Origin of the sequence: Amycolatopsis sp. NPDC051106 (genome assembly GCF_040682775.1) — a bacterium.
Lineage (GTDB): Bacteria > Actinomycetota > Actinomycetes > Mycobacteriales > Pseudonocardiaceae > Amycolatopsis.
Genome location: NZ_JBFBBQ010000004.1, coordinates 114,590 through 169,225, shown reverse-complemented (window position 1 = coordinate 169,225; position 54,636 = coordinate 114,590). Strand labels below are relative to the sequence as shown.

General features: G+C 70.6%; 59 protein-coding genes and 1 tRNA gene (2 of these 60 only partly in view). 42 read left to right on the top strand and 18 right to left on the bottom strand.

The window, feature by feature from the left end; translation table 11 throughout:
- From AB0M83_RS05305 to AB0M83_RS05265, 9 genes are all read left to right on the top strand, one after another.
- Positions 1-1,579 carry the 3' portion of a DUF6541 family protein gene (locus tag AB0M83_RS05305; RefSeq protein WP_364512763.1) on the top strand. It extends 398 nt beyond the left edge of the window, so the window shows 1,579 of its 1,977 coding nt (coding positions 399-1,977); its start codon lies off the left edge, out of view; the stop codon is at positions 1,577-1,579.
- 20 nt (positions 1,580-1,599) lie between these two features.
- On the top strand, positions 1,600-2,343 hold the full coding sequence (locus tag AB0M83_RS05300; protein WP_364512760.1) for a glycosyltransferase family 2 protein: 744 nt from the start codon (positions 1,600-1,602) through the stop codon (positions 2,341-2,343).
- An 11-nt stretch (positions 2,344-2,354) separates the two neighbouring features.
- Positions 2,355-2,789 carry a DUF2304 domain-containing protein gene (locus AB0M83_RS05295; RefSeq protein ID WP_364512758.1) on the top strand — a complete coding sequence of 145 codons (435 nt, stop codon included), beginning with the start codon at positions 2,355-2,357 and terminating at the stop codon, positions 2,787-2,789.
- 4 nt (positions 2,790-2,793) lie between these two features.
- Entirely contained in the window at positions 2,794-3,354 is a 561-nt protein-coding gene (locus AB0M83_RS05290; RefSeq protein ID WP_364512755.1) for a uridine kinase, read from the top strand.
- A gap of 303 nt (positions 3,355-3,657) precedes the next feature.
- Positions 3,658-5,328, top strand: coding sequence for an ABC transporter substrate-binding protein (locus tag AB0M83_RS05285; protein WP_364512753.1), 1,671 nt, complete (start codon positions 3,658-3,660; stop codon positions 5,326-5,328).
- Between the two features lie 86 nt (positions 5,329-5,414).
- Positions 5,415-6,416, top strand: a complete 1,002-nt coding sequence (locus AB0M83_RS05280; RefSeq protein WP_364512750.1) for an ABC transporter permease — start codon at positions 5,415-5,417, stop codon at positions 6,414-6,416.
- The gene (locus tag AB0M83_RS05275) at positions 6,413-7,336 is read left to right on the top strand and encodes an ABC transporter permease (protein WP_364512747.1); all 924 of its coding nucleotides are present in this window, start codon (positions 6,413-6,415) and stop codon (positions 7,334-7,336) included. Before AB0M83_RS05280 ends, AB0M83_RS05275 begins: the two co-directional genes overlap by 4 nt.
- Positions 7,337-7,342: 6 nt before the next feature.
- A complete protein-coding gene (locus AB0M83_RS05270; protein WP_364512744.1) occupies positions 7,343-8,338 on the top strand; it encodes an ABC transporter ATP-binding protein in 996 nt (331 codons plus the stop codon).
- Entirely contained in the window at positions 8,335-9,447 is a 1,113-nt protein-coding gene (locus AB0M83_RS05265) for an oligopeptide/dipeptide ABC transporter ATP-binding protein (protein ID WP_364512741.1), read from the top strand. Before AB0M83_RS05270 ends, AB0M83_RS05265 begins: the two co-directional genes overlap by 4 nt.
- Positions 9,448-9,498: 51 nt before the next feature.
- Here the strand turns inward: AB0M83_RS05265 and AB0M83_RS05260 are convergent, their stop codons facing one another.
- Positions 9,499-9,930, bottom strand: coding sequence for a nuclear transport factor 2 family protein (locus AB0M83_RS05260; RefSeq protein ID WP_364512738.1), 432 nt, complete (start codon positions 9,928-9,930; stop codon positions 9,499-9,501).
- 82 nt (positions 9,931-10,012) lie between these two features.
- Here AB0M83_RS05260 and AB0M83_RS05255 point away from each other — a divergent pair, with 82 nt between their 5' ends.
- The 4 genes from AB0M83_RS05255 (at position 10,013) to AB0M83_RS05240 (ending at position 13,045) form a co-directional block, all read left to right on the top strand.
- Positions 10,013-10,372 carry a YciI family protein gene (locus AB0M83_RS05255; protein ID WP_364512735.1) on the top strand — a complete coding sequence of 120 codons (360 nt, stop codon included), beginning with the start codon at positions 10,013-10,015 and terminating at the stop codon, positions 10,370-10,372.
- Positions 10,369-11,556 carry a sigma-70 family RNA polymerase sigma factor gene (locus AB0M83_RS05250; RefSeq protein ID WP_364512733.1) on the top strand — a complete coding sequence of 396 codons (1,188 nt, stop codon included), beginning with the start codon at positions 10,369-10,371 and terminating at the stop codon, positions 11,554-11,556. The genes AB0M83_RS05255 and AB0M83_RS05250 overlap by 4 nt, the downstream gene beginning before the upstream one ends.
- Before the next feature lie 79 nt (positions 11,557-11,635).
- A complete protein-coding gene (locus AB0M83_RS05245) occupies positions 11,636-12,277 on the top strand; it encodes an SDR family oxidoreductase (protein ID WP_364512731.1) in 642 nt (213 codons plus the stop codon).
- A gap of 108 nt (positions 12,278-12,385) precedes the next feature.
- Complete coding sequence (locus AB0M83_RS05240) at positions 12,386-13,045, top strand: DedA family protein (RefSeq protein ID WP_364512729.1); 660 nt, start codon at positions 12,386-12,388, stop codon at positions 13,043-13,045.
- Here AB0M83_RS05240 and AB0M83_RS05235 read toward each other — a convergent pair.
- Positions 13,042-13,932: an EamA family transporter gene (locus AB0M83_RS05235; RefSeq protein ID WP_364512727.1), complete on the bottom strand. Its 891-nt coding sequence runs from the start codon at positions 13,930-13,932 to the stop codon at positions 13,042-13,044. The two genes, AB0M83_RS05240 and AB0M83_RS05235, sit on opposite strands and share 4 nt — an antisense overlap.
- 86 nt (positions 13,933-14,018) lie before the next feature.
- Between AB0M83_RS05235 and AB0M83_RS05230 the strand changes: the two genes are divergently transcribed.
- On the top strand, positions 14,019-14,924 hold the full coding sequence (locus tag AB0M83_RS05230) for a LysR family transcriptional regulator (protein WP_364512724.1): 906 nt from the start codon (positions 14,019-14,021) through the stop codon (positions 14,922-14,924).
- On the opposite strand, the gene AB0M83_RS05225 is transcribed toward AB0M83_RS05230, so the two are convergent.
- Positions 14,909-15,517 (bottom strand): TetR/AcrR family transcriptional regulator, encoded by a 609-nt coding sequence (locus AB0M83_RS05225; protein WP_364512722.1) that lies wholly within the window; start codon positions 15,515-15,517, stop codon positions 14,909-14,911. The genes AB0M83_RS05230 and AB0M83_RS05225 overlap by 16 nt on opposite strands.
- Positions 15,518-15,578: 61 nt before the next feature.
- On the opposite strand from AB0M83_RS05225, the gene AB0M83_RS05220 reads away from it, so the two are divergent.
- A complete protein-coding gene (locus AB0M83_RS05220) occupies positions 15,579-16,199 on the top strand; it encodes a peroxiredoxin-like family protein (protein ID WP_364512720.1) in 621 nt (206 codons plus the stop codon).
- Here AB0M83_RS05220 and AB0M83_RS05215 read toward each other — a convergent pair.
- Entirely contained in the window at positions 16,186-16,737 is a 552-nt protein-coding gene (locus AB0M83_RS05215; RefSeq protein WP_364512717.1) for a DedA family protein, read from the bottom strand. The genes AB0M83_RS05220 and AB0M83_RS05215 overlap by 14 nt on opposite strands.
- Positions 16,738-16,817: 80 nt before the next feature.
- Positions 16,818-18,578, bottom strand: coding sequence for a 2-isopropylmalate synthase (leuA, locus tag AB0M83_RS05210; protein ID WP_364512715.1), 1,761 nt, complete (start codon positions 18,576-18,578; stop codon positions 16,818-16,820).
- Between the two features lie 218 nt (positions 18,579-18,796).
- Between leuA and AB0M83_RS05205 the strand changes: the two genes are divergently transcribed.
- Positions 18,797-19,198 carry a hypothetical protein gene (locus tag AB0M83_RS05205; RefSeq protein WP_364512713.1) on the top strand — a complete coding sequence of 134 codons (402 nt, stop codon included), beginning with the start codon at positions 18,797-18,799 and terminating at the stop codon, positions 19,196-19,198.
- 83 nt (positions 19,199-19,281) lie between these two features.
- The gene (locus tag AB0M83_RS05200; protein ID WP_364512710.1) at positions 19,282-19,986 is read left to right on the top strand and encodes a hypothetical protein; all 705 of its coding nucleotides are present in this window, start codon (positions 19,282-19,284) and stop codon (positions 19,984-19,986) included.
- Here the strand turns inward: AB0M83_RS05200 and AB0M83_RS05195 are convergent.
- The gene (locus AB0M83_RS05195) at positions 19,983-20,573 is read right to left on the bottom strand and encodes a nitroreductase family protein (protein ID WP_364512707.1); all 591 of its coding nucleotides are present in this window, start codon (positions 20,571-20,573) and stop codon (positions 19,983-19,985) included. The two genes, AB0M83_RS05200 and AB0M83_RS05195, sit on opposite strands and share 4 nt — an antisense overlap.
- A 229-nt stretch (positions 20,574-20,802) precedes the next feature.
- Here AB0M83_RS05195 and AB0M83_RS05190 point away from each other — a divergent pair, with 229 nt between their 5' ends.
- The 5 genes from AB0M83_RS05190 to AB0M83_RS05170 all read left to right on the top strand — a co-directional run bounded on the left by AB0M83_RS05190 (position 20,803) and on the right by AB0M83_RS05170 (position 25,639).
- Positions 20,803-22,068, top strand: a complete 1,266-nt coding sequence (locus AB0M83_RS05190; RefSeq protein WP_086863551.1) for an aspartate kinase — start codon at positions 20,803-20,805, stop codon at positions 22,066-22,068.
- Positions 22,068-23,105 (top strand): aspartate-semialdehyde dehydrogenase, encoded by a 1,038-nt coding sequence (locus AB0M83_RS05185; protein WP_364512704.1) that lies wholly within the window; start codon positions 22,068-22,070, stop codon positions 23,103-23,105. The genes AB0M83_RS05190 and AB0M83_RS05185 overlap by 1 nt, the downstream gene beginning before the upstream one ends.
- Before the next feature lie 67 nt (positions 23,106-23,172).
- Complete coding sequence (locus AB0M83_RS05180) at positions 23,173-23,961, top strand: arginase family protein (RefSeq protein ID WP_364512701.1); 789 nt, start codon at positions 23,173-23,175, stop codon at positions 23,959-23,961.
- 96 nt (positions 23,962-24,057) lie between these two features.
- Positions 24,058-25,239: an RtcB family protein gene (locus AB0M83_RS05175; protein WP_364512698.1), complete on the top strand. Its 1,182-nt coding sequence runs from the start codon at positions 24,058-24,060 to the stop codon at positions 25,237-25,239.
- 16 nt (positions 25,240-25,255) lie between these two features.
- A complete protein-coding gene (locus AB0M83_RS05170) occupies positions 25,256-25,639 on the top strand; it encodes a hypothetical protein (protein WP_364512696.1) in 384 nt (127 codons plus the stop codon).
- Positions 25,640-25,660: 21 nt separating this feature from the next.
- On the opposite strand, the gene AB0M83_RS05165 is transcribed toward AB0M83_RS05170, so the two are convergent.
- A complete protein-coding gene (locus AB0M83_RS05165; RefSeq protein ID WP_364512974.1) occupies positions 25,661-26,812 on the bottom strand; it encodes an MFS transporter in 1,152 nt (383 codons plus the stop codon).
- Between the two features lie 187 nt (positions 26,813-26,999).
- Here AB0M83_RS05165 and AB0M83_RS05160 point away from each other — a divergent pair, with 187 nt between their 5' ends.
- The 3 genes from AB0M83_RS05160 (at position 27,000) to AB0M83_RS05150 (ending at position 30,024) form a co-directional block, all read left to right on the top strand.
- Positions 27,000-28,526: a DHA2 family efflux MFS transporter permease subunit gene (locus tag AB0M83_RS05160; protein ID WP_364512693.1), complete on the top strand. Its 1,527-nt coding sequence runs from the start codon at positions 27,000-27,002 to the stop codon at positions 28,524-28,526.
- Positions 28,507-29,106 (top strand): TetR family transcriptional regulator, encoded by a 600-nt coding sequence (locus tag AB0M83_RS05155; RefSeq protein ID WP_364512690.1) that lies wholly within the window; start codon positions 28,507-28,509, stop codon positions 29,104-29,106. The genes AB0M83_RS05160 and AB0M83_RS05155 overlap by 20 nt, the downstream gene beginning before the upstream one ends.
- 387 nt (positions 29,107-29,493) lie before the next feature.
- Positions 29,494-30,024 carry a hypothetical protein gene (locus tag AB0M83_RS05150; protein ID WP_364512687.1) on the top strand — a complete coding sequence of 177 codons (531 nt, stop codon included), beginning with the start codon at positions 29,494-29,496 and terminating at the stop codon, positions 30,022-30,024.
- An 87-nt stretch (positions 30,025-30,111) separates the two neighbouring features.
- Here AB0M83_RS05150 and AB0M83_RS05145 read toward each other — a convergent pair whose 3' ends face one another.
- A complete protein-coding gene (locus tag AB0M83_RS05145) occupies positions 30,112-31,164 on the bottom strand; it encodes an alpha/beta hydrolase (protein ID WP_364512684.1) in 1,053 nt (350 codons plus the stop codon).
- A gap of 127 nt (positions 31,165-31,291) precedes the next feature.
- On the opposite strand from AB0M83_RS05145, the gene AB0M83_RS05140 reads away from it, so the two are divergent.
- The 4 genes from AB0M83_RS05140 (at position 31,292) to AB0M83_RS05125 (ending at position 34,482) form a co-directional block, all read left to right on the top strand.
- Positions 31,292-31,864 (top strand): NAD(P)H-dependent oxidoreductase, encoded by a 573-nt coding sequence (locus AB0M83_RS05140; protein WP_364512682.1) that lies wholly within the window; start codon positions 31,292-31,294, stop codon positions 31,862-31,864.
- Positions 31,865-32,060: 196 nt separating this feature from the next.
- Positions 32,061-32,483: an organic hydroperoxide resistance protein gene (locus AB0M83_RS05135; RefSeq protein WP_364512679.1), complete on the top strand. Its 423-nt coding sequence runs from the start codon at positions 32,061-32,063 to the stop codon at positions 32,481-32,483.
- Between the two features lie 46 nt (positions 32,484-32,529).
- The gene (locus tag AB0M83_RS05130; protein ID WP_364512677.1) at positions 32,530-33,006 is read left to right on the top strand and encodes a DNA starvation/stationary phase protection protein; all 477 of its coding nucleotides are present in this window, start codon (positions 32,530-32,532) and stop codon (positions 33,004-33,006) included.
- Between the two features lie 87 nt (positions 33,007-33,093).
- A complete protein-coding gene (locus AB0M83_RS05125; RefSeq protein WP_364512674.1) occupies positions 33,094-34,482 on the top strand; it encodes a glutamate decarboxylase in 1,389 nt (462 codons plus the stop codon).
- Here AB0M83_RS05125 and AB0M83_RS05120 read toward each other — a convergent pair.
- Positions 34,479-35,540, bottom strand: coding sequence for an NADH:flavin oxidoreductase/NADH oxidase (locus tag AB0M83_RS05120; protein ID WP_364512671.1), 1,062 nt, complete (start codon positions 35,538-35,540; stop codon positions 34,479-34,481). The genes AB0M83_RS05125 and AB0M83_RS05120 overlap by 4 nt on opposite strands.
- A gap of 73 nt (positions 35,541-35,613) precedes the next feature.
- On the opposite strand from AB0M83_RS05120, the gene AB0M83_RS05115 reads away from it, so the two are divergent.
- Together AB0M83_RS05115 and AB0M83_RS05110 are read left to right on the top strand one after the other, a co-directional pair.
- Positions 35,614-36,240 (top strand): TIGR03085 family metal-binding protein, encoded by a 627-nt coding sequence (locus AB0M83_RS05115; protein WP_364512669.1) that lies wholly within the window; start codon positions 35,614-35,616, stop codon positions 36,238-36,240.
- 10 nt (positions 36,241-36,250) lie between these two features.
- Positions 36,251-36,436: a tautomerase family protein gene (locus tag AB0M83_RS05110; protein WP_020642058.1), complete on the top strand. Its 186-nt coding sequence runs from the start codon at positions 36,251-36,253 to the stop codon at positions 36,434-36,436.
- A gap of 63 nt (positions 36,437-36,499) precedes the next feature.
- Here AB0M83_RS05110 and AB0M83_RS05105 read toward each other — a convergent pair whose 3' ends face one another.
- Positions 36,500-38,350 (bottom strand): prolyl oligopeptidase family serine peptidase, encoded by a 1,851-nt coding sequence (locus AB0M83_RS05105; protein ID WP_364512666.1) that lies wholly within the window; start codon positions 38,348-38,350, stop codon positions 36,500-36,502.
- Positions 38,351-38,389: 39 nt separating this feature from the next.
- Between AB0M83_RS05105 and AB0M83_RS05100 the strand changes: the two genes are divergently transcribed.
- On the top strand, positions 38,390-39,154 hold the full coding sequence (locus AB0M83_RS05100; RefSeq protein ID WP_364512663.1) for a methyltransferase domain-containing protein: 765 nt from the start codon (positions 38,390-38,392) through the stop codon (positions 39,152-39,154).
- A gap of 41 nt (positions 39,155-39,195) precedes the next feature.
- On the opposite strand, the gene AB0M83_RS05095 is transcribed toward AB0M83_RS05100, so the two are convergent.
- Both AB0M83_RS05095 and AB0M83_RS05090 read right to left on the bottom strand, forming a co-directional pair.
- Positions 39,196-39,269, bottom strand: a tRNA-Pro gene (locus tag AB0M83_RS05095).
- A 29-nt stretch (positions 39,270-39,298) separates the two neighbouring features.
- Positions 39,299-40,279, bottom strand: a complete 981-nt coding sequence (locus AB0M83_RS05090; RefSeq protein WP_364512661.1) for a metallophosphoesterase — start codon at positions 40,277-40,279, stop codon at positions 39,299-39,301.
- Positions 40,280-40,397: 118 nt separating this feature from the next.
- Here AB0M83_RS05090 and AB0M83_RS05085 point away from each other — a divergent pair, with 118 nt between their 5' ends.
- On the top strand, positions 40,398-42,182 hold the full coding sequence (locus tag AB0M83_RS05085) for a serine/threonine-protein kinase (protein ID WP_364512658.1): 1,785 nt from the start codon (positions 40,398-40,400) through the stop codon (positions 42,180-42,182).
- A 183-nt stretch (positions 42,183-42,365) separates the two neighbouring features.
- Here AB0M83_RS05085 and AB0M83_RS05080 read toward each other — a convergent pair whose 3' ends face one another.
- The gene (locus tag AB0M83_RS05080; protein ID WP_364512655.1) at positions 42,366-44,540 is read right to left on the bottom strand and encodes a transglycosylase domain-containing protein; all 2,175 of its coding nucleotides are present in this window, start codon (positions 44,538-44,540) and stop codon (positions 42,366-42,368) included.
- Between the two features lie 344 nt (positions 44,541-44,884).
- Here AB0M83_RS05080 and AB0M83_RS05075 point away from each other — a divergent pair, with 344 nt between their 5' ends.
- Positions 44,885-45,181: a WhiB family transcriptional regulator gene (locus AB0M83_RS05075; RefSeq protein ID WP_364512652.1), complete on the top strand. Its 297-nt coding sequence runs from the start codon at positions 44,885-44,887 to the stop codon at positions 45,179-45,181.
- A gap of 98 nt (positions 45,182-45,279) precedes the next feature.
- On the opposite strand, the gene AB0M83_RS05070 is transcribed toward AB0M83_RS05075, so the two are convergent.
- Genes AB0M83_RS05070 through AB0M83_RS05060 form a run of 3 tightly spaced genes read right to left on the bottom strand, consistent with a single transcriptional unit; the run spans position 45,280 to position 47,657 of the window.
- Entirely contained in the window at positions 45,280-46,383 is a 1,104-nt protein-coding gene (locus AB0M83_RS05070; protein ID WP_364512649.1) for an ArsA family ATPase, read from the bottom strand.
- Positions 46,380-47,387 (bottom strand): ArsA-related P-loop ATPase, encoded by a 1,008-nt coding sequence (locus AB0M83_RS05065; RefSeq protein ID WP_364512646.1) that lies wholly within the window; start codon positions 47,385-47,387, stop codon positions 46,380-46,382. The genes AB0M83_RS05070 and AB0M83_RS05065 overlap by 4 nt, the downstream gene beginning before the upstream one ends.
- 21 nt (positions 47,388-47,408) lie before the next feature.
- Entirely contained in the window at positions 47,409-47,657 is a 249-nt protein-coding gene (locus tag AB0M83_RS05060; RefSeq protein ID WP_364512643.1) for a hypothetical protein, read from the bottom strand.
- 113 nt (positions 47,658-47,770) lie between these two features.
- Between AB0M83_RS05060 and AB0M83_RS05055 the strand changes: the two genes are divergently transcribed.
- The 7 genes from AB0M83_RS05055 to AB0M83_RS05025 all read left to right on the top strand — a co-directional run bounded on the left by AB0M83_RS05055 (position 47,771) and on the right by AB0M83_RS05025 (position 52,150).
- Positions 47,771-47,932 carry a DUF4177 domain-containing protein gene (locus tag AB0M83_RS05055; protein ID WP_086679227.1) on the top strand — a complete coding sequence of 54 codons (162 nt, stop codon included), beginning with the start codon at positions 47,771-47,773 and terminating at the stop codon, positions 47,930-47,932.
- Between the two features lie 5 nt (positions 47,933-47,937).
- Positions 47,938-48,393, top strand: coding sequence for a RidA family protein (locus AB0M83_RS05050; protein WP_086840822.1), 456 nt, complete (start codon positions 47,938-47,940; stop codon positions 48,391-48,393).
- Positions 48,393-49,019, top strand: a complete 627-nt coding sequence (locus AB0M83_RS05045; protein WP_329054235.1) for a hypothetical protein — start codon at positions 48,393-48,395, stop codon at positions 49,017-49,019. The genes AB0M83_RS05050 and AB0M83_RS05045 overlap by 1 nt, the downstream gene beginning before the upstream one ends.
- A gap of 36 nt (positions 49,020-49,055) precedes the next feature.
- Complete coding sequence (locus AB0M83_RS05040) at positions 49,056-50,207, top strand: hypothetical protein (RefSeq protein WP_364512640.1); 1,152 nt, start codon at positions 49,056-49,058, stop codon at positions 50,205-50,207.
- A 109-nt stretch (positions 50,208-50,316) separates the two neighbouring features.
- Complete coding sequence (locus AB0M83_RS05035) at positions 50,317-51,135, top strand: NUDIX hydrolase (protein ID WP_364512637.1); 819 nt, start codon at positions 50,317-50,319, stop codon at positions 51,133-51,135.
- Complete coding sequence (locus AB0M83_RS05030) at positions 51,132-51,902, top strand: MBL fold metallo-hydrolase (protein ID WP_364512634.1); 771 nt, start codon at positions 51,132-51,134, stop codon at positions 51,900-51,902. Before AB0M83_RS05035 ends, AB0M83_RS05030 begins: the two co-directional genes overlap by 4 nt.
- Positions 51,899-52,150, top strand: a complete 252-nt coding sequence (locus tag AB0M83_RS05025) for a glutaredoxin domain-containing protein (RefSeq protein WP_364512631.1) — start codon at positions 51,899-51,901, stop codon at positions 52,148-52,150. Before AB0M83_RS05030 ends, AB0M83_RS05025 begins: the two co-directional genes overlap by 4 nt.
- On the opposite strand, the gene AB0M83_RS05020 is transcribed toward AB0M83_RS05025, so the two are convergent.
- Positions 52,131-53,321, bottom strand: a complete 1,191-nt coding sequence (locus AB0M83_RS05020; RefSeq protein ID WP_364512628.1) for a carboxylesterase family protein — start codon at positions 53,319-53,321, stop codon at positions 52,131-52,133. The genes AB0M83_RS05025 and AB0M83_RS05020 overlap by 20 nt on opposite strands.
- Positions 53,318-54,139, bottom strand: a complete 822-nt coding sequence (locus AB0M83_RS05015; protein WP_364512625.1) for a VOC family protein — start codon at positions 54,137-54,139, stop codon at positions 53,318-53,320. The genes AB0M83_RS05020 and AB0M83_RS05015 overlap by 4 nt, the downstream gene beginning before the upstream one ends.
- A gap of 83 nt (positions 54,140-54,222) precedes the next feature.
- On the opposite strand from AB0M83_RS05015, the gene AB0M83_RS05010 reads away from it, so the two are divergent.
- Positions 54,223-54,636, top strand: partial view of an Lrp/AsnC family transcriptional regulator gene (locus AB0M83_RS05010; protein ID WP_364512622.1) — the beginning only. It continues 552 nt past the right edge of the window; the window shows 414 of its 966 coding nt (coding positions 1-414); the start codon lies at positions 54,223-54,225; the stop codon falls past the right edge of the window.

Below are 54,636 nucleotides of genomic sequence, written 5' to 3'. Positions count from 1 at the left end.
CCAGCAGGGCTGGGACGCGCCGTTCCACGCCAACCTGGTCCGCTGGATCGCCGAGCACGGCGACGCCCGGCCGTCGACCGTCGGCACCATCGCGAACCTGCCGGACCAGACGAACTACTTCTACCCGGACACCTACCACGCCCTGCTCGCGCTGGTCTTCGACAAGGCCGGCCTGGCGATGATGCCGACGCTGAACATGGGCGCGCTCACGGTGATCCTGTGCGTGCCGATCGGTGTCGCGGCGATGTGCCACGTGTGGCGGATGCCGGCGCTCGCGGTCGCCGCGGCCGCGGCGGTGTCGGCGTCGTTCACCAACTTCCCGTACGACTCGCTCTGGCGCGGCCCGCTTTGGCCCTACGTCGCCGGCGTCGCGCTGATCCCGGTGATGCTCGCGCTCGGGCGCCTGCTGCTGGAGCCGCGCGGGCTCGCCGGCCCGGTCGCGATCGGCATCGGTGTCGCCGGCCTGATCGGCCTGCACACCAGCGTCGCGTTCGTCGTCGTCGTGTACTTCCTGCTGATCCTGCTCGCCGTGCTGTTCCGGTTCGAGCGGATCGACTGGCGCCGGTCGGGGGCCTCGCTCGGGGCCACGGTCGTGCTCGCCGCCGTCTGCGGGCTCCCGCTGGCGTTGCCTTCGCTGTACAACGCGGGTGGCGTGACGAGCGCGTTCTGGGCGTCGGAGGCCACGGTCAGCGGCGGGCTCGGGGAGACCCTCACCTTCTCGCCGATGGCCGCGTTCCCGCAGTGGTGGATCGGCGTGCCCGCCCTGATCGGCATCTTCCTGCTGGTGAAGCACCGCCGGATGCTGTGGATGGTCGCCGCCTACGTCGTGTTCGGCGGGCTGTTCGCGGCCACCGTGTCGCTGGAGACGCCGCTCATCCACACCCTCACCGGCATCTTCTACAACGACCACTGGCGGATCGGCGCGCTGGTCCCGCTGGCCGGCGCGGTCGCGTTCGGCGAGTTCACCGACACCGCCGCCCGCTGGATCGGGCGCAAGGCGGGCGGCCGGCTGCCGAACGTCTCCCCGGCGACGCTCACCACGGTCGGCGTCGTGCTGCTCGTGGTCGTCATCGGCGGCCTGAGCCGCGGTGGGTACATCGGCCGCAACGCCGCCCGCCTGCAGCAGAACTACAGCGGCGGCCCGACGGTCAGCAACGACGAGCGCCAGGCGTTCGACTGGCTCGCCGCGCACGTCGCGCCGGGCGAGCGGGTGATGAACGGCAAGGCCGACGGCTCGGTCTGGATGTACGCGCTCGACGGCGTCCAGCCGGTCGAATGGACCTTCTACGGTGCCGAGCTCGACACCCCGGCCGGGTACCTCAGCATCTACCTCGACGACATCGACCAGTTCCCGCACGTGCGGGAACTGCTCACCGACCTCAAGGTGCGGTACGTCTTCGTCGGCAAGGGCAAGGTCACGAAGGACACCAACAGCGGGCCCGGCCTGAGCCACCTCGACACCACGCCCGGCTTCAAGCTCGTCTTCCAGAACCCCGGCGCGTCCGTCTACGAGATCGAAGGCCAGCAGGGCGTCGTCGCGGCTGGTGCGGCTCCAGGGTCCGGGGCCGGTAACCGGTAGTGAAAGGCTAGAGTGATCGCGTGTCCAGCACCTCCGTGACCAGCCGCCGCGTGCTCATCGTGATGCCCGCGCTGAACGAGTCCGCGAGCGTCGCTTCGGTCATCGAGCAGGTGAAACGCGCCCTGCCGGGCGGTGACCTGCTGGTCGTCGACGACGGCTCGGTCGACGACACCGCCAAGCTCGCCCGCGCGGCCGGGGCCGAAGTGGCCCGCCTCGCGGTGAACCTCGGTGTCGGCGGCGCGATGCGCACCGGCTTCCGCTACGCCGCCGCCCGCGGGTACGACGTGGTCGTGCAGGTGGACGCGGACGGCCAGCACGACCCCGACGAGCTCGACGCGCTGCTGCGCGGCCTGGACGACGCCGACATCGTGATCGGCTCCCGGTTCGCCGGGAAGGGCTCGTACAAGGCGAGCGGGCCGCGCAAGTACGCGATGGTCGCGCTTTCGCTCGTGTTCTCGCGGCTGGCGAAGACCAAGCTCACCGACGTCACGTCGGGGTTCAAGGCGATGGGGCCGCGCGCGATCAAGCTGTTCGCCGGCTACTACCCGGCGGAGTACCTCGGGGACACCGTGGAATCGCTGGTGATGGCCATCCGGGCCAAGCTGGCCATCAAGGAGATCCCGGTCGTCATGCGGGAGCGCGCGGGCGGCACGCCCAGCCACTCGCCCGTCAAATCGGCCGTCTACCTGAGCCGGGCCGGGCTCGCGCTGCTGCTGGCGCTCGTGCGCCGCCGGCCCGCGGTCGACTCCTCCGACTCGGCGTAAGGGGAACTGCAATGGACGGTTGGCGCATCCTCAGCATCGTCGTCGCGTGCGTCGTGCTGTTCGTCGTCCTCGAGATGATGCGGCGGCGGAAGCTGCGGGAGAAGTACGCGGGCGTCTGGCTCGTGGTCGCCTCCGGCGTCGTCGTCCTCGCGGTGCTGCCGCAGGCGGCCGAGTTCCTCGCCAAGCACACCGGCGTGCAGACACCGTCGAACTTCGTCTTCCTCCTCGCCGGCGTCGTGCTGGCCCTGGTGTCGCTGCACCTGTCCACCGAGGTCGGGCACCTGGAGGAAGAGGTGCGCACGTCGGTCGAGGAGACCGCGCTGCTGCGGTGCGAGCTCGAGGACGCCAAGCGCGAGCTGGCCGCCCGGATCACCGAGCTGGAGGCGCGGACCACCGCGCCCGACGACGTCAAAGGGCTTCCCGAGGTCGAGCGCGTCAGCAAGTGACCGGGTGATCGAAGCCCTGCTCGCCGCGCCGGCCCGGTTGGGGGCGGTGCGCCTGCTGGCCGTCGACGGCCCGTCGGGCGCCGGGAAGTCCACACTGGCCGCTCGGATCGCCGCCGGGCTGCGGGCGCGCGGGTGCCGGACCGAGCTGGTGAGCACCGACGCCTTCGCGACGTGGGACGACCCGGTTTCCTGGTGGCCACAGCTGGTCGACGGCGTCCTGAAACCCCTCGCGAACGGCGTCGAAGGCGCTTACCGGCGGATGGACTGGACAGGTGGGGCACCCCGCCCGGGTGAGCTCGTCCGGGTGCCCGTGCCGGAAGTCCTGGTGCTGGAAGGCGTCTCGTGCGGCCGCACTTCGGTAAGACCCCTGCTTTCGCACCTCTGCTGGCTCTCCGGCGGTTCGGAGAGCGCGCGGCTGGCCAGGGCAGTGGCGCGCGACGGCGAGGCCGCACGGGCCGAACTGGGCCGCTGGCAACGGTTCGAGCGCGGCTGGTTCGCCGTCGACGGCACCGCCGCGGCCGCCGATACCCGACTTTCGTCGGAACCGAGCCGTCACGGTGCGTGAACAGACCACTATGGATCGATCAAGACAAGTCACCCCGGCCAACACGACCGGGCTAACGTTGGTACCGCCATCTGAGTTAGGGATCCGCCACCAGGCGGAGTGGTCGGCCGCAAATGGTCACAGTCTGTCGTGATTTACGGACACATTGCGGTCAAATCGACGCCCACGTAGCGCGATCGTAACCTCACGTACTTAAGCCTGGGGCGAGTTCCCGCTAGTGTCGGCGAGCACACCGATCGTCCGTCGAGTTCCTGACCGACCGGACGGTGACTTTGAACCCGAACATCTCCCAAGGGGTGCCAGATGCAGCAATTGCGGCTGACCCGAACACGCCGCGTGGCCCTGATCGGGCTCGCCGGCGCGCTCGCGGTTTCGCTGTCCGCCTGTGCGGAATCCAAGCGTGATGAGGGCGCCGGGGGTGGTACCGGAGGCACGATGATCTTCGGTGCGGCCGGTAACCCGAAGATGTTCGACCCCACGTTCAACGACGAGGGCGAGACCTTCCGGATCACGCGGCAGATCTACGACACGCTGATCCAGAACAAGCCGGGCACCGCCGACCTCGAGCCTTCTCTCGCCGAGAAGTGGGAGTCGAGCAACGAGGGCAAGACCTGGACGTTCTCGCTCAAGTCCGGCGTGAAGTTCTCCGACGGCACCCCGATGGACGCCACGGCGGTCTGCTTCAACTTCGACCGCTGGTACAACATGAAGGGCGCCGCCGCCCAGAGCCAGATGATCTACTACGGCGACGTCTTCGAGGGCTTCGCCAAGAACGAGGGCGACGCGAGCGGCGACCCGGTCTACAAGAGCTGCGAGGCGAAGGACCCGACGACCGCGGTCCTCAACCTGAACAAGGCCAAGGGCGCGTTCCCGGCGGCGTTCACGCTGCCGTCGTTCTCCATCGAGAGCCCGACCGCCCTCAAGCAGTACAACGCGGACCAGGTCACCCAGAGCGGCGACTCGTTCACCTACAGCGAGTACGCGAACAAGCACCCGGTCGGCACCGGCCCGTTCAAGTTCGAGAGCTGGGACCAGGCCAAGGGTGAGATCACCCTGGTGCGCAACGACACCAGCCCGTCGCCCGCAAAGCTCGACAAGCTGATCTTCAAGGTGATCCCGGACGAGAACGCCCGCAAGCAGGCGCTCAAGGCCGGCGACATCAACGGCTACGACTACCCGAGCCCCGCGGACTACGGCCTGCTGCGCAACGACGGCGAGCAGGTGCTCATCCGCCCGTCGTTCAACGTGCTGTACCTGGGCATCAACCAGGCCAACAACCCGAAGCTCAAGGACGTCAAGGTCCGCCAGGCGCTGGCCTACGGCATCAACCGCGAGCAGTTCGTGAAGTCGAAGCTGGCCGAGGGTTCCGAGGTCGCGACCGAGTTCGTCCCGAAGGTCATCTCGGGCTACACCGACGACGTCACGAAGTACCCGTACGACGTGAACAAGGCGAAGAGCCTGCTCAAGGAAGCCGGCGCGGAGAACCTCACGCTGAAGTTCTACTACCCGACCGAGGTCAGCCGGCCGTACATGCCGAACCCGGCGGACACCTTCACGGCGATCTCCGAGGACCTCAAGAAGATCGGTGTCACGATCGAGGCCCACGCCGAGCCGTGGAACGGTGGCTACAAGGACGACGTGCAGAAGGCCGGCAAGCAGGACCTCCACCTGCTCGGCTGGACCGGTGACTACAACGACGCGGGCAACTTCGTCGGCACGTTCTTCGGCCGCGAGAAGAAGGAGTTCGGGTTCAACAACCCGGAGCTCTTCGCGGCTCTGAGCGCGGCGGACGCTTCGCCCGCCGGTGACGCCCACGCGAAGGCGTACCAGGAAGTCAACAAGAAGATCATGGACTTCCTCCCCGCCATCCCGATCGCGTACCCGACCCCGGCCATCGTGGTCGGCCCGAAGGTGAAGGGTCTGGTGGCGAGCCCGCTCACCGACGAGCGCTTCAACACCGTGACCGTGAGCTGACGAAGGATTTCAGCCAAAGGCAGGGGGTGGGTGCTACCGCACCCACCCCCTGCGCCTGATCCCGGGCTGGCAACAAAGGACTGCAAGTGCTCCGTTTCCTCGTGCGTCGGCTGCTACAAGCGATCCCGACGCTCTTCATCCTGTCCATCCTGGTCTTCGCCTGGCTCCGGTCCCTGCCCGGTGGTCCCGCCGCCGCCCTCCTGGGCGACAAGGCGACGCCGGAGAAGATCGCCAACCTCAACCACGTGCTCGGCCTCGACCAGCCGATCTTCGTGCAGTACTTCGGATTCCTCGGCCGGGCGCTCACCGGCGACTTCGGCAACTCCCTGGTGTCGACCCAGCCCGTGATGGGCGAGATCGTCACCTTCCTGCCGGCGACCATCGAGCTCGGTCTTTCCGCGATGATCATCGCGATCGTCATCGGCATCCCGGCCGGCTACCTGTCCGCGCGGTACCGCGGCGGGCCGGTTGACAACGGTGTCATCGTGCTGAGCCTGATCGGCGTCGCGGTGCCGGTCTTCTTCCTCGGCTACATGATGCAGGACCTCCTGGCCGCGCCGCTGGGCCTGCCGTCCCAAGGCCGTCAGGCCGCGGGGCTCGACGCCACGGCGATCACAAACTTCGCCATCCTCGACGGCATCATGACGAGCGAGTGGGACGCCGTCTGGGACGCGATCAAGCACCTGATCCTGCCCGCGTTCGCCCTCGCCACCATCCCGCTCGCGGTGATCACCCGGATCACCCGCGCGTCGGTGCTGGACGTCCTCAACGAGGACTTCATCCGCACGGCCAACTCCAAGGGCCTGACCCAGCAGGTGGTGCGCACCCGGCACGTCCTGCGCAACGGCCTGCTGCCGGTGGTCACGACCATCGGCCTGCAGACCGGCGCGCTCCTCGGCGGCGCCGTGCTGACCGAGCGGGTGTTCAACTTCCGCGGCCTCGGCTTCCTGCTGGCCGAAGGGATCGAACGGCGTGACTACCCCCGGCTGCAGGCACTCCTGCTGTTCGGTGCCGTGGTCTACGTCCTGGTGAACATGCTGGTCGACATCTCGTACGGGATCATCGACCCGAGGGTGCGTGTGCGATGAACACTCTGCTCAACAAGAAGAAGGAACCGATCGACAAGCTCGCCGCGGCGAGCGGGCGCAGCCTCGGCGCGGACGCGCTCCGCCGGATGCTGCGCAGCCCGGTCGCGATCACCGGTGGCGTCATCACCGGCGTGTTCCTCATCGTCGCGATCTTCGCGCCCCTACTGGAGCCGAAGGACCCCGACGTCCAGTACCTCGGCGACCAGATCCGGCCGAACTTCATCCCGGGCGCCCAGTCCGGGTTCCCGCTCGGCGTGGACGACTTCGGCCGCGACTTCCTGTCGCGGCTGATCGCCGGCGCGCAGCAGACGCTGATCGTCGGGGTGCTCGCCACGATCGTCGGCGTGATCATCGGCGTGATCATCGGTGGTCTCGCGGGCGCGTTCGGCGGCTGGGTCGACACCGTCCTCATGCGACTGGTCGACGTCATGCTGGCGTTCCCGTCGCTGCTGCTGGCCATTTCGATCGCGGCGCTGTTCGCGAAGCCGAGCCAGTGGACGGTCATCCTGGCCGTGTCGATGATCGGCGTGCCGATCTTCGCCCGGCTGCTGCGCGGTTCGATGCTGTCGCAGCGGGACGCCGACCATGTGCTGGCGGCGACGTCGCTCGGGGTCAAGCGCGGGGCGATCGTGTTCCGGCACATGCTGCCGAACTCGCTCGGCCCGGTCATCGTGCAGGCGACCCTCACGCTGGCCACTTCGATCCTGGAGGCCGCGGCGCTGTCGTTCCTCGGTCTGGGCGACCCGGACCCGTCGCGTGCGGAGTGGGGGCTGATGCTGGGCAAGGCCTCGCACCAGTTCCTCGACGTCCGCCCGGAGCTCGCGTACTACCCGGCGATCGCGATCATCATCGTGGCGCTCGGGTTCACGCTGCTCGGCGAGTCCCTGCGTGAAGCCCTCGACCCGAAGAACAGGCGGTGAGAAACCATGGCACTCCTTGAAGTCCGTGACCTGAAGGTCGACTTCGTCCGCCGTGGCGAGCGGCCGTTCACCGCGGTGGACGGCGTCAGTTTCGACGTCGAACCGGGCCAGACCGTCGGCCTGGTCGGCGAGTCCGGCTGCGGCAAGTCCGTGACGTCGCTGGCGATCATGCGGCTGCTGGCCCGGCGCGGCAACAAGGTCAGCGGTTCGGTGCGCTTCGAAGGCACCGACCTGCTCAAGCTGTCCGACAAGGACATGCGCGACCGCCGCGGCCGCGACCTCGGCATGGTGTTCCAGGACCCGCTGTCCTCGCTGAACCCGGTCATCCCGATCGGGCTGCAGATCACCGAGGTGCTGGAGCGCCACCGCGGGATGTCCCGCAAGGCGGCGACGGTCGAAGCGACGGACCTGCTCGACAAGGTCGGCATCCCGGACCCGTCGCGCCGGCTTTCCGAGTACCCGCACCAGCTTTCCGGCGGGATGCGGCAGCGCGCGCTGATCGCGATCGCGCTGGCGTGCCGGCCGCGGCTGCTCATCGCGGACGAGCCGACCACCGCCCTGGACGTCACCATCCAGGCGCAGATCCTCGCCCTGCTGCGGGAACTGGTGCAGGACACCGGTACCGCGCTGATCATGATCACGCACGACCTCGGTGTGGTCGCCGGGCTGTGCGACGAGGTCAACGTGCTCTACGGCGGCAAGATCGTGGAGCGGGCGCAGCGGCACCAGCTGTTCGCCGAGCCGCGGCACCCGTACACGCACGGCCTGCTGGCCTCGATCCCGCGGCTCGACGCGGGCCGCGGCGAAAAGCTGGTGCCCATCCGCGGTTCGGTGTCCGACAACATCCCGTGGGACCACGGGTGCGCCTTCGCACCGCGCTGCCCGAACGCGCTGCCGGTCTGCCGCGAGGTCCAGCCGCAGCTGGCGCCCGACCAGGGCGGCCTGCTGCGCTGTCACAACCCCGTGCGGCCGGCGGTCGCGGCGGGAGGAGGAGCCCGATGACCCGTCCTGCTGGTGACGTGCTGCTCGAGGTCAGCGACCTCAAGGTGCACTTCCCGATCAAGAGCGGGGTCGTGTTCGACCGGACGGTCGGCCACGTCTACGCGGTCGACGGTGTCGACCTGTCCATCCGCCGCGGCGAAACCTACGGCCTGGTGGGCGAGTCCGGGTGCGGCAAGTCCACGCTGGGCCGGGCGATCCTGCGGCTCAGCGAGCCGACCGCCGGTTCGGTGGTCTTCGACGGCACCGACGTCGCCAAGCTGAAGGGTGAGGAACTGCGGAAGGCCCGGCGCCGGATGCAGATGATCTTCCAGGACCCGCTGTCCAGTTTGGACCCGCGGCAGTCGGTGGAGTCGATCCTGCTCGAGGGCATGCACGCGCACGGCCTCGACAAGGACAAGGAAGCCACCCAGCGGCGGCTGCGGCAGCTGCTGTCCGCGGTCGGCCTGCCGGAGACGTCGCTGCGGAAGTACCCGCACGAGTTCTCGGGCGGGCAGCGCCAGCGCATCGGCATCGCGCGGGCGCTGGCGGTGGAGCCGGACCTGATCGTCGCCGACGAGCCGGTGTCCGCCTTGGACGTTTCGGTGCAGGCCCAGGTGGTGAACCTGCTGGAGGACCTGCAGGACCAGCTCGGCCTGACCTACGTCGTGATCGCGCACGACCTCGCGGTGGTGCGGCACATCTCCGACCGCATCGGCGTGATGTACCTCGGCGCGCTGGTCGAGGAGACCGACGCGGACTCGCTGTACCGGGAACCGCTGCACCCGTACACGCGGGCGTTGCTGTCGGCGATCCCGGTGCCGGACCCGCAGGTGGAGGACACCCGCGAGCAGATCCTGCTCGCCGGTGACCTGCCTTCGCCGGCGAACCCGCCGTCGGGCTGCCGCTTCCACACGCGCTGCCCGTGGAAGCAGGCGAGCCTGTGCGACACCGACCGCCCGCAGCTGCGCGAGATCGGCGGCGGTCACCGGGTGGCGTGCCACTACGCCGAGGACATCCGCGACGGGCGCATCCAGCCGCACGAGGTGAAGGCGGAGCTGGTCGAGCTCACCGGGGCGCTGAACCCCGACCTGGGCCCGCCGGACGTCGGAACGTCCGCCGAGATCCTTTGAGGTTCTCTTCCGGGTGACCGGCCGGGATTCGTCCCGGCCGGTCACCCTTTTTCACGGCTTGAGGTCGAGCGCGGCACTCATCGTGGCGTCCATGTAGAACGGCGTCGAGTCGTGCACGTGGGTGATCCGCCACTCGCCGTCCTGCTTGCGGAAGCCGAGGGTCGAGCGGAACCACAGCTCGAACGGCTGCGGCATGCCCTTCGGCGTCGTCGAGAGCCGGTTGAGGGCGTGGCTGAAGGCGACGTCGCCACCGACCGTGACCTCGAGGTCGCGGACTTCGTACTCGATCGGGCCGTCGAAGCCCGCGAACCAGGCCTTGCGGGCCTCGACGTCTTCGCCGTGGTGCACGAGCGGCGGGGCCAGGGTGAACGCGCGAAGGTCCTTCGCGCTTTGCGCGGCGAGCGCTTCGGCGTCACGCTCGGTCATCGCCGTCGCGCGGGCGGCCACCAGTTCGCGAATCCGCTTGTCGTCCTGCTCGGTCATGCCATCCTCCTGGGTGTGGTTGCCTGTCGGAGGGGACGTAGGCGCCGCCACGCGGATTTCGACATCGACCCGGGAGACTCTCGTGAAATACGTGGTCCTGATCTACGGCAACCCCGAGTCCCGGGCGGCTTGGGAGGGGATGAGCGCCGAGCAGCGGGCCGCCGGGCTCGCCTACTACCAGCAGCTCAGCGACGACCTCGACGCGTCGGGCGAGCGCATCGTCTCGGAGCGTCTCGCGTTCCCCGAGCTCACCACGCAGGTCAGCGTGGGCGAGCACGGCACGACGACGACCGACGGGCCGTTCGCCGAGGCCAAGGAGTTCCTCGCCGGCTTCTACCTGCTCGACTGCGAAAGCCGCGAACGCGCGATCGAGATCGCGGCGCGGATCCCCGAAGCCGCGTTCGCGGTGGTCGAGGTGCGGCCGGTGATGGGGCTGCGGTGATCCTCGACCTGCTGCGCACGCTCGCGCCCGAGGTCCTCGCGGCGGTGGTCCGGCGTTACGGCGATTTCGAGGCCTGCGAGGACGCCGTCCAGGAGGCGCTGCTGGCGGCGTCGCAGCAGTGGCCGGCTTCGGGGATCCCGGATCACCCGAAGGGCTGGCTGATCACGACGGCGTCCCGGCGGCGCATCGAGCAGTGGCGCAGCGAGACGGCCCGGCAGCGGCGTGAAGAAGCGGTGGCGCTGGCCGAGCCGACGGACCCTTCGCCGGTCGCGGTGGACGACACGCTGACGTTGCTGCTGTTGTGCTGCCACCCGTCGCTTTCGCGGGATTCACAGGTGGCGTTGACGCTGCGCGCGGTCGGCGGCCTGACGACGGCAGAGATCGCCCGGGCGTTCCTCGTCCCCGAGGCCACGATCGGCCAGCGGATCAGCCGCGCGAAGCAGAAACTCCGCGGCTCGCGCCTCACCCGAGACGGTGGTCCGGAGCGGCTGGCGGCGGTGCTGCAGGTGCTGTACCTGATCTACACGGAGGGCCACACGGCGAGTTCGGGCGACGAGCTGAACCGCGTCGAGCTGACGACGGAGGCGATCCGCCTGGTCCGCCGGTTGAGCGCGGAGCTCCCGGACGACGGCGAGGTGACGGGCCTGCTGGCGTTGATGCTCCTGACGGACGCCCGCCGCCCGGCCCGCGTCTCCCCGTCGGGCGCGCTGGTCCCGCTGGCGGACCAGGACCGCACGCGCTGGAACCGCCCCTTCATCGAGGAGGGCATCTCACTGATCACCGGCGCGCTGTCGACTTCCCCGGTGGGGCCGTACCAGGTCCAGGCGGCGATAGCGGCGGTCCACGCCGAGGCCCCGACGGCCGCCGAGACGGATTGGGCCCAGATCCTCACGCTGTACGACCTGCTGCGGGTGGTGGCGCCGGGGCCGATGGTGACGTTGAACCGGGTGGTGGCTTTTGCGCAGGTCCACGGGGCGGAGGCGGGGTTGGCCGAGTTGTCGGACTTGTCGGGCGCGGAGTTGAAGGAGCACCACCGGGTGGACGCGGTGCGGGCGCACTTGCTGGAGTTGTCGGGCGATGTGGCCGGGGCGCGGGAGGCGTACTTGGCCGCCGCCGGGCGGACGTTGAGTCTGCCGGAGCAGGCTTACCTGCAGTCGCGGGCTGCGGATCTGAAGCCCGGCTGAGAGTTGTCCACATGGGGGTGAACCCTGTGGACAACTCCGGCACCGCGCAAACCGGCCCCACCTGCGGGAGGATCACCTCATGCAGGTCACCGTGCTGGGGGCGTCAGGGCGAACCGGGATCCACGTGGTCCGCCTGCTCGCCGCGAGAGGTCACCAAGTGCGCGCCGGCCTGCGGAGCCGGCAGCGGGCCGAAGTCCTCCGGGACGAACCCGCGAAACCCGTCGTCGCCGATGTCACCGCCGATCGGGATGAGCTCGTCGAAGCCCTCAAGGACTCCGATGTCGTCATCACCACCATCGGTGCGCCCGATCCGGAACCCGAGTCGGTGAACCTCGTCGACCGGGACGGGGCCATCGCCGCCATCCGGGCCGCCGAAGTCGCCGGGGTGCCGCGCTTCATCCAGCTCTCCGCCCAGTTCGCCGATTCACCCGATCAGGGCGACCGGCTCGTGCGGTCGATCCTGCTCGCCAAGCAGGTGTCCGACAGCGTCCTGCAGAAGTCCGCGCTGACCTGGACCATCGTCCGGCCCGGGACGCTCACCGACGGCCCCGCCACCGGCCGCGTCAAGGTCGCCGGCCACCTCGAACCCGGGCGGATCACCCGGCAGGACGTCGCCGCCGTGCTCGTCGGGGTCCTCGGCGAACCGCTCACCGAGAACCGCGGCTTCGACGTCGTTTCCGGAGATTTTCCGGTCGGTCCCGCCCTCGCGACACTCGACTGACCCCGACTCAAGTCGTACCCCTGGCAATACCTGAGTAGGCCGCGCCCGGCGCACTTCCCCCGGTACCCTGCGGAAAGCAGATTTCCGAACGCGCAGGGGGTACGGGCAGTGCACATCGACCAATGGCTGGAGGCGATCCCGCCGCTCTCGGTGTACCTGATCGTCGGCGCGGTGATCATGATCGAAAGCCTCGGCATTCCGCTGCCCGGCGAGATCGTGCTGGTCAGCGCGGCTTTGCTGGCCTCGCAGCACAGCAACCTGAACCCGCTGTGGATCGGCGTCCTGGCCAGCGCCGGCGCCATCATCGGCGACAGCATCGGGTACTTCATCGGAAAGACCGGTGGTCAACGGCTGTTCGCCTGGGCCGGCCGGAAATTCCCGAAGCATTTCGGCCCGACGCACCTCGCCAACGCCGAACGGATCTTCAACAAACGCGGGGTGTGGGCCGTCTTCCTCGGCCGCTTCATCGCGTTCCTGCGCATCCTCGCCGGCCCGCTCGCGGGTTCGCTGCGCATGCACTACCCGAAGTTCCTGCTGGCGAACGCGGCCGGCGGCATCGTGTGGGCGGGCGGCACGACCGCGGCCGTCTACTACCTCGGCGTGGTCGCCGAAGAGTGGCTCGGCCGGTTCTCCAAGTTCGGCCTGGTCGCGGCGGTCGTGATCGGCGTCGTCGTCTTCTTCGTCATGAAGAAGCGGCTCGGCCGCAAGCACGACGACGCCGAGACGGCCACCGTCGAGGAGAAGCCGGTCAACGAGCCGACGGTCTAGACCGCGACGAGCTCCGGTTTCCGCGCCGGCCGCAGCGACCCGAGCAGCACCCCACCGATCACGACGACGGCGGCGCCGACCTCCAGCCAGGTCGGCCGCTCGCCGAGCAGCAGGAACGACGCCGTCAGCCCGACCACCGGCACGAGCAGCGAGAACGGCGAGACGACGCTCGCCGGGTTGCGCCGCATCAGCGTCGTCCACACACCCGACCCGACGACGGTGCCGATCAGCACGACGTAGGTCAGGCCACCCAGCGCCGTCAATCCGGTCGGTGTCCCGAGCGTCGTCAGCGAGCGCCACTGCGCGGCCGGCCCCTCCATGACCAGGGAAAGCGCGAACATCGGCAGCGGCGGCACCACGGACATCCACAGCGTGAAGTGCAGCGGGTTGTCCGGCTCGGCCTTGCGCGTGCTCAGGTTGCCGAACGCCCAGCTCAGCGCGGCCAGCAGCGTCAGGAGCATCGGCAGCAGGGCCGCGTGCCCGGACTGCTGCCACGCGATCGCGATCATCCCGGCGACGGCCAGCGCGATCCCGGCCAGCTGGTGCGGCGTGACGCGCTCGCGCAGGAAGACGGCGCCGAGCAGCACGGTGAACGGCGCCGACGCCTGCAGCACCAGCGACGCGAGCCCGGTCGGCATCCCGGTGTCCATCGCGATGAACAGGAACGCGAACTGCCCGGTGCCGAAGCCGAGGCCGTAGCCGAGCAGGTGCCGCACCTTCACCTTCGGCCACGGGACGAACAGGATCGTCGGCACGGCGATCACGGCGAACCGCAGCGCACCCGCGAAGACCGGCGGGAACTGACCGAGCGTGGCGTGGATGGCGAGGAAGTTCAGGCCCCAGAGGACGGCGACGAGCACGGCGAGCAGGCGGTCACGGGTGGGCATGCCTCCACTCTGTCAACGGCCATCGTGAAGGACCAGCGATATTATCTGCACGGACCTTGTAGCCGGACTTCACATATGCTGGGTCCGTGGATCTGGGCCGGTTGCGCACGCTGCGGGAGTTCGCCGACCGCGGGAGCGTGACGGCCGCGGCCCGGGCGCTGCACTGCACGCCGTCCGCGGTTTCGCAGCAGCTGCGGGCCCTGCAGGGCGAGGTCGGCCTGCCACTCACCGAGCCGGCCGGGCGGGGACTGCGGCTGACCGACGCGGGCCGCGCGCTGGTCGCCCGCGCCGACGAGGTGCTGGCCGCGCTCGATCGCGCCGAGTCCGAACTGGACACCTACCGCAGCGCGCCGCGCGGGCGCGTGCGGATCGCGATCTTCCAGTCGGCCGGGCTGATGCTGCTGCCCGGCTTGCTGACCCGCGTCGCCGGGTACGAGGGGCTGGAGGTCGACGTCCGCGACGTCGACATGACGCCGTCCGAGGTGCCCGGCCTGGTCGCGGACTACGACATCGTCGTCGCGCACCGGGACGAGCACGCGCCGGAGTTCGACGCCGGCCGCCTCGACGTCGTGCCGCTGCTGCGCGAACCGCTCGACGTCGCGCTCCCGGCCGGGCACCGGCTGGCGAGCCGGCGCCGCGTCGAACTGGCGGACCTGGCCGACGAACGCTGGATCAGCGTCGACTTCGGCTTCCCGGTGGATGACGTGCTGCGCTCGCTGACCATCCGCACCGGCGTGCGGCCGGTGGTGGTGCAGCGGATCAACGACTTCCGGATCACCGAGCGGCTGGTGGCGGCCGGCCACGGGATCGCGCTGCTGCCGCGGTACACGATGGACGCCGGGCGCGGGCGCGGCTTGGTCGCGCGGCCGCTGGCCGGGATCCGCGCGGCGCGGCTGGTGGAGGCGGTCTGCCGCACCGGCGCGCTGCAACGCCCCGCCGTGGCGAAGGTGATCGACGAACTGCGCGCGGAGGTCGCTCAGCTCACGGCGTGACCGCGGAGGTAGGCCAGCGCGATGCCCAGCGCGTCCTCCAGGGCCGTGATGTCCTGCCGGAGGTGGGCCAGCAGCAGTCCACCTTGGACGGACGTCATCGCCGCCTGCGCCAGCCGCGCCGGGTCGGCGTCGGGACGCAGCTCTCCCTTGTCCCGCAACGTGGTCAGCCCACGTACCAGGTGGGACTCCCACGTCCGGTAGGCCTGGTCCACCAGCGGCGCGAGCTTCGGGTTGTCGCCGACCTCGCCGGCGAGGTTGCCCAGCGGGCAGGCGATCGGGCCGCCCGCGCGCCGCTGGACGTCGAGCAGCTGCTCGGTCCACGTCTCGAAGTCCGCCCAGGACGTCAGTTCGAAGATCGCGGGCTGGTTGGCCAGGATCTGCTCGAGGTACCGGTCGATCACGGCCTCGACCAGCTGGTCCTTGTTCTTGAAGTAGTGGTACATCTGCGATTTCCCGGCCCCGCTCGCGGCCAGCACCTTGTCGACGCTCGTGCCCGCGACGCCGTCCACGTACATCAGCTGGGCCGCGGCGTCGACGATCGCGTCGCGCGTCCGTTTGCCGCGCGGGGTCGAGGCGGCCGCTTGCGTCTCCATGTACTGAATAGTACAGTCGAGTGCACTGTACCGATTAGTACAAGAAGCTTGGGGGAATCATATGACGCTCGAAACCGCCCTGACCGGGCTGAACGACCAGCTCCGGGCCGCCCTGCCGCCGGAAATCGCCGAGGTCCTCGACGCGGATCGGCGCCGTGCCGCCGGAGCGAAGTTCGCCGAGGTGGGCGCCAAGATCGAGGACTTCGAGCTGCCCGGCGCCGACGGGACGCCGACGAAGCTGGCGGAGCTGGTCGCCCAGGGGCCGGCGGTGCTCGTGTTCTACCGCGGCCAGTGGTGCCCGTACTGCAACTTGACCCTGCGCACTTACCAGCAGGAAGTCGTCCCTGAGCTGGGCAAGTACGGCGCAACGCTGGCCGCGATCAGCCCGCAGCGCCCGGACGGCTCGCTGCCGGTGGAAGACCTGGAGTTCCCCGTGCTCTCGGACGCCGGCAGCACGGTCGCGCGGGGGCTCGGGCTGAGCTACCCGGTGTCGGCGCCCGTGCGCGAAGCCATGCAGACGCTCGGCACGGACCTCGAAAAGGTGAACGGCACCTGGGAACTGGTCCACCCGGCGGTGCTCGTGGTCGACCGGGACCGCGTGCTCCGGTTCGTCGACGTCCACCCGGACTTCGTCACGCGCACCGAACCCGCGGACATTCTCGAAGCGCTCAAATCGCTTTAGCGCCACGCTTCACGCCGTAGGTGATCACCGAACCCAGGACCAGCGCCACGCCCAGGGAGACCAGCATGCTGATCCCGGGTTCGGTGATGATCTGGCCGCCCGCGTAGCCCAGGAAGGCCACGTAAGACGTCCAGAGCGTGACGCCGACGGCTGACGCGGTGAAGAACTCCGCCATCGGCCAGCGGAGCGAGCCGGCGAGCAGGGCGCCGACCGTCCCGCCGGACGGCAGCCAGCGGGCGACCACCAGCACCGGCCGGGGGTGGCGCTGCAGCCGTCCGTCGAGCCAGCCGATGCCGGCGGCGATCTTCTTCCGCCGGCTCAGCCGGTTCAGCGCCGCCCGGCCACCGAACCGGCCGAGGGCGTAGAGCGCCTGGTCGGAGGCCAGGCACCCGGCCGAGGCCACGGCGATCACCAGTGCCAGCGACGTCCCGCCCTGTGCCGCCGCGACGCCCATGCCGAGGATCGTCACCTCCGTGGGCAGCAGGGGCACGAGCGCGACGACGAACAGCACCAGCAGTCCGGCCGTAGTCGCGTCCACACCTCCATTAACCGCCTGCCGGGCGCGGAAAACTCCGGATCACGGAGGACTCACAGCAACCCGACAGGCGGCCCACAGGTTCAGCGGTTGGCGCGGTTCACCGCCGAGACGACCGCGCGCAGCGACGCCGTGACGATCGACGGGTCGATGCCGATGCCCCAGAACACCCGGTCCGAGATCGCGCACTCGATGTACGACGCGGCGCGCGCGTCGTCGCCCGGCGAGAGCGTGTGCTCGGAGTAGTCCAGCAGGCGCAGGTCGAAGCCGACGGTCGACAGCGCGTCGAAGAACGCCGCGATCGGGCCGTTGCCGCGGCCGGTGACCTCGTGCTCGTCGCCTTCGACGCGGACGGTCGCGGTGATGTCGTACTCGCCGTCCCCGTTGTCCTGGACGTGCTGGCGGACCAGCTCCAGCGGCGTCTTCAGCTCGAGGTACTCGGCCGAGAAGGCGTTGTACATCGTGGCCGGGTCGACCTCGCCGCCCTCGGTGTCGGTGTAGCGCTGGATGACCTTCGAGAACTCGATCTGCAGGCGCCGCGGCAGGTCGAGCTGGTGCTCGGCCTTCATGATGTAGGCGACGCCGCCCTTGCCGGACTGCGAGTTCACGCGGATGACGGCCTCGTACGTGCGGCCGACGTCCTTCGGGTCGATCGGCAGGTACGGGACCTCCCACGGGTACTCGTCCAGCGGCACGCCCTGCTTGTCGGCGGCGTCCTTCAGCGCGTCGAGGCCCTTGTTGATCGCGTCCTGGTGGCTGCCGGAGAAGGCGGTGAACACCAGGTCGCCGCCCCACGGCGAGCGCTCGGGCACGGGCAGCTGGTTGCAGTACTCGACGGTCCGCTTGATCTCGTCCATGTCGGAGAAGTCGATCTGCGGGTCGATGCCCTGGCTGTAGAGGTTCATGCCCAGCGCGACCAGGTCGACGTTGCCGGTGCGCTCGCCGTTGCCGAACAGGCAGCCTTCGATGCGGTCGGCGCCGGCCTGGTAGCCCAGCTCGGCGGCGGCGATCCCGGTGCCGCGGTCGTTGTGCGGGTGCAGCGACAGGATCACCGAGTCCCGGCGGTCCAGGTTCCGGGACATCCACTCGATCGAGTCGGCGTAGACGTTCGGCGTCGCCATCTCGACCGTCGCCGGCAGGTTCAGGATCACCGGCTTCTCGGGCGTCGGCTGCCAGATTTCGGTGACGGCGTTGCACACCTCGAGCGCGTAGGACAGCTCGGTGCCGGTGTAGGACTCCGGCGAGTACTGGAAGCGGAAGTCGGTGTCCGGCTGCTTCGCGGCCAGCTCGACGACCATTTCCGCGGCCTGCGTCGCGATCTTCTTGATGCCCTCGCGCTCTTCGCGGAAGACCACGCGGCGCTGCAGGATCGAGGTCGAGTTGTAGATGTGGACGATGGCCCGCGGCGCGCCTTCGAGGGACTTGAAGGTCCGCTCGATCAGCTCGGGACGGCACTGGGTCAGCACCTGGATGCTGACGTCGTCCGGGATGGCGTGCTCTTCGATGATCTCGCGGACGAAGTCGAAGTCGGTCTGGCTCGCGGCCGGGAAGCCGACCTCGATCTCCTTGTAACCCATGCGTACGAGCAGGTCGAAGAACTTCCGCTTGCGCGCGGGCGACATCGGGTCGATCAGGGCCTGGTTGCCGTCCCGCAGGTCGACGGCGCACCACAGCGGCGCGCGGTCGATGCGCTTCGTGGGCCAGGTGCGGTCGGGCAGGTCGATGTTCTCGACGAGGTCGTACCAGGGGCGGTAGCGGTGGACCGGCATGGACGTGCCGCGCTGGGTGTTCCAAGCGGGCTGGTCAGCGGGCGCGGGACGCGAAGGCTTGCGGATCTTGCTCATGGTTTTGAGGGTGTCTCCAGCTAGACGGGTGCGACCGGCACCACGAAGCCCCGCGACGGGGAGCCGGTCCGGTCAGGCCCCGTCGCGGCAGCGAAGCAGGAGAGCACGCGCCACGACTCCACCATAACCAGGGAACACCGCACGGGGAAAGCCGGGCGTCTTCTCCTGGGGGTTACCTGTGGGTAGCAATCGGACGGTGCCCGTGCGAAACTTCGAGCATGGGTGAGCACACGGAGTCGTCTTCGACGTCGTCGGCAGCGGCGTCGGCGTCGTCGTCGGAGGAGGCCAAGGTCTCGCGCCGGGCCCCGGTCGACTGGCGCGCCACGGGCGGCCGGATCGCCTCGATCGTGGCATCGATCGTCCGCTGGGTGGGGCTGATCTTCGCGGCGCTGCTGGTGATCCACGTGATCTTCACGGTCGGCTCGGCCAACCCGGACAACGGCATCGTCTCGTTCGTCAAGTCCTGGGCGGACGGCCTGGCGCTGGGATTCAGCGACCTGTTCACCCCGAGTGACGCGAAGCTGCGAGTCCTGGTGAACTACGGCATCGCGGCGATCTTCTGGCTCGTGGTGTCCGGGGTGCTGGCGAAGATCATCCGCCGGGTGGGCGGCGCTTCCTGATTTCGCGGTGATCACGATCGGCGCACCCTCGTAACGCACTGTCGCCGCCGGGCGACATCAGCACGCCGGAAGGGGTGCTGATCATGTCCGTTTCACAGCCTGTCGCGACGTCGCCGAGCGCGGTCGCCCGCCTCGGGAGCCGCTGGTACTTCGTCGTCACGATCGCCACGGTGGGGCTCTTCGCGTGGGTTCCGTTCGTCCACGCCGCGGTGCGGCTCGGGCGGAAGTCGCTCTACGCACGCGCCGCCGTCTTCGGAGCGGCCGCCGCGGTCATGTTCACGCTGCTGTCCCTCTCTCCGAAGGACGCCGCGGGCAAGACAGTCGGCACCGCGGGCAACCTGCTCACCTCGGTCGCCGCGATCATCGGCCTCGTCGTGGTCGCGGTCGCCTGCGTGCAGCAGGCCAAGCTGCGCCGCGAAATCCTGCGCCACGTCCCCGGCGAGCGCCTCGACGGCCCGGATCCGGCCGTCGCCGCCGCGCTGGCCGCGCGGAAGCGCCGCGCCGAAGCCCGGAAGCTCGTCGCCGAGGAGCCGCTCATCGCGCGTGACCTCCGGATCGGCCGTCCCGACCTCGTGCGGGACTACGACGACGGCGGTCTGGTCGACCTCAACAACGCGCCGGCAGAGGTAATTGCGTCGGTTTGCGGCCTCGATGCCGACACCGCCGAAGCCATCGTCGACATCAGGACGACCGTCGGCGGGTTGAGCGCCGTCGACGACGTCAGCACCGTGGTGCCTTTCACGGCGCTGGACCGCGTGCGCGACCGGGCTGTCGTCTTGCCGAGCTAGAGAGCCGGTGTGCCCCACCCGTCCGTGAACGCGAATTCCTCCAGCGGGATTCGCTGCCGCTCCGCCTTCTCGCGCTCCACCCGCCAGTCCTCCTCCAGCACCTCGGGCGCGGCCGGCTTCCCCACCGCGATCGCCACCTTCGGCACCGCGTCGTCCGGAAGGCCGAAAGACGTGCTCACGTCGGAAGCGGAAAACCCCGCCATCTGGTGCGCGACCAGGCCCAGCTCCACCGCCTGCAGCACGAGGTTCTCCGACGCCAGCCCCAGCCCGTACTCCGCGTACGGCACCGAACCCTTCTCGTTCGTCGTCACCATCACGCCGATCAGCAGCAGGCTCGCCCGGTGCGCCCACGCCCGGTTGCCCGAGTTGAGCGTCGCCAGGATCGCGTCGAACGACGGCGTCCCGCGGAGCCCCACCAGGTAGCGGGCGGGCTGGGTGTTGCCGAACGACGGGGCCCAGCGGGCCGCCTCCAGCAGCGCCCTCACCTGCTCCGGGCCGACCGGAAAAGACGCGTCCAGGGCCCGCGGGCTCCACCGCTCGGCCATCAGGGCAGCGATCGGGACGCTCGTCACAGCTGGCTTTCGCACGATCTTGACGATACCCAGGCGTGCGCTGCATCACTCGGGAGGAAGGGCTCCGCGCATTTCGTTGGTGTTACGGAAGATTTACTTCCGCACCGTCCGCGCACGGGCCCCGCCCCACGTCAAGAGGGTGGCGGGCCGCTGGAGCCCCGGTAGGCTCCTTCTCAAATATGGGACGCGGGGGCTCCTCGGTGCCCACCAGGGAGCAGACCCGGCCCGTCTAGGAGGTTCGGGCGTGGCCCTCGTGGTCCAGAAGTACGGCGGATCGTCGCTGGAAAGTGCCGACCGGATCAAGCGCGTCGCGGAACGGATCGTCGCCACCAAGAAGGCCGGCAACGACGTCGTCGTGGTCTGCTCGGCGATGGGTGACACCACCGACGAGCTGCTCGACCTGGCGCAGCAGGTCAACCCGGCACCGCCGGAGCGGGAGATGGACATGCTGCTCACCGCCGGTGAGCGCATCTCGAACTCGCTGGTCGCGATGGCCATCTCGGCCCAGGGCGCGGAGGCGTGGTCGTTCACCGGGTCGCAGGCCGGCGTCGTCACGACGTCCGTGCACGGCAACGCGCGCATCATCGACGTCACGCCGAGCCGCGTCACCGAGGCCCTCGAGCAGGGTTACGTCGCGCTGGTGGCGGGCTTCCAGGGCGTCGCGCAGGACACCAAGGACATCACCACGCTGGGCCGCGGCGGCTCGGACACCACCGCCGTCGCGCTGGCCGCCGCGCTGAACGCCGACGTCTGCGAGATCTACTCCGATGTGGACGGTGTGTACTCCGCCGACCCGCGGATCGTGCCGGACGCGCGCAAGCTCGACACCATCCCGTACGAGGAGATGCTCGAGCTCGCCGCGAGCGGGTCGAAGATCCTGCACCTGCGTTCGGTCGAGTACGCGCGCCGCTACGGCGTCCCGATCCGAGTGCGCTCTTCCTACAGTGACAAGCCGGGCACGACGGTGACCGGTTCTATCGAGGAGATCCCCGTGGAACAAGCCCTGATCACCGGCGTGGCGCACGACCGCTCCGAAGCGAAGATCACGGTCACCGGGGTGCCGGACCACGCCGGTGCCGCGGCCCGGATCTTCCGCGTGATCGCCGACGCCGAAATCGACATCGACATGGTGCTGCAGAACGTGTCCAGCACGGTGTCCGGCCGCACCGACATCACCTTCACGCTGTCGAAGGCCAACGGCGCCAAGGCGGTCAAGGAACTGGAGAAGGTCAAGGCGGAGATCGGCTTCGAGTCGGTGCTCTACGACGACCACGTCGGCAAGGTCTCGCTGGTCGGCGCCGGGATGCGCTCGCACCCGGGTGTCACGGCGACGTTCTGCGAAGCGCTGGCCAACGCCGGCGTCAACATCGAAATCATCAACACCTCGGAAATCCGGATCTCGGTGCTGATCCGCGACGCGCAGCTCGACGACGCCGTCCGCGCGATCCACGACGCGTTCGAGCTCGGTGGCGACGAGGAAGCTGTGGTCTACGCGGGGAGTGGTCGCTGATGGCGGACGGGCTGCGGGTCGGGGTGGTCGGCGCGACCGGCCAGGTCGGCGCGGTGATGCGCAAGCTGCTGGCGGAGCGGGAGTTCCCGATCGCCGAGCTCCGGTACTTCGCTTCGGCGCGCTCGGCGGGGTCGACGCTGCCGTGGCGCGACACCGAAGTCACGATCGAAGACGCGTCGACGGCGGATCCGTCCGGTTTGGACATCGCGCTGTTCTCCGCGGGCGGGTCGACGTCGAAGGCGCAGGCACCGCGGTTCGCCGAGGCGGGCGTGACGGTGATCGACAACTCCTCGGCGTTCCGGATGGACCCGGACGTGCCGCTGGTCGTCAGCGAGGTCAACCCGGAAGCCATCAAGGAAGCGCGGAAGGGGATCATCGCGAACCCCAACTGCACGACCATGGCCGCGATGCCGGTGCTCAAGCCGCTGCACGACGAGGCCGGGCTGGTCCGGCTGGTGGCGTCGACGTACCAGGCGGTGTCCGGCAGCGGGCTGGCCGGCGTCGACGAGCTGGCGGGTCAGGTTCGCGCCGCCGCCGAGCACGCGGCGCTGCTGACCCACGACGGCGCGGCGATCGACTTCCCGAAGCCGGAGAAGTACGTCCGGCCGATCGCGTTCAACGTCCTGCCGATGGCCGGGTCCATTGTGGACGACGGTGAGCTCGAGACGGACGAAGAGAAGAAGTTCCGCAACGAGAGCCGCAAGATCCTGAGCATCCCGGGGCTGGGCGTGTCGTGCACGTGCGTGCGCGTGCCGGTGTTCTCGGGGCACTCGATCTCGGTGAACGCGGAGTTCGCGCAGCCGCTGACGCCTGCGCGGGCGACGGAGCTGCTGGCGCACGCGCCGGGCGTCGAGCTGTCGGAGGTCCCGACCCCGCTGCAGGCGGCGGGCAACGACCCGAGCTACGTCGGCCGCATCCGCGTCGACCAGGGCGTCGAGGGCGGCCGCGGGCTGGCGCTGTTCATCTCGAACGACAACCTGCGCAAGGGCGCGGCGCTCAACGCCGTGCAGATCGCGGAGCTGATCGCCCAGTCCTGACGCCGAGCGTTCCGAAGGCCCCTCGCCGCAGGTGGTGGGGGGCCTTCGCCGTGTCATGCTCGGGTCCATGGGCGTGACACGGCTGATCCTCGCACCGTCCGACTCCGGCCGCCGCGACTGGCGGATGGGCGCGGGCCCCACCGACCTGCTCCGCCACGGCGTGGCCGAACGGCTCGGAGCCGAGGTCGTCACGGTGGCGGAGAGTGGTTACGAAGAGGTCCAGCGGGCGGTCGCCGAGCAGGTCCGGCGCGCGGTCGCGGACGAGGTGACCCCGATCGTGCTGGCCGGCAACTGCGGTGCGTCGGTGGGCGTGGTGGCCGGGCTGGCGGCGAGGGATGACCTGGCGGTGGTGTGGCTCGACGCGCACGGCGACCTGAACACGCCGGAGACGACGACCTCGGGTTTCGTGGACGGCATGGGCTTGGCGATGCTCACCGGCCGCTGCCGGACGACGGTGCCCGGGTTCCGTCCGGTACCCGACGACCACGTCCTGCTGGTGGGAGCCCGCGACCTCGACCCGGCGGAGCGGGCGGTGCTGGACGAGTCGCGCATCCGCCTGCTGCCGGCCCGGGCGGCCGAGGTGGCGGCGGCCGGGTTCCCGCCCCGGGTACGACGGGTGCACCTGCACGTGGATTTCGACGTGCACGACTCACGGCTGGTCGGCCGCGCGAATTCGTACGCGGCGCCGGACGGCCCGGACGCGGCGGAGGTCCGGCACATCGTCGAGGCGGTGAGCGCGAGGTTCCCGGTGGTGAGCGCAACGTTCGCGGCTTACGACCCGGCTTGCGACGGTGACGGCGGAGTGCGGGCGGCGGCGTTGGCGCTGATCGAGCTGACCGGCACGTTGCTGACGTGACCGGTCACTGCCTCCACAGTGGACGATCGGAAATCGCCTTGTCCGATCGGCCGTGACCGGTCATCCTTGGCCCGCAAGCAATTCAGGGGAGGAATCATGTACACCGCTGTCGAAGGGTCCCGCGTCCCGATCCGGATGTGGGCGGACCCCGCCTCGGTCGAAGACCAGGCCATGCGGCAGCTGCACAACGTCGCCAACCTGCCGTGGGTGCACGGTGTCGCCGTGATGCCCGATGTGCACTACGGCAAGGGCGCCACCGTCGGCAGTGTCATCGCCATGCGCGACGCCGTTTCGCCCGCCGCCGTCGGGGTGGACATCGGGTGCGGCATGAGCGCCGTTCGGACGTCGCTCACCGCGAGCGATCTGCCCGATGACCTCGGCAAGCTGCGCCGGCGGATCGAAAGCGCCGTTCCCGTCGGCTTCGGGCTGCACAAGACGCCCGTGAACCCCGCGAAGGTGCACGGCGTCGGCGGCTGGGACGCCTTCTGGAAGGGCTTCGGCGAACTGCACACCGGCGTCCAGGAGCTGCACGACCGGGCCGCGCGCCAGATCGGGAGCCTCGGCGGCGGGAACCACTTCATCGAGGTCTGCCTCGAAGAGGGCACCGGGCAGGTCTGGCTGATGCTGCACTCGGGTTCGCGCAACATCGGCAAGGAGCTGGCGGAGCGGCACATGGCGGTCGCGCGGAAGCTGCCGCACAACGCCGACCTGCCCGACCGGGACCTCGCGGTGTTCGTCGCGGGCACGCCGGAGATGCGGGCGTACCGGCGCGACCTCTTCTGGGCGCAGGACTACGCGGCGCGCAACCGCGCCACGATGGTCGCGCTCGTGAAGCAGGCGCTGAAGGACGTCGTCCCGCAGACGACCTTCGACGACGCCATCTCCTGCCACCACAACTACGTCGCCGAGGAGACCTACGACGGGGTCGAGCTGCTCGTCACCCGCAAGGGCGCGATCCGTGCCGGATCGGGTGATCTCGGGATCATCCCGGGCAGCATGGGGACCGGTTCGTACATCGTCCGCGGGCTCGGGAACACCGCGTCCTTCGAGTCGGCGTCGCACGGTGCCGGGCGCCGGATGTCGCGGAACAAGGCCAAGAAGCTGTTCACCGCCGACGACCTCGCGGCGCAGACGGCCGGCGTCGAGTGCCGCAAGGACTCGGGCGTCGTCGACGAGATCCCGGCGGCGTACAAGGACATCGATGCGGTGATCCAGGCCCAGACGGACCTGGTCGAGGTCGTGGCGCACCTCAAGCAGGTGGTCTGCGTCAAGGGCTGAGCGGTACCTTGGCGCCATGACGAGGGGTGGAACGACGGCCGCACTGCTGGCCGGGGCCGCACTGCTGCTGAGCGGGTGCGACCAGGTCAGCGGTGCGGTCGACCAGGGGTCGAAGACGGCGGACAAGGTGGGCGCGTGCACCGAGGCGCTCGGGCTGGCGGATCTGAACCCGCTGGTCGATCCGGAGAAACTCAAGGCCCGTGCCGCGGACAAGGAGAAGCGGCTGCGGGAGCTGGCGGGCAACGTGCAGGACCAGGACGTCAAGAACGCCTTGCTGGGCATGGCCGGCTCGTACGTCGAGGTGCAGAAGGAACGCATCGAGGACGCCGGCGTGGTGGCCCAGTGGGTGCAGCGCAACGTCAAGAAAATCGACGCGCTCCGCGTGGCCTGCGGCGGCTAGCTTTGCGCGGAAGCCCCCTGATCACTCGCGAACGGCGGCAGCGGCCGCCAGCGCGGTGTCCGGGTCCGCCGCGGGTTCCGGCGCACGGCGGTACAGCAGGCCGGCCGCCGCGACGACCAGGCCGCCCAGGCCCGCCGCGGCGAAGCCCCACGCCGGGCTCGAGTGGTCGATCGCGAAGCCGACCACCGGGCTGCCCAGCGCCAGGCCGAGCCGCGTCGACGCGTCCTGCAGCCCCATCGCCTCGCCGCGGACCCGCGGCGGGGCGATCCGGCTGACCGTCTCGGTGGTCGCCGCGAGCGTCGGCGCGCAGACCAGGTTCGTCGGGATCAGCACCAGCATCAGCAGCCACCAAGGCTGGTCGGCCAGGCCGACCGGCACCACCAGCAGCGCGAGCAGCAGCATCAGCAGGCCCTGCGGCAGCGACTTCTTGACGGCGCCGTGCACGATGCCGCCGGCGATCGAAGCCACGCACATCACCGCGATCACCAGCCCGGTCACGCCGATGTCGCCGTTCGCGCGCAGGGCCGCGAGCGTCGCCAGTTCGGTGCCGACGAGCACGAACAGCGCGCCGGCGGCGATCAGCAGCGTCGCCACGAGCCGGCCGGTCAGCCAGCTGCGCAGCGGCGGCCGGGTCGTGGACGCACCCGGCTCGACGGTTTCGCGGATCGGCGGGTTCACCAGCCAGATCAGGAAGGCCGTGCCGCCGAACAGCACGCCGAGCGCGGTGAGCGTGAAGGTCGGGGAGAGCGTCGTGATCGCCGCGATGCCCAGCGCGGGGCCGATCATGAACGTCGCCTCGATCGAGATCGTGTCGAGCGAGTACGCCGCACGGCGCTCTTCGACCGGGACGAGCGCGGCCAGGACCTGCCGCGCGAGCGAGCCCGCCGGCACCGAGAGCATCCCGGCCGGGATCGCGACGGCGGCGAGCGCCGCGTAGGGCAGGTGCGGCGCGGCGACCCAGAACACCGTCGTGCCGATTCCGCAGACGGCGACGATCGGGCGCAGGCCGTAGCGGTCCAAGCAGCGCCCCAGCAGCGGCGCGCCGAGCGCCATGCCGAGGGTGACGCCGGCGCCGACCAGCCCGGCGGCGCCGTAGCCGCGGCCGAGCCCGGTGACGATGTACAGCGTCATCAGCACGCCGTTCATGGTCATCGGCAGCCGCGCCAGGAACATCAAAGCCATCGTCGAGGGGACGCCGGGGACGGAGAGCACCCGGCGGTAGGGCTGCAGAGGCACGTCCCCGATGAGAACCCAAGGTGGTACGCGCGTGCAACTTATTTCCCGTCACTCGCCCCGTGCTGGCGCCGGCAGATTATGAGAGTTACTATCATTTGGTAGTGACTATCAACTGGGGGTTTCGGTGACACAGATCTATCCACGCAGGTGGTGGGCGCTCGGCGCGCTCGCGGTGAGCCTGCTGACCGTCGGACTCGACCTGACCGTGCTGAACGTCGCCGTGCCGACGCTCGCCGTCGACCTCGGCGCCACGACCACGCAGCTGCAGTGGTTCGGCAACGCCTACACGCTGGCGCTGGCCGCGCTGCTGCTGCCGGCGGGCCTGCTGGGCGACCGGTTCGGCCCGAAGAAGCTGCTGCTCGGCGCGCTCGCGCTGTTCGGGCTGGCCTCCCTGGGGTGCGCCTACGCCGATTCGGCAGGCCAGCTGATCGCGGCGCGCGTCGTGCTCGGCGTCGGCGCCGCGTTCCTCATCCCGCTTTCGCTCTCGCTGCTGAACATCCTGTTCCCGCCGGAGGAGCGGGCGAAGGCGCTGACGACGTGGGTGATGGCGACCTTCGTCGGCATCCCCCTCGGCCCGCTGCTCGGCGGCTGGCTGCTCGACCACTTCGCGTGGGGCTCGGTGTTCCTGATCAACGTTCCGCTGACCGTGGTCGGCCTGGTCGCGGTGCTGTTCCTGGTGCCGCTCACGCCCGGGTCGGGCCGCGGTGCGATCGACTTCGCGGGCATCGCGCTCTCGGCGGCCGGGCTGGTCGCCCTGACCTACGGCTTCGTCTACGCCGGCGAGCACGGCTGGACCGACCCGGCGACGTACGGCCTGCTCGGGCTCGGCGCGGCGGTGCTCGCGGTGTTCTGCCGGGCGCAGACGCGGACGGCGACACCGCTGACCGACCTCGCGCTGTTGCATGAGCCGCAGTTCGTCTGGGGCGCGGTGCTCGCGACGATGGCCTCGTTCGCGCTCATGGGCCTGATGTTCGTGCTGCCGCAGCTGTTCCAGGCGGTGCAGGGAGCCGACGCGCTCGAGACCGGCGTGCGGCTGCTTCCGCTGATCGGCGGGATGCTGGTGTCGGCGAAGATCGCCGAGAAGCTGGTCGCCGCCGTGGGCGTGCGCGTGGTCGTGACGGCCGGGTTCGTGCTGCTCGCGGCCGGGCTGGCCTGGGGTTCGACGACGTCGCCGTCGGACGGCTACGGCGTCACCGTGGCTTGGGAGAGCGTGATCGGACTGGGTACCGGGTGCACGCTGACGCCGCTGATGTCGATGGCGATGGGGGCGCTCACCGAGGGCCGTTCGGGTACCGGCTCGGCGCTGATCCAGGTTTTGCGCCAGGTCGGCGGCACGATCGGCGTCGCGGTGCTGGGCACCGTGCTCAACGGCGTCTACCGCGCCGGCGTCGCCGTCGACGGCCTGCCCGCGTCGGTCGCCGACGCGGTGCGCGGCAGCGCGTCGGGCGCGGTCGCCGTCGCGGCGAAGCTCCACCTGCCCGCGCTCGCCGACTCCGCGCGGGCCGCGTTCACCGACGGCATGGCGGCGACGCTGTGGGTGTGCGCCGGGCTGGCCGTGGCCGCGGCGCTGCTCGCGCTGCTGTTCCTGCCCAGGCGGACGGCGGCCGGGGGCCGGCGGCGAGAATCGGAGCATGACGTCGTCGCGATCTGAGTCCATGGGGCTGCGGGAACGGAAGAAGGCCAAGACGCGGGCCACGATCCAGCGGCACGCGTTGCGGCTGTTCCGGGAGCAGGGCTACGGCGCGACGACGGTCGACCAGATCGCGGCCGCGGCGGAGATCTCGCCGAGCACCTTCTTCCGGTACTTCCCGACGAAGGAGGCGACGGCCCTCTACGACCCCATCGACCCCGTCTTCATCGAGGCCGCGATCGGGCAGCCGGCCGAGCTGAGCCCGATCGGGGCGCTGCGGGGGGCCGTGCGGGTCGTCCTCGGGCAGCTGTCCGAGGACGAGATCGAGGACGTGCGCCGGCGGCAGCTGCTGGTGTTCCGCGAGCCCGAGCTGCGCGGCGCGATCATGGACCAGTTCGCCGAGGGGATCGACCTGATCGCCGGCGTGGCCGCGCGGCGCACGGGCCGGGCACCGGACGACTTCGCGGTGCGCAACTGGGCCGGGGCGGTGGTCGGGGTGCTGCTGTCCACGTTCGTCCAGGCGGCGGCCGATCCCGACGCCGAGTACTTGCCGGCCCTCGACAAGGCGCTGGTCCACTTGGACGCGGGCCTGCCGCTCTGACGGTTTCCGGAATTGATTTCGCATTCCGGTCGCGGCCAGGGGCAACCGTGTGGGTGGCGGTGCGAGCGTGGGGGACGCCCCGAGTGGAGCAGTCCCGACGCGCGGTCCGACGGAGTGATGAAGCTAAAAGATCACCATTTACACCCGCGTGAGTGACCGCAGCGTTCCACAGTGGACCATCGCTACCAGCGGTGACGACGAGAATCGATCAGATGATCTTCGGGGGGACGGGCAAGGTTTCGACGTTAATCAATTGCGGGCCAGTTCGCCGCCTTCGCATCCGGCACGTAAGGGTTAGAAAACGTCCCCAACCGGTGATCGGGTGGCTTATCTCCGATACGGCGAGTACCGATTTAACCCGTCAGGTCCCGAGCCAGGAGGTAGGAAATGAAAGGCAAGTTCGGGCGGTCCGTCGCCCTGGTAGCCGCGAGCAGTCTGCTGGCGGTCGGAATGGCGGGGATCGCTTCGGCGAGCCCGGACGGGGGCAAGGGTTCCTCCAGCACCCAGGCCCTCGCCGCCCAGGTGCTCCAGATGCGTGACGGCCTGACCAAGGTGGCCTACGCGGGCAACGTCGGTGCCACGCGCGCCGACCTGGGGCAGATGAGCCCGGTCCTCGCGGACATCGCCGCCGGGAAGCGCTACACCGTCCAGACCGACACCGAGCAGCTCGCCGGCCTGGCCAAGGGCCGGGCGGACGAGTCCAGCCGGCTCCTGACCGACCCGACGGCCAAGGCGCGCCAGCTGCCGCCGCTTCCGCTGCCGATCCCGTCGCTGCCGGACCTGCCGGGCCCGCTGAAGATCGTCAGCGACCTGGTCAAGGCCCTGCTCGCCGCCGTCACCGGCATTTTGGGCGGGCTTCTCGGCGGGCTGCCGGTGCCGCCGCTGCCGGTGCCGGTGCCGCCGTTGCCCGCGTCATAGTCCGACCACTGAGAACAGGGGGACCCGGAGCCCGGCCGCGGACATTTCTCCGCGCCGGGCTCCGGGTTCGTTTCCGCCGGCGCCCGCTCAGTCCCGTTTGGACAGACCCTGCCGCAGCGCGCCCGCCATCTCGGCCAGCGCTTCGCGGAACCGGGTGCCGACGCCGGTGAAGTTGATGAACCCGTGGATCAGGTCGTCGTGCCGGCGCAGCGCCACGTCGACACCCGCCTCGCGCAGCTTCTCCGCGTACGCCTCACCTTCGTCGCGCAGCGGGTCGAAGCCCGCCGTGACGACCAGGGCGGGCGGCAGGCCGCTCAGGTCGTCCGCGCGCAGCGGGGAGAGCCGCGGGTCGGTCAGGTCCGTGCCCTCCGGCACGTAGTGGCCCTCGAACCACTTCATGTGCACGTCGGTCAGGAACAGGTCCTCGGCGAACAGGTCCTGCGAGCGGTAGCGCCGCGCGAAGTCCGTCGCCGGGTAGATCAGCAGCTGGAACGCCGGCACCGGGCCGCCGCGGCGCACGGCCTGCTGGGCCGTCACCGCGGCCAGGTTGCCGCCCGCGCTGTCCCCGCCGACGGCGATCCGCGCCGGGTCGGCGCCGAGGTCACCCGCCTTCGCCACCGCGTACTCGAACGCCGCGAGCGCGTCCTCCGCGGCCGCCGGGAACGGGAACTCCGGCGCGAGCCGGTACTCGATCGACAGCACCCGCACCCCGGCGTGCTTGGCCAGGAAGCGGACGGCGTTGTCGTGGCTCGCGCGCGTGCCGATCACCCAGCCACCGCCGTGGAAGAACACCAAGAGCGGAGACTTCTCGGGCAGCCCGACCGGCGTGTAGAGCGTCGCCGGCAAGTCGCCATCCGGCGTCGGCACCGCGATCTCCCGCACCGAGACCGGCTCGATCGGCTTGCCGCTGACCAGGTGCCGCCCGGTGTCGAGCAGGGCACGCGACCGCTCCACCGAGCCCTGCACCAGCTCGGCGCCGGCGAGTTTCTGCAGCCGGAGCAGGAGCTGGGCGTCGAGCGCGAGGTCCTGGCCGTCGAGGCGCACCGGGCGGCCCGCGACCGCCCGCCGCAGCGGCGCGGGCAGCGAGAACGCGAGCTGGGACGCCGCGGCCTGGACTCGGACCGGGAGCGGGATCGCCATCGTTGCCTCCTGAGCGTCGGTGCCGCCCGGGATGTTACTTGCCAGTAGGTAACAGGTCCAGCTGTGACGCGGGCCTCGGTCCCAAAGTCTGGATATCCACTTAAGTGGAGGGGTTAGCCTGGAAAGCGTGACTTCAGCCAGGACGATCAACGTGCTCGGGATCGGCGGCTCTCTGCGCGAGGGCTCCCAGTCCGAACGCGCTCTGCAGATCGCGCTCGCCGGGGCGGCCGAAGTCGGCGTCCGGATCCGGATGCTCACCGGCCCGGAGCTGGTGCTGCCGTTCTACGACGCCGGCGAGCCCGACCGCGACGAACGCGCCACCACGCTCATCGAAGCCGTGCGGGAGGCGGACGGGCTCATCGTCGTCTCGCCGGGCTACCACGGTGCGCTGTCCGGCCTGGTCAAGAACGCCCTGGACTACGTCGAGGACCTGCGTGACGACCAGCGTCCCTACCTCGACGGCCGCGCGGTCGGCCTGGCCGCCGTCGCCTACGGCTGGCAGGCCGCGGTGACGACGCTCGAGCAGCTCCGCACGATCACGCACGCGCTGCGCGGCTGGGCCACCCCGCTGGGTGGTTCGATCAACTCGGCCGAGACCAAGTTCGACGAAGGCGGCGGCGCGTCGGACGAGAAGAGCGTCCGCACCCTTCGGCTGATCGGGCGCCAGGTCGCCGAATTCGCGGTGACGCGCGCCGCATGAGCATTTCGGGGGTTCCGGGTGGCGGAGCCCCCGGCCGGGGCGGAGCCCCGATTGAACACAGACGTTTCGCCCGGTGGCCGCCGGGTAGCCGATCGACGTGATGCCTGCCATGTGGGGGCACTGTTCCGCGGGTGCGGGATGTTGTGCCCAGTGAGACGCTCGCTGTGGAGTGTCCGCGAACGAAGGCAGGCTGAGCATGGGTCAGGCGATCTACACGGCGGTGGCGACGGCACGCGGCGACGGCCGCAACGGCGAGGTGACCTCGTCCGACGGCGTCATCGACGAGTCGCTGGCCATCCCGAAGGAGATGGGCGGCCCCGGGGGCGACAAGACCAACCCCGAGCAGCTCTTCGCCGCCGGCTATTCGGCCTGCTTCCACAGCGCTCTGCAGCTGGTCGCACGCCAGGCCAAGGTCACGCTGCACGACTCCACGGTGACCGCGGAGGTCAGCGTGCTCAAGCAGGACGTCGGCTTCGGTCTCGGTGTCGCGCTGAACGTCTCGCTGCCGGGCCTCGAGCAGGCCCAGGCCGACCAGCTGGTCGAGCAGGCCCACCAGGTGTGCCCCTACTCCAACGCGACCCGCGGCAACATCGAGGTCGCCCTCTCCGCCACCGTCTGACCCCCCACGCCGGGTCCGAACCAGTACGAGGAAAGGATCACCAGAGATGAGCAAGTCTCCGATCAAGAGCCCGCTTTCCGAGGCCGACAAGGAGATCACCGGTAACGCCCTCCAGGCGACGCTGGTCGACCTGGTCGACCTGTCCCTCATCGCCAAGCAGGCGCACTGGAACGTCGTCGGCGCGAACTTCCGCAGCGCGCACCTGCAGCTCGACGAGCTGGTGAACACCGCGCGCCAGTACGTCGACGAGGTCGCCGAGCGCGCCAACGCCATCGGCATCTCGCCGAACGGCAAGGCGAAAACCGTCGTCGAGAGCTCGGGCGTGCCCGAGTACCCCGACAACTGGCAGTCCGTGGAGTCCACGGTCGCGGCGATCGTCGACATCCTTTCGGCGCTCATCGAGCGGCTGCGGGCCCGCATCGACGAGACCGACAAGAGCGACCTCGTGACGCAGGACCTGCTGATCGAGATCACCCGCGCGCTCGAAGAGGCGCACTGGATGTGGCAGGCCCAGCAGGCCTGATCTTTTTTCCGCGCAAAGGGGCCGTTCCGGGTGGAACGGCCCCTTTCGCGTCTGCTGAACCCCGGGTTTCGCAGTACGTTCGGCGGCATGGTGCTGCATCAGGGGAAGACGGACCGCCCGGACCGCGTGGGCGGCACGAATCCGATGTACGCCGGGGCGAACCCGGCACTCGCGGCGGGCTTCGTCATGCCGCACGACAAGCTGCTCGACAGCTCGCTGCCGCCGGACACGGCGCTGCAGCTCGTGCGCGACGAGCTGATGCTTGACGGCAACGCGCGGCTCAACCTCGCCACGTTCGTCACGACGTGGATGGAGCCGCAGGCCCGCGAGCTGATGGCGGAGTGCGTCGACAAGAACATGATCGACAAGGACGAGTACCCGCAGACGGCCGAGCTGGAGCGGCGCTGCGTGAACATCCTCGCCGACCTGTGGCACGCGCCCGATCCCACCGACATCATGGGCTGCTCGACGACCGGTTCGTCCGAAGCGTGCATGCTCGCCGGGATGGCGTTGAAGCGGCGCTGGTCCCGGCTCGGGCGCACCGGCAAGCCGAACCTGGTGATGGGCGTCAACGTCCAGGTGTGCTGGGAGAAGTTCTGCGAGTACTGGGAGGTCGAGCCGCGGCTGGTGCCGATGGACGGCGACCGGTACCACCTGACGGCCTCCGAAGCTGTCGCCCGGTGCGACGAGAACACGATCGGCGTCGTGGCGATCCTGGGTTCGACGTTCGACGGCAGCTACGAGCCGGTCGCGGAGATCGCCGCGGCCTTGGACGCGCTGGAGTCGCGGACCGGCTGGCACATCCCGGTGCACGTCGACGGCGCTTCCGGCGCGATGGTCGCGCCGTTCCTCGACCCCGACCTGGAGTGGGACTTCCGGCTGCCGCGGGTGGCGTCGATCAACACGTCGGGCCACAAGTACGGGCTGGTGTACCCGGGCGTCGGCTGGGTGCTCTGGCGGGACAAGGCCGCGCTGCCGTCGGAGCTGGTGTTCAACGTGAACTACCTCGGCGGCGACATGCCGACGTTCGCGTTGAACTTCTCCCGGCCGGGCGCCGAGGTCGCGGCGCAGTACTACACGTTCGTGCGGCTCGGCCGCGAGGGATTCCGCGCGGTGCAACAGTCTTCGCGTGACGTCGCGACACATCTGTCGTCGGGTGTTTCGGAGCTGGGGCCGTTCGAGCTGCTGACCCGCGGTGACCAGCTGCCGGTGTTCGCGTTCACGACCCGCGCGGACGCGGGCTTCGACGTCTTCGACGTGTCACGACGGCTGCGCGAGCGGGGCTGGCTGGTGCCGGCGTACACGTTCCCGGAGAACCGGACGGATCTGGCGGTGCTGCGGATCGTGGTCCGCAACGGCTTCACGCACGACCTCGCGGACTTGCTGCTGGCCGACCTGAAGCGCCTGCTGCCCGACCTGGAGAAGGAGGGCGGCCACCCGAAGGACCCCGCGAAGGCGACCGCCTTCCACCATTAGTGCCAGGACTTGGCGCGGGCGTACTGGTCCGGCCAGCGGACGTCCGCGCCGAGGGTGTTCGCCGCCCGGAGCGGCCAGTGCGGGTCGCGCAGCAGGGCCCGGGCCAGGAACACGGCGTCCGCCTCGCCGTCGGCGATGATGTCCTCCGCCTGCTGCGGGTTGGTGATCATGCCGACCGCGCCGGTCGGGAGGCCCGTCTCGGTGCGGATCCGCTCGGCGAACGGGACCTGGTAGCCCGGGCCGACCGGGATGTCCGGGTTCGGGGTGTTGCCGCCGCTGGAGGTGTCGATCAGGTCGATGCCGCGCTCGGCGAGGAGCTTCGCGAGGCGGACGGACTCGTCGAGCGTCCAGCCGTCGTCCGTCCAGTCCGTGGCCGACAGCCGGGCGAACAGCGGGACGCCGGTCGTGGCGCGGACCGCGTCGGCGATCTCCAGCGCCAGGCGGGTGCGGCCCTCGAAGTCGCCGCCGTAGCGGTCGGTGCGGGTGTTCGACAGCGGGGACAGGAACTGGTGCACCAGGTAGCCGTGCGCGAAGTGCAGCTCGAGCAGGTCGAACCCGGCGCCGATCGCTCGGCGGGCGGCCGCGGCGAACGCGTCCGGGAGGGCGCTGACCTCGTCCGTGGTGAGCGGCCGCGCCGGGGCGTACGCGCCGAACGGCTGCGCGTCGGCGCCGACGCTCTGCCAGCCACCTTCCGACGCGGGCACGCTGCCCGGCCCGTCCCACGGCCGCCGCGTCGAGCCCTTGCGGCCGGCGTGACCCAGCTGCATGCCGATCGCGGTGTCCTGCCGGTGGACGAAGGCGACGATCCGGCGCCACGCCGTGGCCTGCGCGTCGGTCCAGATGCCGGTGTCCTGCGGGCTGATCCGCCCTTCGGGCACGACGGCGGTCGCTTCGGTCATGACGAGCCCGGCGCCACCGGTGGCGAACTGGCCGAGGTGGACGAGGTGCCAGTCGTCCGGGACGCCGTCGGTCGCGGAGTACTGGCACATCGGCGACACCCACGCGCGGTTCGGCAGGGTCAGGCCGCGGACGGTGATCGGGCTGAAGAGTCGGCTCACCTCCTGATCAACGACACGTGCCCGGCGTCTCTTCCCGTCGCCAGGGCGGGTACCGCCGAGTAACGTCGACCACATGGGTGTCGCTGCTGACGAACGCCAGGCATTGAGCTCGCTCCTCCAAGACCTCGGGCCCGACGTGCCCACGCTGTGCGAAGGCTGGACGACGCGGGATCTCGCCGCGCACCTCGTCGTGCGTGAGCACCGGCCGGACGCCGCGCCGGGGATCCTGGTGCCCGCGCTCGCCGGGTACACGCAGAAGGTGCAGGACCGCTACGCCGCCAAGCCGTGGGCCGCGCTGGTCGAGCAGGTCCGGCAGGGTCCGTCGAAGTTCTGGCCCACCGCGATCGGCCCGCTCGACGAGCTGACCAACACCGCCGAGTTCCTCGTCCACCACGAAGACGTCCGGCGTGCGCAGCCGGGCTGGGAGCCGCGGCCCGCCGACGCCACCCGGGACGCCGCCGCGTGGAAGTCCGCGAGGCAGGCCGCCAAGCTCAACCTCCGCAAGGCGCCGGTCGGGGTGACCCTGCGCACGAAAGACGGCCGGGAGGCCGCCGTCAAGACCGGGCCCGACCCGGTCACGGTCGTCGGCGAGCCGGTGGACCTGCTGCTGTTCGTCTTCGGCCGCGACGCCGTGAACCTCGGTTTCGAAGGCGACGCGGCCGCGATCAGCCGCCTGCGGTCGGTGAACCGGGGGCTCTAGGCTGCGCGGCATGCCGATGATCAGCGTTGCCATGTTCCCCGGCCGCACGCCCGCCCAGAAGAGCGCCCTGGTCCGGGAGCTGACGGACGCGTTCGTCCGCACCTGCGGCGGCAAGCCCGAGGGCGTCCAGGTGACGCTCGTCGAGGTCGGCGCCGACCACTGGGCCACCGGCGGGGTCCTGCACTCCGAACGCTGAAAGCCGTGAATGTCGCATTGAGGGACTCAGAGTCCCTCAATGCGACATTCACGGACTTGCGGGTCAGCGCAGGCCGAGGACCCGCTGGGCGAAGTTGACCTCGATCGACGTCTGCTTGATCGTCTCCGCGATCACCAGCGAGCCGTGGCCGGCGTCGTACCGGTAGAACTCGTGGTGCAGGTCGCGGCCGCCGAGCCGGTCGAGGTAGTTCTCGATCTGGCGGATCGGGCAGCGCGGGTCGTTGTCGCCGGCCAGCACGAGCACCGGCGCCGTCACGGCGTCGACGTACGTGATCGGCGAGCACTCCGAGTACACCGCCGGCACCTCCTCCGGCGAACCGCCGAAGAGCGCCCGGTCGAACGAACGCAGCTGCTCCATCTCGTCCTCGTACGCGGCGACGTAGTCCGCCACCGGCACCCCGGCGACGGCCGCCGCCCACCGGGCCGGCTGGGTGCCGATCGCCAGCAGGGACAGGTAACCGCCCCACGAAGCGCCGTTCACGACGCACTTCGCCGGGTCGCTGAGTCCGGTTTGGACGGCCCAGTCGTGGACCGAGGCGACGTCCTCCAGCTCGGTCAGCCCGGGCCGGCCCTCGATGGCGTCGCGCCAGGCCGAGCCGTAGCCGGTCGAGCCGCGGTAGTTGACCTCGACCACGGCGAACCCGGCGTCGAGCCAGGTCGCGCGATACGCCGAGAAGCGGTCCTCGTCCGCGGCGTGCGGGCCGCCGTGCAGCGAGAACACCGTCGGCAGCGGACCTTCCGGCGCGTCCGAAGGCCGGGACACCAGCGCGTGGATCCGGCCGCCGACGCCTTCGACGAACGCGTCGGTCACCGGCTCCGACCCCGGCGCGCGCTCACCCGGCGGCTCGAGCAGCACCGCGTCCGTGCCGTCGGTGCTCCGCGCGCGGACCGCGGCCGGCTCGGCGGCGCTGGACCACGAGTACTCGACCGTCCCGTCCGGACGGACCCCGGCGCCGCCGATGCGACCGGCCGGAGTGTCTACAGAGGACAGCTCGGCCGTGTCGAGGTCGTAGCGGTACAACGAACTGCGGCCTTCGTGGAAGTGGACGACGAGCAGGGCGCGCGCGTCCGGGTACCAGCCCGCGACGACCTCGCCGGGCAGGTCCAGCTCGAGCTCCGTCTCGGAGTCGTCCCGGACGTCCCACACGAGCAGCTCCTCGCGGCCCCGGCGTTCGTGCAGCACCAGCAGGCGCTGGTCGCCGGGCAGCGGGGAGAACTCGAGAGCCGTCAGGCCCTTGCCCTCGCCGTCCCACTTGTCGGCCACCGTGGCGAACCCGTCGGCGGCGAGCACCCGCAGGGCGGGGTGACGCGAGTCGCCGTGCTCGGAGTGGGAGATCGCGATCAGGCTTTCGTCGCGGGACATCGACGCGATCCCGGCGTCGTCCGCGTGGCTGTAGAAGCGGTGCGTCTCGCCGCCGATCCGGGCGAACAGCTCGCTGCCGTCGTCGGTCGAGACGCCGACCGCGATGATCCCGGCGCCGATCTCGAGGCCGGCCGGGTAGCCGTCGTGGACGTCCGGCACGGCCTTCTCGGGCTTGCTGCCCTCGGTCGCGGCGAAGGGCTCGCGCACCCACGAGCCGAACTCGTCGCCGTCGGTGTCGTCGAACCACCAGAGCCACTCGCCGTCCGGGGACGGCGTCGCGTGCAGGGTGCCGTTCGGCCGGTCGGTGACGCGGCGGTGCTCGCCGGTCGCGCGGTTCCAGGCGTAGACCTCCCACACGCCGCTGGCGTTGGAGACGTAGACGTTGGCGTCGGGGGCGTCGCGGGCCCAATCGGGCGTGGAGATGCGGGGGGCGTGGAAGCGGGCGCGCCAGCGGGCTTCGGCTTCGGCGTCGTCGAACAGCCGGTCCGGGACCACCGCGGGCGGGAATTGCTTGGCTGACTGCGTGCTCACCCCTCGATCCTGCCACCTTCTGGCCGTACTGTGTGCGGGGTGCTGGAGGGTTACGCGCCGGGCTACGGGCGAGACGCGGTGTCGATGATGTCCGCGCGCACGGCGGCCGAGCGCGCGACGTTCGCCCAACCGCTGTTCAAGCCGGGGATGTGGGTGGTCGACCTCGGCTGCGGCCCGGGCTCGATCACCCTCGGGCTGGCGGCGGAATCGCGCGTGACGGGCGTCGACGTCGACGCCGGCCAGGTCGCGATGGCCCGCGACGTTGCCCGCCGGGCCGGAAGGTCCACAGTGGACTTCGTGGCGGCGTCGGCCTACGAACTGCCCTTCGCCGACGCGAGTGTGGACGTGGCCTTTTCCCACGCGTTGTTCGAGCACCTGGCGGCACCTCCGGACGCGCTGGCGGAACTGCGCCGCGTGCTGAAGCCGGGCGGCCGGCTGGCCCTGTCCACTTCGGACTGGAGCAAGGCCCGCCTGCGGCCGAAGACGGCGAACGTCGACGCGGCGTTGAGAGGGCACTACCTGCTGCGCCGCCAGGCGGGCGGCAACCCGTTCGCGGGCCGGGTGATCGCCGAACAGTGCGCGGCGGCGGGGTTCACGGAGATCGTGTCGAGAGCCCGGTACCGCTCGGACATGAGCTACCGGGACCTGGCGAAGTACGTGGAGGCACGGCTCGAGGCGGCGATCGCGGAGCCGGGCCGCGACCGGGACCAGCTGGCGAGCGCGGCGCGTTCGGCCGGGGTGTGGACCCGCGGCGGCGACGGTGATTTCAGCCAATGCTGGGTGGAGGTGACCGCGACCCGCTGAAACCAGAAGAGCCGGTGTCCGAAGACACCGGCTCTTACTCGTCGGGGTGGCGGGATTCGAACCCACGACCTCCTCGACCCGAACGAGGCACGCTACCAAGCTGCGCCACACCCCGAGGTACTGCTTAACGGGTCGTGGAGAAGTCTAGCGGACGGTGTCTCGGGCTTTCCGGCGGGCCGTCTTACGGGGCTCGGCCGCCCCCGACCCGCGCGGGACCAGCGTCAACAGGCTCGCCTCGGGCGGGCACGCGAACCTGGCCGGCGCCCACGGCGATGTCCCGAGACCCGCCGAAACGTGCAGCCACATGTGCGCGCCCCAGCGTGAGGCGCCGCGGGCGCGGCTGCGATCCAGCTCACAGTTGGTGACCAAAGCGCCGTAACCCGGGAGCCGGAGCTGGCCGCCGTGGGTGTGGCCCGCCAGGACCAGGTCGTAACCGTCCGTGGCGAACGTGTCGAGCACCCGCGGCTCGGGCGAGTGCGTCACGCCGATGCGGACCGCCGCGCCGCTGTCGGCCGGGCCCGCGATGTCGGCGTAGCGGTCGCGGCGCAGGTGGGGGTCGTCGACGCCGGCCGCGAAGACCGCCTGCCCGCCGACGTCGATCGTGCGGCGGACGTGCGTCAGGTCGGTCCAGCCGTGCTCGACGAACGCCGCGCGCAGGTCGCGCCACGGCAGCTGGACGCCGTGGATGCGCTTCTTCTTGCCCTGCGGCATCAGGTAGCGGGCCGGGTTCTTCGGTTTCGGCGCGTAGTAGTCGTTGCTGCCGAAGACGAACACCCCGGGCCGGTCGAGCAGCGGGCCCAGCGCGCGCAGCACGGACGGGACGGCCTGCCGGTGCGACAGGTTGTCGCCGGTGTTGACGACGAGGTCGGGCTCGAGCTCGTCGAGCGCGGCGACCCAGCGCTGCTTGCTGCGGTGGCTCGGCAGCATGTGCAGGTCCGAGACGTGCAGGATGGTGAACGGCCGCGACCCGGGCGCCAGCACCGGGAGCTGGGCGGTGCGCAGGGTCCAGTGGCGCCGTTCGATGCCGACGGCGTAACCGAGGGTCGCGGCGCCGAGGGCCAGCGTCCCCGCGGCGAGGCGTGCCGCCGTTGCCCCCGACGTGGATTTGTTACTGAGCGTGCTCACGAGGTCCAGGATACGTGCTCAACGGTTGGGTGACTTCGCCGCCGTTACGGGGAACCTGCCGCTTAGCATTTGCGTCGGCCCGAAGACGGGTTTCAAGCCGGGGGGCTTGGGGAGAACGATGGAGCAGTTCGGGCCGTACCGGATCGAGGGCCTGCTCGGCCGCGGTGGCATGGGCGAGGTCCATCGCGCCTACGACACGGCGCACGACCGCGTCGTCGCGCTGAAGCTGTTGTCCGGGCCGAACGCGGGCGACGACGCCTTCCGCGCGCGGTTCCGCCGCGAGTCGCAGATCGTCGCGCGGCTGCGTGAGCCGCACGTGATCCCGATCCACGCGTACGGCGAAATCGACGGGCAGCTGTACCTCGACATGCGGCTCGTCGAGGGCAAGGACCTGAAGGAGCTGCTCGAGGACGGGCCGCTGACGCCCGAGCGCGCGGTGGGGATCGTCGAGCAGGTCGCGGGCGCGCTCGACGCCGCCCACGAAGACGGCCTGGTGCACCGCGACGTCAAGCCGTCCAACGTGCTCGTGACGAGCAGCGACTTCGTGTACCTCGTGGACTTCGGCATCGCGCGGTCGATGACCGCCGAGGGGACGTCGATCACCGGCACCGGCAACGTGATCGGCACGCTCGACTACATGGCGCCGGAACGCTTCGGCGACGCGCCGATCACCGGGCTCGTCGACGTCTACGCGCTCGCGTGCGTGTTCTTCGAGTGCCTCACCGGGCACCGCCCGTTCCAGGCGGACGGCGCGGCCGCGCAGATGGGCGCGCACCTGAACGCGCCGCCGCCGGTGCTTTCGCAGGAGCGGCCGGGCTTGCCGGCCGCGCTGGACGCGGTGGTGGCGCGCGGGATGGCGAAGATCCCGGCCGACCGGTACCCGACGGCGGGAGCGTTCGCCGACGCCGCCCGGGCGGCCGTGAACGCGCCGGCGCCGCCGATCCCGACGTGGCAGCAGACCCTGCCGGGTCCGGTGAGCCCGCCACGGCCGACCCTGGCCGCGTCGCCGCCGACCCTGGCCGCGCCGCCACCCACCTTCTCCGGGCCGATCCCGCAGCAGCACGCGGCACCGCCCCCGATGACCCCGCCGCGGCCGATGCCCGCCGCGTCCTACCCGGGGCCGACGACGGGGCCGCGGCCGTTCACCGGCCCGTCGGGCAAGCTCGCCCCGGCCCCGGGCGGGCCGCCGAAGTCCCAGCGCAACCGGTGGATCGCGCTGTGCGCCGCGCTCGCCGGGGTGGTCGTGGCCGCGCTGGTGATCACGTACCTGGTGACCAAGGACAAGACGCAGACCGGCGGCCCGGGTCCGCTGACGCCGGTGACCGTCGACGGCTCTTCGTCCTCGCCGGCGCCCGAGACGACGAAGTCGACGCCGCCACCGTCCACTTCGGAACCGAAGCCGGCGCACGACGAGAAGCTGTACGCCGCGCTTCCCGCCGTCTACAAGCAATACACGTGTGAAGACGCGGCCGTGCCGGCCGGTGCCGTGGCCGCGGTCGAGTGCGGGGACTCGAACGTCGGCGACGTCAAGGCGGGCAACGTGGTGTTCCCGCAGCCGACCGGGGCGAAGTTCCTGCGCTTCGCCGACGCGGCGTCGCTGGACCAGTGGTTCAAGGCCATCGTCAAGGAGCAGGGCCTCACCCGCAACGACGCCCAGGGTGCCTGCCGGCCGTTGAAGGTGCCGAAGATCTGGGGCACGTACTACCGCGCGGAAACCCCGGCGCCGGTCGCCGGCGACTACCTGACGTGCTTCCTCGGCGACCCCGCCCAGCTGGTGTGGACGGACACGAAGAAGCTCATGGGCGGGGTCCTGCTGTCCACGAAGGCCACGAACAACGACCAGCTGGACCAGCTGTACTACTGGTGGAACATGGAGATCCTGTCCGACATGCCCGGCCGCTGACCGAGGGGGAGCCGGCTGGGCACCCAGACCTTCTGGGTGCGGCACGAGGGTGAACGACCGTACGTCGAGATCGACGACCCGGGCCGCCCGGAATTACTGATGACGATGGATTCGGCTTGAGCCGGACACCGGAAAGGGGGCCGCGCGTGCAGCGCGGCCCCCTTTTCCGTTGCGTCGTCCCGGTTACCGGGCGCCGCCGCCCATGTACTGCGGATCAGGCTGCGGCAGCTCCGCTCTCGGCTGGCCTTCCATGATGTTCTTCATCGCGCCGAACCACGTGCGGGCCGGGGCCTTGCCACCGAAGATGTTCCCGCTGCCGCAGACCCGGACGTTGCCCGGTCCGGCGTCACAGATACCACCTTGGCCGCCGCCGAACTTGAACGTCATCGCCGCGCCCGCCAGCTGGGGCGTGCCGCCGACGAACGTCGCCGAGACGTTGCCCTGCGTCGTGCCCGTCTTGCCGATGATCGGGCGGTCCCACTTCACCGCGCTCGCCGCGCCGGCCGACGTGCCGCCGGTCTGGTCGTCCTTGCTCATGCCGACCGCGAGGGTGTTGGCCAAGCCCTCGGGCACCGCCTGCTCGCACGGGGCTTCCTTGATCGGCACCGGCGTGCCGTTGCGGTCGGTCACCGCGGCGATCGGCGTCGGCGGGCACCAGACGCCGCCGGACAGGATCGTCGCGGCGACGTTGCCCAGCTCCAGGCCGCTCAGCGGGCTGAAGCCCAGCGTGAACGCACCGAAGCCGGGGTTGTTGCCCCGCGGGCCGTACAACTCGGCCTGGCTGAGCCGTTTGTTCTCCGACTCGGCCTTCGGGTCGACCGTGCCGCCGCCGGCGTTGCTCGCCATCGTGTCGCGCATGCCGAGCCGGCGGGCCATGTCGATGCCCGGCGCGGTGCTGCCGAGCCGGTCTTCCAGTTCGACGAACGCGGTGTTCGGCGAGGTCGCGAGCGCCGTCTGCAGGGTCGCGCCCTGGGCGATCCGGCTGTAGTCACCCGCGTTGCCCACGCAGTACCAGCGCGAGCGCAACGGCGGCCCGGTCTGCGGGCAGTTGTTGCCACCACCGGTGAACACGTGGGACACGTAGGTGTCCGGCACCTGGACCGGCGAATAGATCCCCGCCACGCCCTTTTCGAGCGCCGCGGCCGAGGTGAAGATCTTGTACGTCGACCCCGCGCCACCGGTGTTGTAGACGCCGGTGGGCAGCGCATACGTCGTCTGGCCGGCCTCCTGGTCCTGGCCGTAGTCGCGGTTCGCCGCGAGCGCGACCACCTCGTGCCGGTCCTTGCCCGGTTTGATCAGCGACAACGTGTTCGCCACGTACTTCTGGGTCTTGTTGACCTGCGCCTCCGCCGAGACCTTCGCCTCGTGGTTGGCGCGCTCGTCCAGCGTGCTCTTGATCGTGTAGCCGCCGGTGTAGAGCTGGTCCTTCGTCATCCCGCCGGCCTTGAGCAGGTAGTCCTCGACGTACTGGCAGAAGAACCCGGACTCCGGGCCCGCGCCGATGCAGTTGGCCGCGGGCTTGGCGGGGAAGTCCGGCACGACGCCCAGCGGCTCGCCCTTGAAGCGGTCGGCGTCGGCCTTGGCCAGCTTCTTGTTCTCCACCATCCGGTCGAGGACGAGGTTGCGGCGCGCGGTGGCCTTGTCGGCGTGCTTCCACGGGTCGTTGTTGATCGGGTTGTTCACCAGGCCGGCCAGGAGCGCGGCCTGCGGCACGGTCAGCTTCTCCGGCGTGGTGTTGAAGTACGCGTGCGCGGCGGCGCCGATCCCGTAGATCTGCCGGGAGAACTCGACGATGTTCAGGTAGCCGGCCAGGATCTGCTGCTTGCTCAGCTTGGTCTCGAGCTGGATCGCGATCCGCGCTTCCTTGAGCTTGCGGGCGACCGACTGCTCCTGGGCCTTCTTCTGACCGACCTGGTCGGTGCGGTAGACCACGTTGATCAGGTAGTTCTTGACGTACTGCTGGGTCAGCGTGGAGGCACCCTGGGTGTCGGCGCCCGTGCTGTTGCTGACGGCGGCGCGCAGCGTGCCCTGCCAGTCGACGCCGTGGTGGTCGTAGAACCGCTTGTCCTCGACCGAGACCAGAGCCCACTTCATGGCCTCGTTGATCTGGTTCTCGTTGACCGGCAGCCGGTACTGGTCGTACAGGGTCGCGATCGGCTTGCCCGTGCTGTCGGTGACCGTCGTGACCAGCGGCGGCGGGATGTCGGCGAGATCCGATGACGTCTTCTCCACCGTCTCGCTGGCTTGGTTGGACATGACACCGGCGGCCCCCACGACCGGGAAGAGCATGCCGGCGACGAGCACCCCCGCGAGCAGGCAGAGGCCGATGAGCTTGAACAAACCATCCGCTTTTCGCACGAGGGCCAGGCTACCCGGAGTGAGTCAGGCGCCGGTGACGCCGTGTCTCCGGAGGTGTGAATTCAGTGACAAAATCGACCCCCTTCGGTGACATCTGGTAACGGAAGGCATTCTAGGTCTCGACGGGGGGAACCGAGGGCCCCTACAGTCCGTCAACGTCTCACGAAGACAAGCCGTCGGATGGATCAACGCGAGTGGGAGCTCGCCTGGACCGAACGGCGGCACCGGCACCGGGGAGGTGCCCGGAACCGACGTGAGCAGAGGGAGACACGCTCGCGGGGGGCAGGGAGCGCAGTGCCTTTCCCCCGCTGGTGCGTCGATCACCAGGGTAGGGAGCTGGGGGTATGGAAACCAACCAGTCGAGCTGGCGAATGAACGCGTCCTGCCGGGACGCCGACCCGGACGGCCTGTTCGTCCGGGGCGCGGAGCAGAACCGGGCCAAAGCGGTCTGCATGGGCTGCCCGGTCCGGACGGAATGCCTCGCCGAAGCACTCGACGGCCGGATCAACTTCGGCGTGTGGGGAGGCATGACCGAGCGGGAGCGGCGGGCGTTGCTGCGCCGCCGCCCCGACGTGGTCAGCTGGGCGGAGCTGCTCGAGGCGGCCAAGAGGGACGCCTTGGAGCGGGTCGAAGTCGGCTGACCAAGCCGTCACTTTCGTAGGGAAAGTTCGGCTTCGACCCGTCGAAGACGTAGCTTTCCCTAGGAAAGTGCGGCTTTGTGCCGCAAAGTCGACGGCCTCTAGCCGGCGAGCTTCACGCCGATGTCGCGCAGGCCCTCGAGGTCGTGCACGTCACCGGCCAGCGCGGGCACCCGGGCCAGTGCCACCTCGGGGTGCGCCCGGGTGAACCGCGCGAGCAGCCGTTCCTCGCGGGCGGCGAGGTCGACGCGGTCCGCGTGCAGCCGCAGCACCGCTTCGGCCAAGGGCGCGCCCTGCAGGGAATCGGCCGCCGTGCGCGCCTCGGAGCCCGACAGCTTGGCCAGCACCGGGTGCGTCCGGTTCGCGATCAGCCCGGCCAGCGGCATCGACTCCGACGACAGCCGGTCCACGAAGTAGGAGGCCTCGCGCAGCGCGTCCGGCTCCGGCGCGGCCACCACCAGGAACGACGTCCCCGACGAGCGCAGCAGCTCGGCCGTCTTGCGGGCGCGCTCGCGGAAGCCGCCGAACATGCTGTCGAACGCCTGCATGAACGCCGACGCGTCGGTCAGCAGCTGGCCGCCGATGATCGTCGACACGGCCTTGGCGAACATCGAGAACCCCGCGTTGACGACCTTGCGCAGCCCCCAGCCGCCGGCCTTCGCCGGGCCGGTCAGGAGCCGGATCATCCGGCCGTCCAAAGCGGACGACAGCCGCGTCGGCGCGTCCAGGAAGTCCAGAGCGGACCGGCTCGGCGGGGTGTCGACGATGATCAGGTCCCAGTCGGCGGTCGCCGCGAGCTGGCCCAGCTTCTCCATCGCCATGTACTCCTGCGTGCCGGAGAACGACGTGGAAATGGTCTGGTAGAAGGGGTTCTGCAACAGCTGCTCGGCGCGCTCGGGGCCGGCGTGCACGCGCACCATGTCGTCGAACGTGCGGCGCATGTCGAGCATCATCGCCCACAGCTCGCCCTTGGGCTCGAACCCTTCGACCTTCACCTGCTTCGGGTGGTTGCCCAGCTCGCGCAGGCCGAGCGCCTGCGCCAGGCGCCGGGCGGGGTCGATCGTCAGCACGACGGTCTGGCGGCCGCGCTCGGCCGCGCGCAGCGCCAGCGCCGCGGCCGTGGTCGTCTTGCCGACGCCGCCGGAGCCGCAGCAGACGATCACGCGGCTCTCGTCGAGCAGCGCGTCGATGTCGATGGTGGTCACAACCGCACCCCCTGGTCGGTCAGGGCCTCGGCCAGGTCGTAGAGGGCCGCGACGTCGACTCCGTCGGTCAGGTCCGGCAGCTCGAGCGTCGGCAGGTCGGCTTCGGCGAGCTGCTCGCGCGCCCGCTGCTCGGCGGCGACCCGCACGGCGTGCTCGACGGTCTCCTCGACCAGCGCGTCCAGGGTGTCCTCCGGCAGCTTCAGCCCGGCCGACGCCAGTCCGGAGCGGACGCGCGAGGCGTCGACGCGCCCGTCCGCGGCGGCGGTCACCGAGCGGGCCGGCAGCCGCGGCGGCCGGACCCGGTTGACGAGCACCGCGCCGGGACGCAGGTCGGCGCCGTCCAGCTCGGCCACGGCCTCGACGGTCTCGCGGACCGGCATCTCCTCGAGCAGCGTGGCCAGGTGGATCACCGTCTCGCCGGAGTGCAGCAGCCGCACGACGCCTTCGGCCTGGCCGCGGATCGGGCCGGTCTTCGCGAGGTCGGTCAGGGCCTTGGTGACGTCGAGGAACTTGACGACCCGGCCGGTCGGCGGCGAGTCGACGACGACGGCGTCGTAGGTGTGGCGCCCGTCGGACTCGGTGCGGCCGACGCACTCCTTGATCTTCCCGGTGAGCAGGACGTCCCGCAGGCCCGGCGCGAGCGTGGTCGCGAACTCGATCGCGCCCATCCGCCGCAGCGTCCGGCCGGCGAAGCCGAGGTTGTAGAACATCTCGAAGTACTCGAGCAGCGCGGCTTCGACGTCGATGTGCAGCGCGCGCAGCTCGCCCCCGCCGGGGACGGAAGCGATGCGCTGCTCGGCGTAGGGCAGCGGCTCGGTGTCGAAGAGCTGGGCGATGCCCTGGCGGCCCTCGACCTCGATGAGCAGCACGCGCCGGCCTTCGCGGGCGAGCGCGAGCCCGAGCGCCGCGGCGAGCGTCGTCTTGCCGGTCCCGCCCTTGCCGGTGACGAAGTGCAGCCGGGCGCGGGCAAGCTCGTCGGTCCAGCCGGCATGGGAAGTGGTCACTTCTTCACCCTAAACCGGCCCTCAGCTGGCCAGCAGCATGACGCTGACCGCAGTGGCGACCACCGCGACGAGCACCCAGGCGACGAGCCCGGGCAGCACGGTGAGCATGAGCACACCCAGGACGACCAGCAGCGTGAAGGTGATCACCCCGCCGAGGGCGACCTGGCCGGAGCTCTGCGTCCGGTCGCGCACCTTGGCCATCACGACGAGCACCAGCGGCAGCCCGGCCACCGCGAGCAGGGCCGTCGCGATCACGCGCCACGTTTCCACGGGGCAACGCTAGCGGGGAGCCGGCGTGAGATGGACCACACCACGGCGCGTCGCGCGGGGATTTCCGGCGGCGCTCCCCGGCGGCCTTGCCCGCTTGGCTACGCTCCCGGTTCATGAGCGCCACCAAGTGGGAGTACGCGACCGTCCCTCTGCTGATCCACGCCACGAAGCAGATCCTCGACCAGTGGGGCGAGGACGGCTGGGAGCTGGTCACGGTACTGCCGAACCCGACGGGCGAGCAGCACGTCGCGTACCTCAAGCGTCCGAAGGGCTGATCCGCGTGAGCTGGAGCGAACGGCTGAAGGAGCTCGGCATCGAGCTGCCCGGCGTGGCCGCCCCGCTGGCCGCCTACGTGCCCGCCGTCCAGAGCGGGAAGCACGTCTACACCTCCGGCCAGCTGCCCTTCGTCGACGGCGTCCTCGCCGCGACCGGCAAGGTCGGCGCGGAGATCAGCCCCGAAGAAGCGAAGGGCCACGCCCGCACGTCGGCGCTCAACGCGCTCGCGGCCGTGCACGCGCTGGTCGGCATTGACAACGTCGCGCGGATCGTCAAGGTTGTCGGCTTCGTGGCTTCCGCGGAAGGCTTCACCGGCCAGCCCGCGGTCGTCAACGGCGCGTCCGAGCTCCTCGGCGAGGTCTTCGGCGACGCGGGCATCCACGCCCGCTCGGCCGTCGGCGTCGCGGAGCTGCCCATCGGCTCGCCGGTGGAGGTCGAACTGATCGTGGAGGTGCAGTGATGGACCCGGACATCGAGCAGTCCACCCACGAGCTGCTGCTCCGGCTGGCCGGGCGGCTGCCCGACCAGCTGCTGTGGCGGTTCCGCGACTGGCTCGGCGAGGGTGCCATGGGCACGCTCGCCCGGACCCTGCCGAGGTCTTTGCTTAAGCACAGGATTGACCTCGACCAAACGGAGTACCGCCTGCTCGTGGCCGGGCTCATCCCGCACGGCGCCGACTGGCACCAGGTCAGTTCGACGCTGGGGGTAGACGACGTCTCCGAGAACCGGTACACATTCACGTCGAGTGCGCCCGAATGGGTTAACTCGGTCGACTCCGTGTCCGTGTTGATCCACGCAACGTTGCGAGGACGCCCGGACGTGGGGGAAGTGCGGCAGAGCTGGCGGCACGTCGGTGTGGTCGGACAGGGCACCGCGAAGCGCGTCCTGCTGATCACCGCGCTGAACGGTCTGCCGAGGTTGACCGGCGAACTGCAGCGGGTGCTGCGCGTTCTGGGCGACGAAGAGCCCAGCGTCGAGGTCATCCCGCCGCGCTTCGACCTGCCGGGTTACCACCGGGCCGCGCTGGCCGACTCAGAGCTGGTCTGCGTGGGCGCGGTGACGGGGAATCGGCTAGTAGCCGCATAACGCTCGCCCGCCAGCGAGCTGGGAGGGAGCAAGGCAATGGTGGAGGTCCACGACGGCCCGCCCATGGACGGGTTCTCGGTGCCCCTGCGCCTGCACAACCTGTTACTGGCCCTGGCGGGCCGGATCGACGACAGCGCACTCACCGAAGCACGTGAGCTGATCGCCCGGGCGCACATCGACGAGGCGGTCGAGCTGACCACCGGCACGCTCATCGCGGGCCGGATCCCGGTCAGCTCCGCCGAGCAGCGGGAGCTGGCGCTGGTGCTCGAGATGAGCCGGTCGGACGCCACGCTGGCGAACGACCTGCTGGTCGACGAGGCCGAGCCGGTCAGCAACCACCGGTTCAGCGGCGAGAACTCCCCGGAGTTCGGCATCGCCGAGGCGCTCGACCGGACGCTGCAGGTGCTGCCGGACGTCCGTTCGGTGCACGCGGTGTGGCGCAACACACCGGCCGGCAGCGTGCCAGGCGCGCTGCCGCAGCGCGTGGTGCTCGTGGAGCTGGGGCCGGACGGCAACCCGCCGGCCGTCGCGTTCCGCGTCGACACGGCGCTGCGCCGGGCCGGGATCCACTCCGTCGTCGAGGTCAGCGGTCCCGGTGTCGCGCACTCCGAGTACCACCAGGCCGCTTCGGCGGCCGCGTCGCCGGCCTGGGTGACCGGGACCACGACGTCGTCCGCGTCGGTGTACCGGCCCGAGCCGGTCAAGGCGCCGGCCGTGGTGGCGCCGGAACCGGTCGCGGAGTCTTCGGGCAGCCGGCACAGCATCCGGTCGAGCACCGCCACGACGACCCCGCCGGAGCCCGTCGCCCCGGTGGTGCCGATCGTGTCGCCGCCGCCCGCCCCGGAGCCGCCGCGCCAGTCGCGCGCGGAGCGGTCTTCCGAGCGGTCCGAGACGCGGGCCGAGCGCACCGCCGACCTGACCCCGGCGGAGGTCGCGCAGCTGCGGCAGGCGCTGGCCGAAGACCCGGAGAAGGGCCGCGAGATCGCCGCGGGCAAGCCGTCGATGCACGAGGTCGTCGAGCTGCCCGCGCTGGACCTGGACGACCCGAGCTTGAGCGAACGCGACCGGGCGCTGCTGCGTGAGCTGCACGCGGAGCTGGCCGAGCGCGAGCGGGCCGAGGCGGCGAAGATGCGGCTCAACGGCGCTTCCCGTTCCGGCGGCGACCAGCGCGGCTGGACCGCCCCCTAGGTTCGTCCGGTTCGAAGGCGGCACTTTCCCGTGAAAGTGCCGCCTTCGCCGTGTCCGGGATGCCACAACTGCGCGACGGGACGCCGGGGTCCGGAGGTATGTTGCCCGGGTGGATCAGCCCAAGGAGTTCGTCTTCGACATCCCCGTCGGCGCCGGGGTAGCGACCCGCGCCAACGCCGGCGGGCCGCCCGCCGTCCCCAAGGACGCGGCCACCGTGATCCTGGTCCGGGACGGCGCCGACGGCGTCGAAGTGTTCCTGCAGCACCGGGTCAAGGGCATGCCGTTCGCGGGCGGGATGACCGTGTTCCCGGGCGGCGGGGTCGACCAGCGCGACGCCGACGCGTCGGTCGCGTGGGCCGGCCCGGAACCGTCGTGGTGGGCTGCCCGGTTCGGCTGTGACGACGCCCTGGCGCGGGCGTTGACCTGCGCGGCCGTGCGCGAGACGTTCGAGGAGTCCGGTGTGCTGCTCGCCGGCGGCGCGGACGCGGTGCTCACCGACGTCACGTCGTACGCGGCCGCCCGCCAGGCCCTGGAGACGCGCGAAGTCTCGCTCGCCGGGTTCCTCGCCGGCGCCGGTCTGACGCTGCGGGCCGATCTGCTCCGGCCGTGGGCGCACTGGATCACGCCCGAGCAGGAGCCGCGCCGCTACGACACCCGGTTCTACGTCGCGAAGCTGCCCGAAGGCCAGGAGGCGGACGGCGCGACGTCGGAGGCGTCGAGCTCCGGCTGGCAACGCCCCGAGGACGCCATCGCCGACGCGCGCGAAGGCCGCCGGATGCTGATGCCGCCGACCTGGCTGACGCTGAGCGAGCTGGCGGAGTTCGCCACGGCCGACGACGTGCTGGCCGCGCCGCGCGAGATCGTCCGGATCGCCCCGACGCTGATCCGGGAGAACGACCACGTCCGCGTCGTGCTGGAGAAGCGATGAGCGCCCCCGCGTACGGCGTGCTGCGCCGCGTGTCCGAGACCGCTTCGGTGCTGCTGGAGAACAACCCGTCGTCGATGACGCTCGAAGGCACCAACAGCTGGGTGCTGCGGGCGACGCCGTCGAGTCCGGCCGTGGTCGTCGATCCGGGCTACCGCGACCTCGAACACCTCGAATTGCTGGCCGGGGTCGGCTCGGTGGAACTGGTGCTCCTCACGCACTTCCACCCCGACCACGCCGAGGGCGCGCCGTGGTTCGCCGAACGCGTCGGCGCGCCGGTGCGGGCCTTCGACGCTTCGCTGTGTGTCAACGCGTCGTCCTTCGCGGACGGTGACGTCATCTCGGCCGGTGGTCTCGCGATCCGCGTGCTGCACACCCCGGGGCACACCGACGACTCGGTGTCGCTGGTGCTCGACGGCCAGGTGCTGACCGGCGACACCATCCTCGGGCGCGGCACCACGGTGCTGCACGACCTCGGCGACTACCTGCGTTCGCTGCGGAAGCTGATCGAGCTCCCGGCGGGCACCCTCGGGCTGCCGGGGCACGGTCCGGAGCTCCCCGATCTGCCCGCGACCGCGCGCGAGTACCTTGCCCATCGGGAACAGCGGCTCGACCAGGTGCGTTCCGCCTTGCAGACGCTCGGTGCCGACGCCACCCCGCGCCAGGTCGTCGAGGTCGTGTACGCCGACGTCGACCGGGCGTTGTGGGCGCCCGCCGAACTGAGCGTGCAGGCGCAGCTGGACTACTTGCGGTCGGAGGAACAGGGATGAGCAACGTCGAGGTCGAGTTCTACTGGCGGCCGGGCTGCGGGTTCTGCGCCGCGCTCGACCGACCGATGTCGAAGAGCGGCTTCAACATCCGGAAGATCAACATCTGGGAGGACCCGTCCGCGGCCGCGCGCGTGCGCGAGGTCGCGAACGGGAACGAGACGGTCCCGACCGTGATCGTCGGGTCGACCGCCATGGTCAACCCCTCCTTCGCCGAGGTCGAGGCCGCGGTCAAGGCCGCATCGGCCTGATCCCTTCCCACGCCGGGCTGGGCCGCTTTCCGTGCTGGAAGGCGGCCCAGACTTCGCGCAGGCCGGCTTCCGCTTCGAGGCCCTTCGGCGCGCCTTCGAGCATCGGCGCGTCCCAGACGTCGTGGGTGCCGAAGAGGAACGGGATGTCGATGCAGTGGCACGCCCTGAACGGGTTGCCCGGCGCTTGCCAGTCGAAGCGGTAGACGAAGGCGTCGAGTTTCTTCGCGAGGCGCGGGATGTCGCCGGCGAAGTAGCGGTCGTTCGCGGCGTCGACCGTTTCCTGGGGCGCGTCGGGCGCGAAGGCGCGTAGCTCGTCGCGCGTCCAGCTGATGAGTGCCGGGCCTTCCGGCGCCGCTTCGAGGAGGTCGTCCGCGACGAGATCTCCGTCGGCGACCAGCTGGAACGGCACTTCCAGTGAGCCGGGCTTCGCGGTCTTGGCCGCGACGGCCAGCTGGGCGCGGAGCAGCTTGTCCACTGGTGCCGTGCGGAGGTCTTCGCCGAGTTCTTCCCGCAGCAGCCGGCTGTTCTCGGCGGCTTCGTCCCCTGTGGACGGTCGGAGGCCGAGAGGGGCGCTTTGCAGAGCGATCCGCTTGACGAGACCTCGGGCGCGGGGTGCCGACCACAGGGTGAGCGTCGACTGCGCGCCGGCCGACTGTCCGCCGAGGGTGACGTCGGCGGGGTTCCCGCCGAACGCGGCGATGTTGTCGCGAACCCACTCCAGCGCCGCCAGCTGGTCGGCGATGCCGAGGTTGGGCGGAATTCCTGGTGTGCTCAGGAAGCCGAGCGCGCCGAGGCGGTAGTTGAGCGTCACGACGACGGCGTCGGCTTCGCGGGCCAGGCGGGTGCCGGTGTACCAGACCTGCCCGCCCGAGCCGCTGGAGAACCCGCCGCCGTGGATCCACACCAGCACCGGGCGGCTCCCGGTGGTTGACGGCGTGAAGACGTTGAGCGACAGGCAGTCCTCGCTCTGCGGCAGGGGCATCGGCCCGAGGGCGTGCTCCAGCCGTGACGGCGGTTGCGGCGCGGCGGGCCCGGGTTCCAGCGCGTCCCGGACCCCGGTCCACGGCCTCGGCGGGACGGGCGCTTCGAAGCGTTTCGCCGTGGCGTAAGGGATTCCCCGGAAAGCGCCTGCTTCTCCGCGGATCCGGCCGGTGGTGGTTTCGACGATCATCGTGCCTCCTCGAAGTACACAGCGGCGCCTCCGGCGTCTTCGGCGCGGACGAAGAAGCCGTTCCGGTGGGTCGTGGCCGGGACGTGCTCCTCGATCAGCTTCCGCGCTTTCGTCAGATCCGCAACCACGACGCCGTGGGCCGCGAAGTACGGCAGCGTTTTCGGGGTCTCACCCGGCAGGACGGTGTCGAGGTCGCCGACGCCGACGATGTCGACAAGTCGCTGGCCGTTGGTGATCAGGTCGTAGCGATCTCTGTAGGCCCCGATTTCGCCGTCGGGGACGACCAGGACGATCCCGGCCACGCCGCGGGCGCCGTTGGGGTGGCCGAGGTAGCGCGGCTGGTGGACGTACTCCGGGGTGAGGTGCTCGGCGGTGTGGAGGATGCCCTCGGGCGTCCGGTCGCGGCTGATGTGGACGCTGCGGAAGCGCGCGGTGCGGGTGCCTTCGGGCAGCTCGACGTCGCGTTGCAGCTTCAATGCCCCGGACGTCGAAAGGCCGGCTTCGCTGAGCCGCGTCGACGCCTCTTCGGAGTCTTCGACGCCGAAGGAGCAGCCGTGGAGGCCGTCGCCGCGGGCGTCCAGGATCGGCAGCACGCGCCAGGGGTCGCCGGCGGCTTCGTCGACGATGCCGATGAGCTCGAGGAACGAGTCGCCGAAGTAGGCGCACCGGTTCGCGGTGCAGCTCGGAATCGGTTCGGTGTGGTCGCTGGCGGCCGCGAAGTGCCGCGACGGCGGGCTGAGCGTGAAGCCGAGCTGCTCGTAGCGCCGCCAGGTTTCGGCGTGGTTCCTGGTCAGGAAGACGGTGTGGTCGATGTTCATGCCTTCAGCGTGGAACTGCTCTTCGTTTTCTTCCGCCCGCCCGCGGATTGTGCCCGGAATCCGACACTGCCTAGGCTTCCCTGGTGGAATCCGGCCTGCTCGACGACCTCGACCGCCGCCTGGCGCACGCGCTGCAGCTGGACGGGCGGGCGTCGTTCAGCACGATCGCGTCGGTGCTGGGGGTCTCGGACCAGACGGTGGCGCGCAGGTACCGGAAGCTGCGGTCATCCGGGGTGCTGCGGGTGGTGGGCGTCCCGGAGGCAGCGCCCCTGGGCCAGGCTCATTGGCTGGTGCGCCTGCGGTGTGTCCCGGACGCGGCGGCGGCGATCGCGGCCGGCCTGGCCCGGCGGCCGGACACCCAGTGGGTGAGCCTGATGTCGGGTGGCACGGAGATCGCGTGCTTCGTCCGGGCGCCGCTGCGGGAGGAGACGGACGGGTTGTTGCTGGGGCAGCTGCCGCGGACCCCGCGAGTGGTGTCGATGACGGCGTACCGGATG

What these genes read in the sequence shown, in the direction of transcription:
- AB0M83_RS05270 (WP_364512744.1), top strand. Translation starts at nt 7,343, where the DNA reads ATGGCACTCCTTGAAGTCCGTGACCTGAAGGTCGACTTCGTCCGCCGT.
- AB0M83_RS05175 (WP_364512698.1), top strand. Translation starts at nt 24,058, where the DNA reads ATGTACACCGCTGTCGAAGGGTCCCGCGTCCCGATCCGGATGTGGGCG.
- AB0M83_RS05130 (WP_364512677.1), top strand. Translation starts at nt 32,530, where the DNA reads ATGAGCAAGTCTCCGATCAAGAGCCCGCTTTCCGAGGCCGACAAGGAG.
- leuA (WP_364512715.1), bottom strand. Translation starts at nt 18,578, where the DNA reads ATGAGCAAGATCCGCAAGCCTTCGCGTCCCGCGCCCGCTGACCAGCCC.
- AB0M83_RS05085 (WP_364512658.1), top strand. Translation starts at nt 40,398, where the DNA reads ATGGAGCAGTTCGGGCCGTACCGGATCGAGGGCCTGCTCGGCCGCGGT.
- AB0M83_RS05115 (WP_364512669.1), top strand. Translation starts at nt 35,614, where the DNA reads ATGGGTGTCGCTGCTGACGAACGCCAGGCATTGAGCTCGCTCCTCCAA.
- AB0M83_RS05150 (WP_364512687.1), top strand. Translation starts at nt 29,494, where the DNA reads ATGAAAGGCAAGTTCGGGCGGTCCGTCGCCCTGGTAGCCGCGAGCAGT.
- AB0M83_RS05225 (WP_364512722.1), bottom strand. Translation starts at nt 15,517, where the DNA reads ATGGAGACGCAAGCGGCCGCCTCGACCCCGCGCGGCAAACGGACGCGC.
- AB0M83_RS05030 (WP_364512634.1), top strand. Translation starts at nt 51,132, where the DNA reads ATGAGCGCCCCCGCGTACGGCGTGCTGCGCCGCGTGTCCGAGACCGCT.
- AB0M83_RS05205 (WP_364512713.1), top strand. Translation starts at nt 18,797, where the DNA reads ATGGGTGAGCACACGGAGTCGTCTTCGACGTCGTCGGCAGCGGCGTCG.
- AB0M83_RS05135 (WP_364512679.1), top strand. Translation starts at nt 32,061, where the DNA reads ATGGGTCAGGCGATCTACACGGCGGTGGCGACGGCACGCGGCGACGGC.
- AB0M83_RS05260 (WP_364512738.1), bottom strand. Translation starts at nt 9,930, where the DNA reads ATGACCGAGCAGGACGACAAGCGGATTCGCGAACTGGTGGCCGCCCGC.
- AB0M83_RS05040 (WP_364512640.1), top strand. Translation starts at nt 49,056, where the DNA reads ATGGTGGAGGTCCACGACGGCCCGCCCATGGACGGGTTCTCGGTGCCC.
- AB0M83_RS05295 (WP_364512758.1), top strand. Translation starts at nt 2,355, where the DNA reads ATGGACGGTTGGCGCATCCTCAGCATCGTCGTCGCGTGCGTCGTGCTG.
- AB0M83_RS05110 (WP_020642058.1), top strand. Translation starts at nt 36,251, where the DNA reads ATGCCGATGATCAGCGTTGCCATGTTCCCCGGCCGCACGCCCGCCCAG.
- AB0M83_RS05275 (WP_364512747.1), top strand. Translation starts at nt 6,413, where the DNA reads ATGAACACTCTGCTCAACAAGAAGAAGGAACCGATCGACAAGCTCGCC.
- AB0M83_RS05185 (WP_364512704.1), top strand. Translation starts at nt 22,068, where the DNA reads ATGGCGGACGGGCTGCGGGTCGGGGTGGTCGGCGCGACCGGCCAGGTC.
- AB0M83_RS05180 (WP_364512701.1), top strand. Translation starts at nt 23,173, where the DNA reads ATGGGCGTGACACGGCTGATCCTCGCACCGTCCGACTCCGGCCGCCGC.
- AB0M83_RS05045 (WP_329054235.1), top strand. Translation starts at nt 48,393, where the DNA reads ATGGACCCGGACATCGAGCAGTCCACCCACGAGCTGCTGCTCCGGCTG.
- AB0M83_RS05165 (WP_364512974.1), bottom strand. Translation starts at nt 26,812, where the DNA reads ATGTTCCTGGCGCGGCTGCCGATGACCATGAACGGCGTGCTGATGACG.
- AB0M83_RS05155 (WP_364512690.1), top strand. Translation starts at nt 28,507, where the DNA reads ATGACGTCGTCGCGATCTGAGTCCATGGGGCTGCGGGAACGGAAGAAG.
- AB0M83_RS05235 (WP_364512727.1), bottom strand. Translation starts at nt 13,932, where the DNA reads ATGCCCACCCGTGACCGCCTGCTCGCCGTGCTCGTCGCCGTCCTCTGG.
- AB0M83_RS05145 (WP_364512684.1), bottom strand. Translation starts at nt 31,164, where the DNA reads ATGGCGATCCCGCTCCCGGTCCGAGTCCAGGCCGCGGCGTCCCAGCTC.
- AB0M83_RS05025 (WP_364512631.1), top strand. Translation starts at nt 51,899, where the DNA reads ATGAGCAACGTCGAGGTCGAGTTCTACTGGCGGCCGGGCTGCGGGTTC.
- AB0M83_RS05200 (WP_364512710.1), top strand. Translation starts at nt 19,282, where the DNA reads ATGTCCGTTTCACAGCCTGTCGCGACGTCGCCGAGCGCGGTCGCCCGC.
- AB0M83_RS05170 (WP_364512696.1), top strand. Translation starts at nt 25,256, where the DNA reads ATGACGAGGGGTGGAACGACGGCCGCACTGCTGGCCGGGGCCGCACTG.
- AB0M83_RS05125 (WP_364512674.1), top strand. Translation starts at nt 33,094, where the DNA reads ATGGTGCTGCATCAGGGGAAGACGGACCGCCCGGACCGCGTGGGCGGC.
- AB0M83_RS05220 (WP_364512720.1), top strand. Translation starts at nt 15,579, where the DNA reads ATGACGCTCGAAACCGCCCTGACCGGGCTGAACGACCAGCTCCGGGCC.
- AB0M83_RS05265 (WP_364512741.1), top strand. Translation starts at nt 8,335, where the DNA reads ATGACCCGTCCTGCTGGTGACGTGCTGCTCGAGGTCAGCGACCTCAAG.
- AB0M83_RS05055 (WP_086679227.1), top strand. Translation starts at nt 47,771, where the DNA reads ATGAGCGCCACCAAGTGGGAGTACGCGACCGTCCCTCTGCTGATCCAC.
- AB0M83_RS05075 (WP_364512652.1), top strand. Translation starts at nt 44,885, where the DNA reads ATGGAAACCAACCAGTCGAGCTGGCGAATGAACGCGTCCTGCCGGGAC.
- AB0M83_RS05285 (WP_364512753.1), top strand. Translation starts at nt 3,658, where the DNA reads ATGCAGCAATTGCGGCTGACCCGAACACGCCGCGTGGCCCTGATCGGG.
- AB0M83_RS05020 (WP_364512628.1), bottom strand. Translation starts at nt 53,321, where the DNA reads ATGATCGTCGAAACCACCACCGGCCGGATCCGCGGAGAAGCAGGCGCT.
- AB0M83_RS05015 (WP_364512625.1), bottom strand. Translation starts at nt 54,139, where the DNA reads ATGAACATCGACCACACCGTCTTCCTGACCAGGAACCACGCCGAAACC.
- AB0M83_RS05245 (WP_364512731.1), top strand. Translation starts at nt 11,636, where the DNA reads ATGCAGGTCACCGTGCTGGGGGCGTCAGGGCGAACCGGGATCCACGTG.